50 protein-coding genes and 2 pseudogenes (1 of these 52 cut by a window edge) are annotated in these 55,920 nt (G+C 64.0%); 23 read left to right on the forward strand and 29 right to left on the reverse strand.

Features of this window, described 5'->3' with window-relative positions; genetic code table 11:
* Both NKI95_RS21645 and NKI95_RS21650 read left to right on the forward strand, forming a co-directional pair.
* A protein-coding gene (locus NKI95_RS21645) for a phosphotransferase (protein WP_352719331.1) crosses the window boundary here: on the forward strand, positions 1–418 show its 3' portion. 467 nt of this gene lie to the left of the window's left edge; only the last 418 of its 885 coding nucleotides appear in the window; its start codon lies off the left edge, out of view; its stop codon occupies positions 416–418.
* Positions 415–2,868: a GcvT family protein gene (locus NKI95_RS21650; RefSeq protein WP_352719290.1), complete on the forward strand. Its 2,454-nt coding sequence runs from the start codon at positions 415–417 to the stop codon at positions 2,866–2,868. Before NKI95_RS21645 ends, NKI95_RS21650 begins: the two co-directional genes overlap by 4 nt.
* Before the next feature lie 18 nt (positions 2,869–2,886).
* On the opposite strand, the gene NKI95_RS21655 is transcribed toward NKI95_RS21650, so the two are convergent.
* On the reverse strand, positions 2,887–3,519 hold the full coding sequence (locus NKI95_RS21655; protein WP_352719291.1) for a class I SAM-dependent DNA methyltransferase: 633 nt from the start codon (positions 3,517–3,519) through the stop codon (positions 2,887–2,889).
* Between the two features lie 103 nt (positions 3,520–3,622).
* On the opposite strand from NKI95_RS21655, the gene NKI95_RS21660 reads away from it, so the two are divergent.
* A complete protein-coding gene (locus NKI95_RS21660; RefSeq protein WP_352719292.1) occupies positions 3,623–4,525 on the forward strand; it encodes a phosphotransferase in 903 nt (300 codons plus the stop codon).
* Here the strand turns inward: NKI95_RS21660 and NKI95_RS21665 are convergent.
* From NKI95_RS21665 to ilvD, 3 genes are all read right to left on the reverse strand, one after another.
* A complete protein-coding gene (locus tag NKI95_RS21665) occupies positions 4,522–5,442 on the reverse strand; it encodes a DMT family transporter (protein ID WP_352719293.1) in 921 nt (306 codons plus the stop codon). The two genes, NKI95_RS21660 and NKI95_RS21665, sit on opposite strands and share 4 nt — an antisense overlap.
* A gap of 114 nt (positions 5,443–5,556) precedes the next feature.
* Complete coding sequence (locus tag NKI95_RS21670; protein WP_352719294.1) at positions 5,557–6,831, reverse strand: amidohydrolase family protein; 1,275 nt, start codon at positions 6,829–6,831, stop codon at positions 5,557–5,559.
* A gap of 28 nt (positions 6,832–6,859) precedes the next feature.
* Positions 6,860–8,704: a dihydroxy-acid dehydratase gene (gene ilvD, locus NKI95_RS21675; RefSeq protein ID WP_352719295.1), complete on the reverse strand. Its 1,845-nt coding sequence runs from the start codon at positions 8,702–8,704 to the stop codon at positions 6,860–6,862.
* 290 nt (positions 8,705–8,994) lie between these two features.
* On the opposite strand from ilvD, the gene NKI95_RS21680 reads away from it, so the two are divergent.
* The gene (locus tag NKI95_RS21680; protein WP_352719296.1) at positions 8,995–9,468 is read left to right on the forward strand and encodes a VOC family protein; all 474 of its coding nucleotides are present in this window, start codon (positions 8,995–8,997) and stop codon (positions 9,466–9,468) included.
* Between the two features lie 170 nt (positions 9,469–9,638).
* Here NKI95_RS21680 and NKI95_RS21685 read toward each other — a convergent pair whose 3' ends face one another.
* The 4 genes from NKI95_RS21685 to NKI95_RS21700 form a co-directional block, all read right to left on the reverse strand.
* The gene (locus NKI95_RS21685; RefSeq protein WP_502908411.1) at positions 9,639–11,237 is read right to left on the reverse strand and encodes a peptide chain release factor 3; all 1,599 of its coding nucleotides are present in this window, start codon (positions 11,235–11,237) and stop codon (positions 9,639–9,641) included.
* A gap of 111 nt (positions 11,238–11,348) precedes the next feature.
* A complete protein-coding gene (locus NKI95_RS21690; protein WP_352719297.1) occupies positions 11,349–11,840 on the reverse strand; it encodes a hypothetical protein in 492 nt (163 codons plus the stop codon).
* A gap of 153 nt (positions 11,841–11,993) precedes the next feature.
* Entirely contained in the window at positions 11,994–12,920 is a 927-nt protein-coding gene (locus tag NKI95_RS21695) for a haloalkane dehalogenase (RefSeq protein ID WP_352719298.1), read from the reverse strand.
* A gap of 4 nt (positions 12,921–12,924) precedes the next feature.
* Complete coding sequence (locus NKI95_RS21700; RefSeq protein WP_352719299.1) at positions 12,925–13,515, reverse strand: TetR/AcrR family transcriptional regulator; 591 nt, start codon at positions 13,513–13,515, stop codon at positions 12,925–12,927.
* A 118-nt stretch (positions 13,516–13,633) separates the two neighbouring features.
* Here NKI95_RS21700 and NKI95_RS21705 point away from each other — a divergent pair, with 118 nt between their 5' ends.
* Positions 13,634–14,710: an NAD(P)/FAD-dependent oxidoreductase gene (locus tag NKI95_RS21705; protein ID WP_352719300.1), complete on the forward strand. Its 1,077-nt coding sequence runs from the start codon at positions 13,634–13,636 to the stop codon at positions 14,708–14,710.
* On the opposite strand, the gene NKI95_RS21710 is transcribed toward NKI95_RS21705, so the two are convergent.
* Both NKI95_RS21710 and NKI95_RS21715 read right to left on the reverse strand, forming a co-directional pair.
* A complete protein-coding gene (locus tag NKI95_RS21710) occupies positions 14,704–16,077 on the reverse strand; it encodes an amidase (RefSeq protein ID WP_352719301.1) in 1,374 nt (457 codons plus the stop codon). The two genes, NKI95_RS21705 and NKI95_RS21710, sit on opposite strands and share 7 nt — an antisense overlap.
* A 172-nt stretch (positions 16,078–16,249) precedes the next feature.
* Entirely contained in the window at positions 16,250–16,465 is a 216-nt protein-coding gene (locus tag NKI95_RS21715) for a DUF6356 family protein (protein ID WP_352469961.1), read from the reverse strand.
* Positions 16,466–16,580: 115 nt separating this feature from the next.
* Here NKI95_RS21715 and NKI95_RS21720 point away from each other — a divergent pair, with 115 nt between their 5' ends.
* From NKI95_RS21720 to NKI95_RS21745, 6 genes and pseudogenes are all read left to right on the forward strand, one after another.
* On the forward strand, positions 16,581–17,051 hold the full coding sequence (locus NKI95_RS21720; RefSeq protein ID WP_352719302.1) for an Lrp/AsnC family transcriptional regulator: 471 nt from the start codon (positions 16,581–16,583) through the stop codon (positions 17,049–17,051).
* Positions 17,052–17,135: 84 nt separating this feature from the next.
* Positions 17,136–17,621 carry a dUTP diphosphatase gene (gene dut, locus NKI95_RS21725; RefSeq protein ID WP_352719303.1) on the forward strand — a complete coding sequence of 162 codons (486 nt, stop codon included), beginning with the start codon at positions 17,136–17,138 and terminating at the stop codon, positions 17,619–17,621.
* A 13-nt stretch (positions 17,622–17,634) separates the two neighbouring features.
* Positions 17,635–18,286: pseudogene (locus NKI95_RS21730) on the forward strand (HAD family hydrolase).
* Between the two features lie 79 nt (positions 18,287–18,365).
* Positions 18,366–19,223, forward strand: a complete 858-nt coding sequence (locus NKI95_RS21735) for a hypothetical protein (RefSeq protein ID WP_352719304.1) — start codon at positions 18,366–18,368, stop codon at positions 19,221–19,223.
* Between the two features lie 77 nt (positions 19,224–19,300).
* Positions 19,301–20,104 carry an isocitrate lyase/PEP mutase family protein gene (locus NKI95_RS21740; protein WP_352719305.1) on the forward strand — a complete coding sequence of 268 codons (804 nt, stop codon included), beginning with the start codon at positions 19,301–19,303 and terminating at the stop codon, positions 20,102–20,104.
* A 14-nt stretch (positions 20,105–20,118) separates the two neighbouring features.
* Complete coding sequence (locus NKI95_RS21745; protein WP_352719306.1) at positions 20,119–21,117, forward strand: proline racemase family protein; 999 nt, start codon at positions 20,119–20,121, stop codon at positions 21,115–21,117.
* A gap of 396 nt (positions 21,118–21,513) precedes the next feature.
* On the opposite strand, the gene NKI95_RS21750 is transcribed toward NKI95_RS21745, so the two are convergent.
* Positions 21,514–22,209: a sulfate transporter family protein gene (locus NKI95_RS21750; RefSeq protein WP_352719307.1), complete on the reverse strand. Its 696-nt coding sequence runs from the start codon at positions 22,207–22,209 to the stop codon at positions 21,514–21,516.
* 83 nt (positions 22,210–22,292) lie between these two features.
* The gene (locus NKI95_RS21755) at positions 22,293–23,183 is read right to left on the reverse strand and encodes a DMT family transporter (protein ID WP_502908414.1); all 891 of its coding nucleotides are present in this window, start codon (positions 23,181–23,183) and stop codon (positions 22,293–22,295) included.
* Positions 23,184–23,400: 217 nt separating this feature from the next.
* Between NKI95_RS21755 and NKI95_RS21760 the strand changes: the two genes are divergently transcribed.
* The gene (locus tag NKI95_RS21760) at positions 23,401–24,393 is read left to right on the forward strand and encodes an adenosine kinase (RefSeq protein ID WP_352719309.1); all 993 of its coding nucleotides are present in this window, start codon (positions 23,401–23,403) and stop codon (positions 24,391–24,393) included.
* Between the two features lie 276 nt (positions 24,394–24,669).
* On the opposite strand, the gene NKI95_RS21765 is transcribed toward NKI95_RS21760, so the two are convergent.
* Positions 24,670–26,949, reverse strand: a complete 2,280-nt coding sequence (locus tag NKI95_RS21765) for an NADP-dependent malic enzyme (RefSeq protein WP_352719310.1) — start codon at positions 26,947–26,949, stop codon at positions 24,670–24,672.
* A gap of 203 nt (positions 26,950–27,152) precedes the next feature.
* Between NKI95_RS21765 and mutS the strand changes: the two genes are divergently transcribed.
* Positions 27,153–29,804, forward strand: a complete 2,652-nt coding sequence (gene mutS, locus NKI95_RS21770) for a DNA mismatch repair protein MutS (RefSeq protein WP_352719333.1) — start codon at positions 27,153–27,155, stop codon at positions 29,802–29,804.
* Positions 29,805–30,024: 220 nt separating this feature from the next.
* On the opposite strand, the gene NKI95_RS21775 is transcribed toward mutS, so the two are convergent.
* The 3 genes from NKI95_RS21775 to NKI95_RS21785 form a co-directional block, all read right to left on the reverse strand.
* Complete coding sequence (locus NKI95_RS21775; protein WP_352719311.1) at positions 30,025–30,870, reverse strand: aldo/keto reductase; 846 nt, start codon at positions 30,868–30,870, stop codon at positions 30,025–30,027.
* Positions 30,871–30,957: 87 nt separating this feature from the next.
* On the reverse strand, positions 30,958–31,344 hold the full coding sequence (copM, locus tag NKI95_RS21780; protein WP_352469262.1) for a CopM family metallochaperone: 387 nt from the start codon (positions 31,342–31,344) through the stop codon (positions 30,958–30,960).
* Between the two features lie 43 nt (positions 31,345–31,387).
* Positions 31,388–33,892 (reverse strand): heavy metal translocating P-type ATPase, encoded by a 2,505-nt coding sequence (locus NKI95_RS21785; protein WP_352719312.1) that lies wholly within the window; start codon positions 33,890–33,892, stop codon positions 31,388–31,390.
* A 227-nt stretch (positions 33,893–34,119) separates the two neighbouring features.
* Here NKI95_RS21785 and NKI95_RS21790 point away from each other — a divergent pair, with 227 nt between their 5' ends.
* Together NKI95_RS21790 and murJ are read left to right on the forward strand one after the other, a co-directional pair.
* Entirely contained in the window at positions 34,120–36,918 is a 2,799-nt protein-coding gene (locus NKI95_RS21790) for a [protein-PII] uridylyltransferase (RefSeq protein ID WP_352517229.1), read from the forward strand.
* Between the two features lie 46 nt (positions 36,919–36,964).
* Entirely contained in the window at positions 36,965–38,563 is a 1,599-nt protein-coding gene (gene murJ, locus NKI95_RS21795) for a murein biosynthesis integral membrane protein MurJ (protein WP_352719313.1), read from the forward strand.
* Here the strand turns inward: murJ and NKI95_RS21800 are convergent.
* The gene (locus NKI95_RS21800) at positions 38,538–38,942 is read right to left on the reverse strand and encodes a type II toxin-antitoxin system VapC family toxin (RefSeq protein ID WP_352719314.1); all 405 of its coding nucleotides are present in this window, start codon (positions 38,940–38,942) and stop codon (positions 38,538–38,540) included. The two genes, murJ and NKI95_RS21800, sit on opposite strands and share 26 nt — an antisense overlap.
* A complete protein-coding gene (locus tag NKI95_RS21805) occupies positions 38,942–39,187 on the reverse strand; it encodes a type II toxin-antitoxin system VapB family antitoxin (protein ID WP_023676383.1) in 246 nt (81 codons plus the stop codon). Before NKI95_RS21805 ends, NKI95_RS21800 begins: the two co-directional genes overlap by 1 nt.
* 354 nt (positions 39,188–39,541) lie before the next feature.
* Between NKI95_RS21805 and trpS the strand changes: the two genes are divergently transcribed.
* The 3 genes from trpS (at position 39,542) to NKI95_RS21820 (ending at position 42,417) form a co-directional block, all read left to right on the forward strand.
* Positions 39,542–40,618 carry a tryptophan--tRNA ligase gene (gene trpS / locus NKI95_RS21810; protein WP_352719315.1) on the forward strand — a complete coding sequence of 359 codons (1,077 nt, stop codon included), beginning with the start codon at positions 39,542–39,544 and terminating at the stop codon, positions 40,616–40,618.
* 192 nt (positions 40,619–40,810) lie between these two features.
* Positions 40,811–41,302: a universal stress protein gene (locus tag NKI95_RS21815; protein WP_107649287.1), complete on the forward strand. Its 492-nt coding sequence runs from the start codon at positions 40,811–40,813 to the stop codon at positions 41,300–41,302.
* A gap of 545 nt (positions 41,303–41,847) precedes the next feature.
* Complete coding sequence (locus NKI95_RS21820; protein ID WP_292664553.1) at positions 41,848–42,417, forward strand: NifU family protein; 570 nt, start codon at positions 41,848–41,850, stop codon at positions 42,415–42,417.
* Positions 42,418–42,527: 110 nt separating this feature from the next.
* Here the strand turns inward: NKI95_RS21820 and NKI95_RS21825 are convergent, their stop codons facing one another.
* Positions 42,528–43,145, reverse strand: a complete 618-nt coding sequence (locus NKI95_RS21825; protein WP_352719316.1) for a L,D-transpeptidase — start codon at positions 43,143–43,145, stop codon at positions 42,528–42,530.
* 223 nt (positions 43,146–43,368) lie between these two features.
* Here NKI95_RS21825 and NKI95_RS21830 point away from each other — a divergent pair.
* Positions 43,369–43,443: pseudogene (locus NKI95_RS21830) on the forward strand (MerR family DNA-binding transcriptional regulator); the annotation flags it as partial.
* Positions 43,444–43,483: 40 nt separating this feature from the next.
* Here the strand turns inward: NKI95_RS21830 and NKI95_RS21835 are convergent.
* The 3 genes from NKI95_RS21835 to NKI95_RS21845 form a co-directional block, all read right to left on the reverse strand.
* Positions 43,484–43,609, reverse strand: coding sequence for a hypothetical protein (locus tag NKI95_RS21835; protein ID WP_352467528.1), 126 nt, complete (start codon positions 43,607–43,609; stop codon positions 43,484–43,486).
* A complete protein-coding gene (locus NKI95_RS21840) occupies positions 43,610–43,801 on the reverse strand; it encodes a hypothetical protein (RefSeq protein WP_352719317.1) in 192 nt (63 codons plus the stop codon).
* Between the two features lie 101 nt (positions 43,802–43,902).
* Positions 43,903–44,229 (reverse strand): GYD domain-containing protein, encoded by a 327-nt coding sequence (locus NKI95_RS21845; protein WP_023717906.1) that lies wholly within the window; start codon positions 44,227–44,229, stop codon positions 43,903–43,905.
* Positions 44,230–44,382: 153 nt separating this feature from the next.
* Between NKI95_RS21845 and NKI95_RS21850 the strand changes: the two genes are divergently transcribed.
* The gene (locus NKI95_RS21850) at positions 44,383–44,682 is read left to right on the forward strand and encodes a DUF1330 domain-containing protein (RefSeq protein WP_023717905.1); all 300 of its coding nucleotides are present in this window, start codon (positions 44,383–44,385) and stop codon (positions 44,680–44,682) included.
* 742 nt (positions 44,683–45,424) lie between these two features.
* Positions 45,425–45,925, forward strand: a complete 501-nt coding sequence (locus NKI95_RS21855) for an MmcB family DNA repair protein (protein ID WP_352719334.1) — start codon at positions 45,425–45,427, stop codon at positions 45,923–45,925.
* Between the two features lie 357 nt (positions 45,926–46,282).
* On the opposite strand, the gene NKI95_RS21860 is transcribed toward NKI95_RS21855, so the two are convergent.
* The 6 genes from NKI95_RS21860 to NKI95_RS21885 form a co-directional block, all read right to left on the reverse strand.
* The gene (locus tag NKI95_RS21860; protein WP_352467525.1) at positions 46,283–46,591 is read right to left on the reverse strand and encodes a formate dehydrogenase subunit delta; all 309 of its coding nucleotides are present in this window, start codon (positions 46,589–46,591) and stop codon (positions 46,283–46,285) included.
* The gene (gene fdhD / locus NKI95_RS21865) at positions 46,581–47,408 is read right to left on the reverse strand and encodes a formate dehydrogenase accessory sulfurtransferase FdhD (protein ID WP_502908434.1); all 828 of its coding nucleotides are present in this window, start codon (positions 47,406–47,408) and stop codon (positions 46,581–46,583) included. Before fdhD ends, NKI95_RS21860 begins: the two co-directional genes overlap by 11 nt.
* Positions 47,409–47,591: 183 nt before the next feature.
* Positions 47,592–50,504 (reverse strand): formate dehydrogenase subunit alpha, encoded by a 2,913-nt coding sequence (gene fdhF, locus NKI95_RS21870; protein WP_352719319.1) that lies wholly within the window; start codon positions 50,502–50,504, stop codon positions 47,592–47,594.
* Between the two features lie 12 nt (positions 50,505–50,516).
* Positions 50,517–52,073 (reverse strand): formate dehydrogenase beta subunit, encoded by a 1,557-nt coding sequence (locus tag NKI95_RS21875; RefSeq protein WP_352719320.1) that lies wholly within the window; start codon positions 52,071–52,073, stop codon positions 50,517–50,519.
* The gene (locus tag NKI95_RS21880; protein WP_292656094.1) at positions 52,070–52,549 is read right to left on the reverse strand and encodes a formate dehydrogenase subunit gamma; all 480 of its coding nucleotides are present in this window, start codon (positions 52,547–52,549) and stop codon (positions 52,070–52,072) included. Before NKI95_RS21880 ends, NKI95_RS21875 begins: the two co-directional genes overlap by 4 nt.
* A 133-nt stretch (positions 52,550–52,682) precedes the next feature.
* Positions 52,683–53,582, reverse strand: a complete 900-nt coding sequence (locus tag NKI95_RS21885) for a LysR family transcriptional regulator (RefSeq protein ID WP_023717897.1) — start codon at positions 53,580–53,582, stop codon at positions 52,683–52,685.
* Positions 53,583–53,771: 189 nt separating this feature from the next.
* Between NKI95_RS21885 and NKI95_RS21890 the strand changes: the two genes are divergently transcribed.
* Both NKI95_RS21890 and NKI95_RS21895 read left to right on the forward strand, forming a co-directional pair.
* Positions 53,772–54,413 carry a DUF47 family protein gene (locus tag NKI95_RS21890; RefSeq protein WP_352719321.1) on the forward strand — a complete coding sequence of 214 codons (642 nt, stop codon included), beginning with the start codon at positions 53,772–53,774 and terminating at the stop codon, positions 54,411–54,413.
* Positions 54,413–55,417, forward strand: a complete 1,005-nt coding sequence (locus tag NKI95_RS21895; protein WP_352719322.1) for an inorganic phosphate transporter — start codon at positions 54,413–54,415, stop codon at positions 55,415–55,417. The genes NKI95_RS21890 and NKI95_RS21895 overlap by 1 nt, the downstream gene beginning before the upstream one ends.
* A 38-nt stretch (positions 55,418–55,455) precedes the next feature.
* On the opposite strand, the gene NKI95_RS21900 is transcribed toward NKI95_RS21895, so the two are convergent.
* The gene (locus NKI95_RS21900; protein WP_352719323.1) at positions 55,456–55,833 is read right to left on the reverse strand and encodes a VOC family protein; all 378 of its coding nucleotides are present in this window, start codon (positions 55,831–55,833) and stop codon (positions 55,456–55,458) included.
* Positions 55,834–55,920: the final 87 nt, after the last annotated feature.

Consider the following 55,920-nt stretch of genomic DNA (forward strand, 5'->3'; position numbering starts at 1 on the left):
GGCGGACGAGCTCGAGCGCGCGCAAAAACTGCTGCCGATCGTCTTCGGCCACAACGACCTTTTGCCGGCTAATATAATCGACGACGGTCACAGGCTTTGGCTCATCGATTTCGAATATGCCGGGTTCAACACGGCGATGTTCGACCTTGCCGGCGCGGCTTCGAATGCCGGCATGAGCGACGAGGAATCCTTCGCCTTCATGACCGCCTATTTCATGAAGGAGCCGGACCCGGCAATACGGCGCTCGCACGCCGCCATGCAATGCGCGTCGCTGCTGCGCGAGGCGATGTGGGGCATGGTTTCCGAGCTCTACCTCGACGCGCCCGGCATCGACTACGCCGCCTACGCCGACGAAAACCTGGCGCGGCTCGAAACCGCCCTGGAGAACTACAGGACAAAATACGGGACGCGGACATGACCCTGCCCGCCCAGGCCGAGATCGTCGTCATCGGCGGTGGCATCATCGGCTGTTCGACGGCCTATCATCTGGCGCGCGACCACAAGGCCGAAATCGTGCTGCTCGAACAGGGCAAACTGACCTCGGGCTCGACCTGGCATGCTGCCGGGCTGGTCGGCCAACTGCGCTCGTCGGCGTCGATCACGCGCGTGCTCAAATATTCGGTCGATCTCTACAAGGGGCTGGAAGCCGAAACCGGCCTCGCCACCGGCTGGAAGATGACCGGCTGCCTGCGGCTAGCCACCAATGCCGACCGCTGGACCGAGTATAAGCGGCTGGCAACGACGGCAAAGAGCTTCGGCATGGATATGCATTTGCTGTCGCCGGGCGAGATCAAGGAAATGTGGCCGCTGCTGGAAACCGGCGACCTCGTTGGCGCGTCCTGGCTGCCGACCGACGGTCAGGCAAGCCCTTCCGACATCACCCAGTCGCTGGCCAAGGGCGCGCGCATGCACGGCGCAAAATTGTTCGAGGAGGTGCGGGTCACCGGCTTCGAGATGAGAGACGGCCGCATCACCGCGGTGAAGACCAGCAAGGGCGATATCGCCTGCGACAAGGTGGTGAACTGCGCCGGGCAATGGGCGCGGCAGGTGGGTGCGCTGGCTGGCATCAACGTGCCGCTGCAGCCGGTGAAGCACCAGTACATCATCACCGAGAGGATCGACGGCTTAGCGACCGACTCGCCGACAATTCGCGACCCCGATCGCCGCACCTATTTCAAGGAGGAAGTCGGCGGGCTGGCGATGGGCGGCTACGAGCCGAACCCGCAGGCCTGGACGACCGGTCTGCCGGGCGGCGATGTGCCGGAGGATTGGGAGTTCCGGCTGTTCGACGATGATTACGATCATTTCGAGCAGCATATGAGCCAGGCGATAGAGCGTGTCCCGGCGCTCGCCAACGTCGGCGTCAAGCAGATGATCAACGGGCCGGAGAGCTTTACGCCGGACGGCAATTTCATCCTCGGCGTGGCGCCGGAATGCCCCAATATGTTCGTCGGCGCCGGCTTCAATGCCTTCGGCATCGCGTCCGGCGGCGGCGCCGGCTGGGTGCTAGCGCAATGGGTCGTCGACGGCGAGGCGCCGCTTGATTTGTGGGTGGTCGACATCCGCCGCTTCTCCGATCTGCACCGCGACAGGCAATGGGTCGGCGACCGCACGCTGGAAGCCTACGGCAAGCACTACATGATCGGCTTCCCGCATGAGGAATATCTCACCGGCCGGCCGCGCATCGTCTCGCCTCTATACGAGCGGCTGCAAAAACATCGCGCCGTGTTCGGCTCGAAGCTCGGCTGGGAGCGACCGAACTGGTTCGCGCCGGAGGGCGTCGAGCCGAAGGACGTCTATTCGATGGGCCGGCAGAACTGGTTTTCATCCGTCGGCGACGAGCATCGCCATGTACGCGAAAAGATCGGCATTTTCGACCAATCGTCGTTTGCCAAATACGAAATGACCGGAGTGGACGCGCTGAAGGCGCTGGACTGGATCTGCGCCAACGACGTCGCCAAGCCGGTCGGCCGGCTGACCTACACGCAGCTCCTCAACACGCGCGGCGGCATCGAGGCCGATTTGACCGTGGCGAGGCTCGGTGAGGAGAAATTCTACATCGTCACCGGCACCGGTTTCCGCACGCATGATTTCTCCTGGATTGCCGATCATATCGGCAGAGAGTTCGACGTGACGCTGACCGACGTCACCGAGGATTTCGGCACATTGTCGCTGATGGGGCCGCGTGCCCGCGACGTGCTGTCAGCGGTGACCGATGCCGACGTCTCGAACGCCGCCTTTCCGTTCGGCCATGTTCGCGAGATCGCCATTGCCGGCCACGCCGTCCGGGCGCTGCGCGTCACCTATGTCGGCGAGCTCGGCTGGGAACTGCATGCGCCGATCGCGGCGACGGGCGAGGTTTTCGACGCGCTAATGGCGGCGGGCGCTGTCCACGACATCCGCCCGGTCGGCTACCGGGCGCTGGAATCGCTGCGGCTGGAAAAAGGCTACCGCGCCTGGGGCGCCGACATCACACCCAACGACACGCCGCAGGAGGCCGGCCTCGGCTGGGCGGTGAAGCTCAGGAAGAACACCGATTTCCTCGGCCGGCGGGCGCTTGAAAAGCTCGATGGCTCCACGCTCAGGAAACGTTTTGCCGGCTTCACTGTCGAGGATCCGGATGTCGTCCTGCTCGGGCGCGAGACCATCCTGCGCAACGGCGAGGCGGTCGGTTATCTCACCAGCGGCGGCTATGGCTACACCATCGGCACGAACATCGGTTACGGCTATGTGCGCAATGCCGATGGCGTCAGCGATGATTTCCTCACCTCCGGCGATTACGAGCTGGTGGTGGCAATGGAACGGACGCCGGCTAAGATCCACCTCGAGCCACTTTACGATCCGACGGGGGCAAAGGTGAAGGCCTAGAGCCTTCCGGTTTCAGCCTCAGTTCACGATGAGCACCAGCCCCCGGCTCAGCACCGTATCGGCCTCGCCCGGCATCGAGACATAGGGCGGCGTCTCCTCGGCGCGGGTGACGGTGCCTTGCGCCTCGAGCTCGGCGATCCGGGCGGCAAACCCGGCATCCCACAGTGTGTTCTTTACCGTCAGCACGATCACCCCGCCCGGCCGGCAGATGCGGATCAGCTCGTCCAGACCCTCGGCCCCGACATGGCCGGACGTGAAGACGCCGGCTGAGATGATCCCGACGTAGGCATCGTCCACGAAAGGCAGCGGTCCGCCAAGCGCCAGGCAGTGCAGCGCCGAATAGACGCCTTTGCGCGCAGCTTGCGCCAGCATGCCTTCCGAGATGTCGAGGGCCTCGACCTGCGGATAACCGGTGATGGCAAGCCATTCGCCGATGAGCCCGGTGCCGGCGCCGGCATCGAGCAGAGGTGCCGCGCCGCGCGGCAGATGGCGGGCCAGCAAGGCAAGGCAGATGGTCGGATGGCGATAGCCGGCCGCCGACATGTCGGCGTCATAAGTGCCTGCCCAGCTGTCGTAGAGCGCCGCGACGTCTTCCGGTCGCTTCGCCGCATAGGCTGCGGCGAGCGCGCTCTGCTGTTTGCTATCCGTCATCGCTTTCCGTCGCCTGGTATCGATCCGCAACGCGATCATAGCCAAACGGCGAAAACTGTGGAACCGTCGTCGTCGCAATAACACGGGGAAAGGAGCGAAAGCCATGGCGGATGACCAGGCACGCGCCGCACTTGCGGCCATTCCGATGCTGGCCGGCTATGACGGTCCGCTGGAACGGCTCGGTGGCCTCACTAACCTCGTCTTCAGGGGGAAAGATTTCTGCCTGCGCATTCCCGGCAAGGGTACCGAGGAATACATCAACCGCGCCAACGAGGCAGTGGCGGCGCGGGAGGCGGCGAAGGCCGGCGTCAGCCCGGAAGTGCTGCATGTCGATGCCGAGACCGGCGTGCTGGTGACCCGCTTCGTTGCCGGCGCCGAGACGATGTCGCCGGAAAAGTTCAAGACCCGACCGGGCAGCCCGGCACGCGCCGGCAAGGCCTTTCGCAAGCTGCACACATCCCGCGCGGTGTTCCCCTTCCGCTTCGAGCTGTTTGCGATGATCGACGACTATCTGCAGGTGCTGTCGACCAAGGATGTCGCTCTGCCTTCCGGCTATCACGATGTGGTCCGCGAGGCGGAGGCAGTGCGCTCGGCACTTGCCGCTCATCCTTTGCCGCTCGTCGCCTGCCACTGCGACCCGCTATGCGAAAACTTTCTCGACACGGGCGACAGGATGTGGATCGTCGACTGGGAATATTCCGGGATGAACGATCCGCTCTGGGATCTCGGGGACCTCTCGGTCGAAGGGCAATTCGACGCCGCGCAGGAGGAGGAAATGATGCTGACCTATTTCGGCGGCGAGCCGAGACCGGCAGAGCGCGGCCGCATCGTCATCTACAAGGCGATGTGCGACCTGTTGTGGACGCTGTGGGCCTTGATCCAGCTTGCCAACAAAAATCCGGCCGACGACTTTCGCGCCTATGCCGACGGCCGGTTTGCGCGCTGCAAGACGCTGATGGAGACGCCGGAATTTTCGCGGCATCTCGCAGCGGTGCGCCGGGGTTAATTCACACCCTTCGGCACGTTTTCTGGCGGCACGGTGTCGACCACCTTCTGGCGGTGGAAGATGAACAGGCCGGCCAGCACGACGATGGCCGAGCCGATCAGGATGCGCGGCCCAGGCACATCGCCGAAGAAGGCGAGGCCGAAGACCACTGCCCACAATAGCAGGCTGTAATGCAGCGGCGCCAAGGTCGAGGCCGGCGCCAGCTTCAACGCCCTGGTGATCATCAGATGCGCGCCGCAGGAGACGATACCGAGAAGCAGCATGGCGCCGAAATCGAGCGAGGACGGCGTCTTCCAGGTGCCGATGGTCAACGCAGCGCCGACCAGCAGCGTGCCGATGGTCTGCCAGGTCACAAGCGCCGTGTCGCTGGTGCCGCGCAGGCGCCGATTGAGGATGATGGCGAAGGCAAAGGAAATGCTGCCGGCGAGCGCGAACATCGAGGACAGCGAGAACGCGGCCGAAGACGGCTTCAGCATGATCAGCACGCCGCAGAAACCGACCAGGATCGCCGCCCAGCGGCGCCAGCCGACCCTTTCGCCGAGCAAAAAGTGCGACAGCGCCGCCACATAGATCGGCCCGGCCATGTAGAAGCTCATCACATCGGCGAGCGGCAGATAGACGACCGCCGCGTAGAACAGCGCCGTGTCGAGCGTCGTCATCACCACGCGCAGCAGCTGCAGCTCCGGCCGCTCCATACGAAACAGCTTGGCCGCACCCTGATGTGCAATCATCGGCCCGAGTATGAAAAAAGCGCCGATCGAGCGGATCAGCACGACCTGGCCTACGGAAAAACTGGCGACCAGCCACTTGCCCATCGCGTCGTTCAGCGCAAACAGGAAATCGCCGGCGAGCATCAGCAGGATACCGGCCAGCAGCACGTTCCTGATCGTTGAGTTCTGGGCTGCGGGCTGCGCCATTCCGTTACCGGTTCCTTGCCGTGGATACGGTGACCCGCGTCGTAGTCGCAAGCGGTGGCCGTGACGAGGCGGAAATCAAGAATTCGGTAAGACCAGCGCCGGAAATCGGCTGGACTAAGCGTGGCGCCGGTTCACCGTGCCCGGCCTTCCGGCGATCGAAAGCCGCGTGTCCTGCCGGCTGCGCTCGGCCACCACCTTGCCCCTGGCAATGACGCAGAGACGCTCGGGGCGCAGGCGCAGCGCCTCGACCGGATTGCCGGCATCGAGAACGACCAGGCTGGCGCGCTTGCCGACGGCAAGGCCAAGGTGGTCGAGGCCCATGATGGCGGCATTGACGTTGGTGACCATGTCGAAACAGCGCGCCATCTCGGCCGGGCTCGACATCTGCGCGACATGCAGGCCCATGAATGCGACGTCGAGCATGTCTGCCGTGCCCAGCGAATACCAGGGGTCGAGCACGCAATCCTGGCCCCAGCCGACGCGGATCCCATGCGCCAGCATTTCCTTGACCCGCGTCAGGCCGCGGCGCTTGGGAAAGGTGTCGTGGCGGCCCTGCAGCATGATGTTGATCAGCGGATTGGGGATCGCCGAAACGCCGGCCTCGGCAATCAGCGGCAACAGCTTCGAGACGTAGTAATTATCCATCGAATGCATCGAGGTGAGGTGCGAGCCGGCCACTCTGCCCTGCAATCCCAGGCGCTGCGTCTCATAGGCTAGTTGCTCGATGTGGCGGGACAGCGGATCGTCAGTCTCGTCGCAATGCAGGTCGACCATCAGGCCGCGCTCGGCCGCGATCTCGCAGAGCTCGGTGACGGAGCGCGTGCCGTCGGCCATGGTGCGCTCGAAATGCGGGATGCCGCCGACGACATCGACGCCCAGGTCGAGCGCGCGGACGGTGTTCTGGTGCGCTGTCGGCGAGCGATAGAGCCCGTCCTGCGGGAAGGCGACCAGTTGCAGGTCGATATAGGGGGCAACCGTCTTCTTCACGTCGAGCAGCGCTTCGACCGCCAGCAGGCGGTCATCACAGACATCGACATGGGTGCGGATGGCGAGCAGGCCCATCGACGCCGCCCAGTCGCAATAGGCGAGCGCACGGTCGCGCACCGCCTCGTGGGTCAGAAGCGGCTTCAGCTCGCCCCACAGCGAAATGCCTTCGAGCAGCGTGCCCGAGACATTGATGCGCGGAATGCCGAGCGAAAGCGTGGCGTCCATATGGAAATGCGGATCGACAAAGGGCGGCGAGACCAGATTGCCATGAGCATCGATCGCCGTGCCGGCGCTGACGTTCAGCTCGGGTTCTATCGCTGCGATCGTTTCGCCGACGATGCCGATATCTGCGATCCTGCCGTCGGGCAGCGTCCCGCCGCGCACCACAAGGTCGAAATCCATCTATCGCCACCTCGTTGAAGAATGATGCCTATTCCGGCACATACCGCACCGCCCCCTTGGCGGCACTTGTCGCCATCGCCGCATAGGCGCGCAAAGCCGTCGTCACCTTGCGCTTGCGCTTTTCCTCGGGCTTCCAGGCAGCCATTCCCTTGGCCTCCATCGCCGCGCGGCGGGCGGCGAGCTCCGCGTCGTCGACGGCCAGCCGGATGGTGCGGTTGGGGATATCGATCTCGATCGTGTCGCCTTCCATGACCAGTCCGATCAGCCCGCCTTCCGCCGCTTCCGGCGAGACGTGGCCGATCGACAGGCCGGAGGTGCCGCCGGAAAAACGACCGTCGGTGATCAGCGCGCAGGCCTTGCCGAGACCCTTCGATTTGAGATAGCTGGTCGGATAGAGCATTTCCTGCATGCCGGGGCCGCCACGCGGCCCTTCATAGCGGATGACGACGACATCGCCGGCCTTGATCCCGTTCGACAGGATCGCCTTGACGCTGGCGTCCTGGCTTTCGAACACCCTTGCCGGGCCGGTGAATTTCAGGATCGATTCATCGACGCCGGCAGTCTTCACGATGCAGCCGTCGAGCGCCAGATTGCCTTTCAGCACGGCAAGGCCGCCATCCCTGGAGAAAGGATGTTCGGCCGAGCGGATGACGCCGGTTTCGCGGTTCGTGTCGAGCTCGTCCCAGCGGCGATCCTGGCTGAAGGCGACCTGCGTCGGCACGCCGCCGGGTGCCGCGAGGAAGAAATCGCGGACATTTTGGCTGGTGGTGCGCGAAATATCCCAATGGTCGAGCGCTTCGCCGAGGCTCGCGGTATGCACCGTCGGCAGGTCGCGGTTGATCAGCCCGGCGCTATCCAACTGGCCGAGGATCGCCATGATGCCGCCGGCGCGGTGGACGTCCTCCATATGAACGTCTGCCTTGGCCGGAGCGACCTTGCACAGCACCGGCACCCGCCGCGAGAGCCGGTCGATGTCTTCCATGGTGAAGTCGACCTCGCCCTCATGTGCTGCGGCGAGGATGTGCAGCACGGTGTTGGTCGAGCCGCCCATGGCGATGTCGAGCGTCATGGCGTTCTCGAAGGCGCCCTTCGAGGCGATGCTGCGCGGCAGCGCGGTGTCATCGTCCTGCTCGTAATAGCGCTGGGCTAGATCGACGATCAGATGGCCGGCCTCGACGAACAGGCGCTTGCGGTCGGCATGCGTGGCCAGCGTCGAGCCGTTGCCGGGCAGCGAGAGGCCGAGCGCCTCGGTCAGGCAGTTCATCGAATTGGCGGTAAACATGCCGGAGCAGGAGCCGCAGGTCGGACAGGCCGAGCGCTCGATGGTCTTGACGTCCTCGTCGGAGATTTTGTCGTCGGCGGCCGCCACCATGGCGTCGACCAGGTCAAGCGCCTGGCTCTTGCCGGCGAGCACCACCTTGCCGGCCTCCATCGGACCGCCGGAGACGAAGACGGTCGGGATGTTGAGGCGCAGCGACGCCATCAGCATGCCGGGCGTGATCTTGTCGCAATTCGAGATGCAGACCATCGCGTCGGCGCAGTGCGCGTTGACCATGTATTCGACGGAGTCGGCGATCAATTCGCGCGACGGCAGCGAATAGAGCATGCCGTCATGGCCCATGGCGATGCCGTCATCGACGGCGATGGTGTTGAACTCCTTGGCGACGCCGCCGGCCTTTTCGATCTCGCGGGCAACCAACTGGCCGAGATCCTTCAGATGGACATGGCCGGGCACGAATTGGGTGAAGGAATTGACCACGGCGATGATCGGCTTGCCGAAATCCGAATCCTTCATCCCGGTGGCACGCCACAGGCCGCGGGCGCCGGCCATGTTGCGGCCATGGGTTGTGGTGCGGGAACGGTAGGCGGGCATTGAACTGTCCTTGCTGTCTGCGTCGCGCCCAAAGGTGCGGAAAACCGGAATTGAGCCGCAGGCCTTATAAACGCCACGCTCTGGTCTGGCCACAATTTTGCGCTGCGCCAGGGTGTGGAACGAGCGGCCAGCCAAAGACGCAGCCGGTCCAGGCCGTAAAAAAGTCAGAAGTGCTGTCGGATCGTGTTTTGCTCGAGCGTCCTTGGGCAGACGGCGGCACCGGGCATCAATCGCCAGCCGGCCGTTTTGCGAGTGAAAACAAAGCCAAAACCAGCCCGAGGAGCAAGAGAATGCAAAAGATCACCACCTGCCTGTGGTTCGAGGACCAGGCCGAGGAGGCCATGAACCATTATGTCTCCATCTTCAAGAACTCGAAGGTGCTGAGCGTGATGCGCTGGCCCAAGGGCAGCGGCGATCGTGAGGGCAAGGTGCTGATGGTCTCATTCGAGCTCGACGGCGTTCAGTTCCAGGCGCTCAACGGCGGGCCGCAATTCAAGTTCACCCAGGCAGTCTCGCTCTCCATCGACTGCAAGACGCAGGAGGAGGTCGACTATTTCTGGGACAGGCTTATCGCGGGCGGTGGCGAGCCCAGCCAGTGCAGCTGGCTGAAGGACAAATTCGGCCTCTCCTGGCAGGTTGTTCCCGAGCAGCTGCCCAGGCTGCTGCTGGACCCCGACGGGGAAAAGGCCGGCCGCGTGATGCAGGCGATGATGCAGATGACCAAGATCGACATCGCCAAGATCGAAGAGGCAGCCAAGGGGTGAACGAACGCGCTCTTGCCTTCTCCCCCCTGTGGGAGAAGGTGGATCGGCGCGAAGCGCCGAGACGGTTGAGGGGTGCTGGACGGAATGAGACGTTGCTGTTTCCTGGAACACCCCTCATCCGTCGCCTTCGGCGACACCTTCTCCCACAAGGGGAGAAGGAACGCGGCGCATCAGGCCGCTCTGTCGCGGACCTGATAATCCTTGACTGCCGCGAAGCGGATCGCCTTCCAGCGCTCGGCCTCGTAGTTGAGCGAGAAGGCGTGCTGGGCGAGGAACACCGGATCGTTGTCGAGATCGCGGGCGATGTCGCCGCGATGCGCCTCGATGAAGCGCTGGAGCTCTGCCCTGTCGTCGGCTGATATCCAGCGGCAGACGGAAAAGCGCGACATCTCGAAATCGACCGGCAGTGTGTATTCGAAGTTCAGCCGCTCTTTCAGGACATCGAGCTGCAGGGCGCCGACGACGCCGACGATGGCCGGCGAGCCGTCCTCCGGCGAGAACAATTGCACGACGCCTTCCTCGGCCATCTGGTGCAGCGCTTCCTTGAGCTTCTTAGCCTTCATGGCATCGCCGAGGCGAACGCGGCGCAGGATTTCAGGTGCGAAATTCGGCACGCCGCGAAACAGGATCTCCTCGCCCTCGGTCAGCGTGTCGCCGATGCGCAGCGTGCCGTGGTTGGGGATGCCGACGACATCGCCGGCGAATGCCTCGTCGGCGGTGACGCGGGTGCGGGCGAAGAAGAATTGCGGCGCCGACAGGCTCATCGGCTTTCCAGTGCGCACCAGCTTGGCCTTCATGCCGCGCTCGAGCTTGCCGGAGCAGACACGGACGAAGGCGATGCGGTCGCGGTGGTTGGGGTCCATATTGGCCTGGATCTTGAAGACGAAGGAGGTCATCTTGTCCTCGGTCGCCTCGACCTTGCGGCTGTCGGCCTCCTGCGCGCGCGGCGGCGGCCCATAGGCGCCGAGCGCCTCGATCAGGTCGCGCACGCCGTAATTGCGCAGCGCCGAGCCGAAATAGACCGGCGTCAAATGGCCTTCGCGGAAGGCTTCCAGATCGAGCGGGCGGCAGGCCTCGCGTGCCAGCTCCAGCTCCTCGATGAAGGCCTCCCGCTCGTTCTCCGGCAACAGGCCGGCGACCCGGTTGGAATCGGGTCCATTGACCGGCGTGCGCTCCTTTTCGGCGTCGCCCTTGCGAACCGCGTTCAGCGCCAGATGGTAAGTGCCGGAAAAGGTCTTGCCGCGGCCGATCGGCCAGGTGATCGGTGCTGTATCCAGCGCCAGCTTCTGCTCGATCTCGTCGAGGATGTCGAACGGGTCGCGGCTTTCGCGGTCCATCTTGTTGACGAAGGTGATGATCGGGATATCGCGCAGCCGGCAGACCTCGAATAGTTTCAGCGTGCGCGGCTCGATGCCCTTGGCGGCGTCGATGACCATGACGGCGCTGTCGACCGCCGACAGCGTGCGATAGGTGTCGTCGGCGAAATCCTCGTGGCCGGGCGTGTCGAGCAGGTTGAAGACGGTGTCCTCGTATTCGAAGGTCATCACCGACGTCACCACCGAAATGCCGCGCTCGCGTTCGATCTTCATCCAGTCCGACCGGGTCTGGATGCGGTCCTTCTTGGCTTTGACCTCGCCGGCAAGCTGGATGGCGCCGCCGAACAAAAGCAGCTTTTCGGTGAGCGTGGTCTTGCCGGCGTCGGGGTGGGCAATGATCGCGAAAGTGCGGCGGCGCGATACCGCTTGTTCGATGTCTTCAGCCAATTTCATGGAATCCTGTCTGTGGCGCGGGCTTCTAGCAGCGCTTTTCCGGCCTGTCGAACGGAAACACCCTTCGCCCCTCAATGCCAGATGATGCAAATGTCACTGCGGGCCGCGAGTTCAGTCACGGATCACAGCCGCTTCAGTGACCGAACCGGCATCATCCGTGCGGATGGCGAGCCACTCATAGTCGATCGAAAGCAATCCCCTTTCCGGGCCGAGGACATAGACCAGGCTCCAATCGGAAAACTTGTCGGTCTCAGGCGGCGGGCCGAGCGCCGCAAGGACTTCTGCGCGCGATTTCCCAACCAACCACCCGGTCAGCACCAGGCTGTCGGCGATGCGATGGCGTTTATGCAAGGGATCATACCAGCTGTAGTCACCGACTTGCCACCACGATCGAATGAACGGCAGTGGGCCGAAGAAAACGGCATAAGCGATCATGACCATGGCAGTGCCAAGAGCCAGACCTCGCGTCCAGCGGCGCAAACGAGCCCTTTGTGGCTGGGGCATGATTTCTGGTCGGGAACTCAACAGCGGAAGCTTTCTCGCAAAGACAATGTCATCGACCGTTTCGAGAACGGAACACCACGACGCACCAAGGGTGAGCATGTATCACGACGGCAGGAGGGTATGAAGTCCTGCCGTTTAAGGTGGAGGCCGTGAGCAAAGACATCCTCGTCATCGGCGCTTCCATCGCCTGGAACCTGAGTGCAGAGCTGTCGACCTCTCCGGCTGCCGCGGTCTCCGGTTCACGTCCCAACGTCAGGCCGGTTCGGCGGCATGGCTCTCGAAGGCCACCTCGGGAATCCACTCGGCAATTGCGGCGCCGATCCTGTCGGCATGGTCCTCCTGCAGATAATGCGCGCCGGGTCCGAGATCGATCAACCGGCAGTTCTTCAGGCCCGCCGCGAATTCCCGTGCCGCCTGCGGCGAGACGACGGCGCCCGGATCGCCTGAGAAAAGCAGCTTCGGGTAGGCGGAAAGCCGGAGCGCCCGATGGTCGTGCTCGCTGATGGCGGCGACATCGGCAGGCTGACCTTCGATCGGCAGGTCGCGCGGCAGCCGCAGGATCGGCTTGCGCGATTGCGGCGTCGGGAACGGCGCCCGGTAGGCGGCCATTTCCTCATCGCTCATCGTGCGCAGCACAGCGGCCGGCAGCACCTTTTCGACGAAGACGTTGTCTTCCAGGACAAGCTTTTCACCGACGCCCGGCGTGCGCATTGCCTTGAACAATTCGCGCGCCTGCGGACGCTGGTGAAAATCGTCCCAGTTCTCGAAGGGGCGGATGAATTCCATGAAGGCGAGGCCGAGGATCCGCTGCGGCCGCCGGGCCGCGAGATGGAAGGCGAGTGCGGTGCCCCAGTCCTGCGCGACGACCACCATGTCGGTGATGCCAAGCGTCTCGATGAAGGCGTCGAGATAGCGGACGTGGTCGAAGAAGCGATAGTCGATGTCCGGCTTGCCGGACTGGCCATAGCCGATCAGGTCGGGCGCGATGCAGCGGCCGCACGGCGCCACATGCGGGATGATGTTGCGCCAGATGTAGGACGACGTCGGGTTGCCGTGCAGGAAGAGCACAGTCGGACCGGCCGTGCCTGCCTCGACATAGGAGATGGTGGAATCGAGTACCGCGACTTGCGAGCGCGGCAACATTGTGCGGGATTGCTGCTTTTCGAGTTTCGGGTTCATCGGATCAGCTCCTTTTTGCGAAGACTGTTTTGAAAACGATGTTCTTGAAACGCTCGAGCGGTTCGGGACTGCGCTCCACCTTCATGCGCAGCATCGCGCCTTGCCAGGAACTCAAAAGGAAATCGGCGAGATCCTCGGCATCGAACGCGTCGGTGATATCGCCGGCCGCCTGGCCCTCGGCGATGCACTCGGCGAAGGGCTTGCGCCAGCGTTCGAAAATGGCGACGAGTTGCAGCCTCAGCGCCTCACTGTGAGCCGCCGTCTCGAGGCTGAGATTGCCAATCATGCAGCCCCGTGCCCAATTATGCGCCTCCAGCTTCGACGTGATGATTTCGAGGTAGCGGCGCAAGCGCCCGACCGGGGGCGTGCCGTCCCGGGCGAGGGCCTGCTCCACCAAACCGCTCACATAGGCGAAATAGCGGTCCAGCACCTCGCCGGTGAACGCCTCCTTGGATGCAAAATGATTGGTGAAGGACCCCGGGCGGGCATCGGCCGCGGCGACGATGTCGCGCACACCGGCGGCCGAATAGCCGGAATTCCAGATGGTTTTGAAACCGGCGTCGAGGAGTTTTTCGCGAAGTGAATGTCTAGCCATCGCGACACAATACGTACGTACGTATTAAAGTCAAGAGGCATATTTTGATACCGCGCGCTCTTGGCAGAACCCACGGGCAATGGCATCGCAGTGGTGGCGTTGGACCGAGGAGTGAAGCATGACAGCGGCGAAAGAAGTGATTGTCATCGGCGCCGGCATCATCGGCGCCTCCATCGCCTGGCACCTGACCAGGGCCGGAGCAAAGGTGACGGTCATTGCCGGCAGCGGCGCCGGCGGCGTCGCGACACCGAATTCCTTTGCCTGGATCAATGCCAGTTGGGGCAATCCGGAGGTCTATTTCCGGCTGCGCATTCGGTCGATGGCCGAATGGACGCGATTGGCGAACGAGGTGCCCGGCATCCCGTTGCAATGGTGCGGTGGCCTGTGCTGGGACCTGCCACGTGCTGAGCTCGAAGCCTATGCGGCCGAGCATTCCGCCTGGGGCTACGGCATCGAGCGTGTCGACCGTGCCGGAGCGGCGCGCATTGAGCCCAATCTGACCGAGCTTCCCGATTTCGCCCTTTATGTGCCTGGGGAAGGCGTTGCCGAGCCGGTCGCTGCCACGCAAGCACTGCTCGCCGACGCCGAACGGCGCGGCGCGCGGCTGCTGACGGGAGTTACCGCGACCGCGCTTGTGCAGGCCAACGGCAGGATTGCCGGCGTCGATACATCCGGCGGGCGGATTGCTGCCGACGAGGTGGTGATCGCGGCCGGAGCCGGCTCTCCGGCACTAGCGGCAACAGCCGGGATAGAACTGCCGATCGAGACGCCACCCGGCCTGATCGTGCATTCGCGCCCCACCGAAAAGCTGCTCAACGGCCTGGTCATCGGCGACCGCCTGCATATGCGCCAGACGGCGGAAGGCCGCGTCATCGCCGGCTCGGATTTCGGCGGCGCCGATCCCGGCATGGATGCCGAGGCAACTGCCCGCGAGTTATTTGCGGCGATGAAGGCGATGCTGCGCGGCGCGGACGGGCTGGAACTCGATTTCCACACGGTTGGCTACCGGCCGACGCCGATCGATGGCTTTCCGATCATTGGCCGCGCCGAAGGCACGAGCGGCATCTACCTCGCCGTCATGCATTCCGGCATCACGCTGGCACCGGCCGTCGGCCTGTTCGCTGCCCGCGAAATCCTCGACGGCGAGCGCGATCCGCTGCTTGATCCCTACGGGCTGGCGCGGCTTACTCAATAACCGGGCGGGCGGCGAAAGCCGCTGGTTAGCGGGTCGATTGCCCTGGCGATCCCGAGCAGGCGCGACTCCGACCAGCGTTTGCCAACAAGCTGTAGTCCGATGGGCAGGCCATTGCTGTCCTGTCCGCAGGGCAGCGACAGTGCGGGGTGGCCGCTGTAGTTGAACACCGCACCATAGGCCGGCAGCATCCAGTAGCTTTGCTCCCTGCCGTCGACCTCGATCGGCGTTCCCGGCTCGCAATGCGGGAAGGCGGTGACCATGGCGACGGGGCACAACAAGGCGTCGCAGCCGTCCAAGAACCGTTCCCACGCCAGGATGGAGCGGTCGCGGCGGGCGAGCGCCTCGAACCAGCGCGCGACCGGCGTCGGCTTCTCCGGTGGTCCAGGCTGCGCCGCCTCCAGCATCATGCCGATCAGCGCACCGCTTTGCTCCAGGTCGTCGTGCAGGTCGAGCTTCGGCAATTCGGCTTCCTCGACGATGGCGCCCGCAACCTGAAGCTCTTTTGCCAGACTTTCGACCGCCGCGCTGATCTCGCCGGCCACCGGAAAGCCCGGAAAGGACGGCGCGACGGCAATGCGCAAATTTTTGAGATCCAGTTCCTGCAGGCCTTCGAGCGGTACCGGCGCAAGGTCGGTATCGCTTCCATCCGGCCCGGCAATGAGGCCGTAGATCAACGCCAGGTCCTCGACGCTGCGTGCCATCGGTCCGAGGCAGGAGATCAGCCGCACGCTGCGCGGCGCCCCGCCTGGATCGGGGAAAGCACCGGCGAGCGAGACGCGGTGCTCGGTTGGCTTGACGCCGTAGATGCCGCAAAAGGCAGCGGGCAGCCGGATCGAATCCTGCATGTCGGTGCCGACCTCGAACGGCGTCATTCCGGCGCTGAGCGCCGCCGCCGCACCGCCACTGGAGCCGCCGGCGGTGCGCTGGAGGTTCCAGGGGTTGCCGGTGCGGCCGAACAGCGGATTGCCCGACTGCCAGTCACCGAGCATTGTCGCCACGTTCGTCTTGCCCACCAATATGCCGCCTGCCGCCTTCAGCCGGGCAACGACCGGACTGTCTGCTCTCGGGGCATAGTCGGCGAAGGCCGGGAAGCCGACGGTGGTTCTCATGCCAGCGGTTTCGTGCGTGTCCTTTAGTGTGAATGGCACACCGTGCAGCGGCCCAAGTGCCTCGCCGCGCGCCTGCGCTTCGTCGGCCTTGCCGGCGCGTTGCCGCGCACCGTCCCGATCGAGGATTACGACGGCATTGACCGCCTCATTGTGCCTGTCGATCTGCGCCAGGTGCTCGTCCAGCACCTCTATTGCGGAAACCGTACGGTCGCGGATGGCCGCGGCCAGTTTGGTGGTCGACGAAAAGACGATATCCATCCTGAATGCTCCGGGCTATCGCGCCGCGCTCCTCAAAATGGCGGATTGCGGCGCGGCTTCAAGCCTGGCTCGGCATTTCGACGACGGCGGCGCTTGATCGGGATTGCGCTGCCGGGATCCGTTGAGGGTCGGCGCTGTCCAGCGGCCTCGCCGCGATCGGCACCTCTACGGCTTACCGTCCCCTGTTGTGCGTCCGCTCGTAGAGCTCACGGATGATGCCGCTTGCCGTGGTCTCGAACAGAAACGGCAAGAAAGCGTGAACGAGCGCGGCAAAAGCCGCCATGAACAATCGCGACGAGAACCATGCAGCGAAAGCCATATGGCCGAAATAGCTCTCGCCGACCGCGGCCGGGTGAGAGGTGAAAAGTCTTGCGAGCCGTGCTGTCATGTCGATCCCTCCTGCCGGCATGAAGAGCCGGCCATGAATATCCTGCCACGGCTGTTCGGTTGATCGGTCTCAAATTGTCCTTGTATCAAGCCAAGTTTTGGGACAATCATCCCACATGATGCCGGAAATCGACGAAATAGACCGGAGATTGCTGGCCGAGCTGCAACGCGACGGAACTCTGTCCGTCGACCAGCTCTCGGCAAGAATATCGCTGTCGCGCAATGCCTGCTGGCGCCGGGTCAAGCGGCTGGAGGAAGACGGCGTCATCACCGGTCGGGTGGCGCTGGTCGACGCCGACAAGCTTGGACTCGGCCTTTCGGTGTTTATCATGATCCGCACCTCGAACCACGATCCCGACTGGCTGCAAAGATTCCGGGCGGCGGTGACCGGCTTTGCCGAGATCACCGGCGCCTACCGCATGTCCGGCGATCTCGACTATGTCCTGCGCGCCCGCGTCGCCGATGTGAAGGCCTATGACCGGCTCTACCAGCGGCTGATCGCCAAGGTGGCGCTGTCGGACGTTTCGGCCTCCTTCGTCATGGAGGAGATCAAGGAGACCACGGTCGTTCCGATGGAACTGCGCTGAAGCGGAACTGTGCTGAAAGAAAGCCGTTGATAGCATTGCCGCCGAGTTGACTGAACCGGCGTTCGCGACGATAGGATCAGCCTCATGCGCGCAGCACTTTATCCCTCCTCCGTCATCGGTCCGGCTGTCGGCTTCGTCAGGCTACCGCATGGCGAGGGGTTGCCGCTACCCGCCTATGAGAGCTCGGGCGCCGCCGGCATGGACCTGCGCGCCGCCGTCCCGGACGACAGGCCGCTTTTGATCCTGCCGGGAAAGCGCGCGCTGGTGCCGACCGGGCTGGTCCTGGAAATTCCCGAGGGCGTCGAAGGCCAGGTCCGGCCGCGTTCCGGCCTTGCCTTCAAGCACGGGCTCACCTGCCTCAACACGCCCGGCACCATCGACAGCGACTATCGCGGCGAGGTCAAGGTGCTGCTGATCAATCTCGGCGACGAGGATTTCGCGGTAACGCGCGGCATGCGGATCGCCCAGATCGTCTTCGCCCCGGTGACGCAGGCGACGGTCGAGGAGCGCACATTGGCCGGCGGTACAACGCGCGGCTCGGGCGGCTTCGGATCGACCGGCACGGCCTGATGAGCGCTGCGAAATGAAGATACCCAAACTCGTCATCTTCGATTGCGACGGGGTTCTGGTCGACACCGAGAACCTGGCCAACCGGCGCCTCGCCGAGTGGCTGACTGCGGCCGGCTTTCCGGCCAGCTTTGAATATTGCCGCAAGAATTTTTCCGGCCGCAGCATGGTCTCTGTGCAGAAGGAAGTCGAGGCGACCGGCGTCAGCCTCGGCGCCGATTTTGTCGAGCGCTGGAACGCCGGCCTGCCGGACCTGTTCGCGCATGCGTCGAGGCCATCCCCTACGTTCGCGAGTTCATCGAAACCGTGCACGCCGCCGGCATCGCCACCTGTGTCGCCTCATCGGCACGGGTATCGAAAATGCACATCACACTCGGCCAGACCGGGCTGCTGCCGCTGTTCGAGCATGCGCTGTTCAGCTCGACCATGGTCTCGCGCGGCAAGCCGTTCCCCGACCTCTTCCTGCATGCGGCAGCGACGATGGGCTTCGCGCCCGCCGACTGTATCGTCATCGAGGACAGCGTCGCTGGGACGCCGCCATCGCCGCCGGCATGCGCGTCTATTCCTACCGCGGCGACCCGCTTTCCGACCGTGACGGACTGAGCGAAGCCGGCGGCATCCTGTTCGACGACATGCGCGAACTGGCCGGGCTGGTGCCGATCCACTGATCGGGCCTTTGTTCAAGCTGCGCTGTATGTTGCAGCTGCTTGTGCTAGCTTGCGCGCGCCCGACATAACGAGCGCGCGCATGACCTTCTCCCTGGTTCGGTTCCTCTTTGCCTGCCTGCTGCTGCCTTGTCTCTGGACGACGGCCAGCGCTGAGGCCGTCAGCTCCCCGGAGCTCGGCAGCGCCGTCTCCGGCCACGGCGATGTCACCTATCTCGACCTCGCCAGGATGGTCATTCCAGATCTGGCCGCGGACAAGGACGGCTTCTACCGGGGTTCGATGCCGATCGAGATGCGTCACATCGCTGGACCGGACTACGGCGGCTCGCCGCCGGCGGTGTCGGGTCTTTCCAATGCCGGCGTGCTCGGCATCAAGGCCGGCGGCAAGGAGCGGCTGACCATGCTGTTCGACCTTGGCGACTCGCCTGACAGTGCCGAGGGCTATGCCGTGCTGGCGCTCTACGACGTCACCGGCAAGCCGGCCCTGCTCGACGCCGTCAATGTCGCCGTCGACCGCATCACCTATCTTCGCGATCCGGGCACGCTGCCGATCGGGCCTGGTGACGACGCCATCATCAGCATGAGCATGCATTTCAATTCGAGCCAGGGCTATGGGATCACGCCGCTGATCATGGTCCGTAACGACAGGTTCGAGCTGATCGACATGATCTATACGTTCGACGAAAACCTCTGCACTCATAGGAGGACGCAAAATGCGGCGTTCCAGGCGGTCGCCGACGGCCAGCCCTATGCAGCCATCAAGGTCACGGTGACCGACGCGGCGCTACCGGGGGAAGAAAGCTGCGACGGCCAGCCGCCGCCAGAGGCGTCTTCGCGCGACATTTCCGTCACCTATCATTGGGACAAAAACGCTTCGCACTACGTCAAGCATTCCGATGCGCTGGACCGATTGGCAGATGAGAACGCCAAACGCTTCTGAGCCAACCGCATTTGTTTGCCCGGCGCGTTCCGCCGGGCTAGAATTTGCCTCACATTCTGCACTGGAGGGGAGCATCCATGGACAAGGGCAAGATTTTTCGCGACCTGCATGCCTCGATCTTCGTCATGGCCAATTCCTGGGACGTCGGCACGACCAAGCTCTTGGCCTCGTTCGGCTTCAAGGCGCTGGCGACGACCAGCGCCGGCTTTGCCTTTTCGCGCGGCCTGCCCGATGGCGCGGTGACGTTCGAGGCGATGATCCATCATTGCCGTGAAGTGTCGGCGGCGACCGGGTTGCCGGTTTCGGCCGACCTCGAAAAGGGCAAGGGCGACAGCGCGACAAGTGCCGGCGAAACCATCTTCGCCGCCGAGGCGGCAGGCCTCGCCGGCTGCTCGATCGAGGACCATACCGGCGAGCCCGACAAGCCGATCTATGATTTTGCGCATGCCGTCGAGCGCGTCGCGGCGGCGGCGGAAGCGGCACGGGCACTGAAACGCGATTTCGTCTTCACCGCGCGGGCCGAGAATTTTCTGTGGGGCAAGCCCGACCTCGACGATACGATCAAGCGGCTGCAGGCCTTCGAGAAGGCCGGCGCCGACGTACTCTATGCACCGGGGCTGGGCGACATCGAGATGGTGCGAACCGTCTGCTCGGCCCTGACCAAGCCGGTCAACGTCATGGCCAGGCCCGGCTTCACCATCGCCGACCTGGCCATGGCGGGAGTAAAGCGCGTCTCGCTCGGCCCATGGCTCACCAATTTCGCCTTCGGCATGCTGGAGACCGCGGCGCGCGAGATCCAGCAGGACGGCACCTTCGGCTTCACCCGCGCCGCCATGCCGTTCGGCAAGCTGCAGGCGCTGTTTGCCAAATCGTCAGCCTAGGTCGGGCCCGGCGAATGACGCTCACCGTCGTCGACATGCACACCGGCGGCGAGCCGCTGCGGATCGTCACCGGCGGCTACCCCGACATTCCCAAGGGCACGATCCTCGAAAAGCGTGCCTATGTGCGCGACCATCTCGATCATCTCAGAAAGATCCTGATGTTCGAGCCGCGCGGCCATTACGACATGTATGGCGCGCTGCTGGTGGAGCCCGACCTGCCGGGCGCCGACCTCGCCGTGCTGTTCATGCACAATGAGGGCTATTCGACGATGTGCGGCCACGCCATCGTCGCGCTCGGCCGCTACGCCGTCGAGGAGCGGCTGGTGGCGCCACGCGAGCCGCTGACGACCGTCAACATCGAGGCGCCATGCGGGCTGATTTCGGCTGCGGTCGAGGTAAGGGATGGCAAGGCCGGTGCGGTGTCCTTCGAAAGCGTGCCGGCGTTTCTGTTCGCCCGCGACCGGCGGATCGAGCTGCCAGGCTATGGTCCGGTCGGCTTCGACATCGCTTATGGCGGCGCCTTCTATGCGCTCGCCGACTGCCGCCAGTTCGGGCTGGAATTCGGCAGGAACCGGGTGCGCGATTTCGTCGATGCAGCGACCGCGCTGACCAATAAGCTCAAGGCCGAATTGCCGCTGTCGCATCCCGACCATGCCGATCTCGCCTTTCTCTACGGCACCATCCTCACCGACGGACAGGATGCGTTCTCCGATACGCCGACCAAAAACATCTGCGTTTTCGCCGAAGCCGAGGTCGACCGTTCGCCGACCGGCTCGGGAGTCACCGCGCGGCTGGCGGCCATGCACGCCAAGGGGCAAATCGAGATTGGCCGGACGCGGCTGTTCGAGAGCATCGCCGGCTCGCGCTTTTCCGGTGCGGTCGCGCGCACGGCCACAGCCGGGCCGCATGACGCCATCATCGCCCGCGTCGGCGGCCGTGCCTACTACTCAGGGCGGGCCGAATTCATTGTCGAGGACGACGACGAACTGGGGCGCGGCTTTCTGCTGCGCTAAGGCGTGTTGATGTTCAACTGCCGGCGAACGGCGGTGCCTCGAGCCCAGGACAAAAGGGCCGGATGCAGCTGTTCAACGCCGCGATGCTCGTGGGTCACGGCATGGATCCTAGGGTCTTCGCCGCGTCGCTTCGCTCTTGCTCCGCCCTAGGATGACGAAATGAGGGAGGCCGCAGCTAACTTCCAAGGGTTGTGATTTGCCGTCCGCTACCACCCTCTACACTGCGACGCAACGGCCAATCTCCGACGTCCGCGACTTGTCTTGAACCCCCGCGCCTTCGTCATCCTAGGGCGGAGCAGGAGCGAAGCGATGTCGCGGAGACCCTAGGATCCATGCCGTTACTATGGCTGAAGAGTGCAGCGCTTCTGTGCGCCGGACTTGCACCAACAAGGGCGGTCAGCTCCCTTCCCGTGCCGAGATCGCCTTGTGAAGATGCACCATCATGGCGGCGGCGAACAGCGGCGTCAGAAGATTGAGCAGCGGCACGGCCAGGAAAGCCGCGACCACCAGACCGGCGAGGAACACGGTGACAGCGTGCTTTCTGCGCAGCGCCTTGGCCTCAGCCTCCGGGCGAAAGCGCATGGCGGCGAACTCGAAGAACTCGCGCCCGAGCAGATAGCCGTTGACGATGAAGAAGGCGGCAATGTTGATGCCGGGCACCAGGAGAAGCAGCAGGGCGACGATATTGCCGAGGATGACGACGCCGAAGAACCTGATCGCCAGCACCAGCGAGCGCAGCGCCGGCACGGCGCGGCCGGGCGGATCGTTGGGATAATCGGTGCGCTCGACCACTTCGGCGACGTCGTCGAGGAACAGGCCGGCGATGATCGCCGTCACCGGCGCGATGAGCAGCGCCAGCCCCAGCGCAAGGCCGATGCCGGCGACGACGGCGCCCAGCCATCCGGCCCAGGAGGGAAGGGCGGGCAGCCATGCATCGATCCACGGCCAGGCCAGCCATTCGAACAGCCCCTTGATCCCGAACCAAAGCGCCGCCAGCGCCAGCAAGGTCAGCCCCAGCGTCTTCACGAACACGGAACGGAATTCGGGCGAGAACAGCCGGCTCAAGGCGGCGCGGGCGGCGTCGAGGATCACGGCGTTTCCAATCCCATGTCAAACGTGCCCGTGGCTGATATCTCCGAATAGGCGGAGATCGCCCAAGTCGCAAGCGCGGCTTCCTAGCGCGCGACCTTCGCCTGGGGAATGGTCATCGCCGCCACGCCGGCGACGACCAGGGCCATTCCCCACCATGCGCTCGGACCAAGGCTTTCGCCAAGGAACACGGCTCCGATAGCAACGCCGATCGGCACCCGCAGATAGGCTTGCGAGGTGGTGCCGACGGAACCCAGCGTATGGAGGAGGCGGAAATAGATTGAGAAGGCCAGCGCGGTTGAAAACACGGAAAGCCCGAGCAGCGCAAGGATCGAGGTCGTCGATGGCGCCAGCGTCCATGGCTGATCGAACGCAAGGCTCAAGGGGATCAGCATCGCGGCGCCGCAGAGCATCGAACCGGCGGCCGGCACCATCGGGTCGAGCCCCCTGAAGCCGCGACCGAAAACGGCAGCGCCGGCATAGCAGATCGTCGCCGCGACCACGGCAAGTTGCGGCAACAATTGCTGTCTGAGGCCGCCTAGCGCCGGGACGCCGATGACGAGGCATATTCCGGCGATTCCCGCCCCGACGCCGAACAGCTTGCGCATGGTCGCCGGTTCATGGCGGGTGATGAGGGCGGTCAGCAAGAAGGTGAAGATCGGCGAGGTCGCATTCAGGATCGTGGCCAGCCCGGCATCCAGCGAGCGCTCGGCCGAAGCGATCAGCGTGAACGGCACGACGCTGTTGAGGCATGCCTGGAATGCAAACCGGCGCCAGCTTGCGGCATCACCCGGCAAGGCCAGCCCGCGCCAGCGGATCAGGGCGAGCAGGATGCCACCCGCGATCAGGGTTCGCGCGGCGATCAGCGTCACCGGCGGGATCGTCGCGACGCCGATCTTGATGAAGCTGTAGGATGCGCCCCACAGCACCGCCAATACGACGAGCAGCACCAGCTCGATCCTCGTGTCGGTTTTCATGGACATGGCCGGCTGGAACCTCTGGGCATCGCTCATCTCAGCCATGCTGTAAGCCAGGCACGCGGGAAATGCTTCGGCCGCCATCCAACGATGGTCGCTATGCTGACATTCGTCGGATCGCGGCATTGTCGACTAGGCAAAGCCGCATCAAACCGCTAGACCCGCCCGCGCCCGGCGTGGCAGAAAGCCGGTAGTTTTTTGGCGGAGACATGAATTGATGCCGGACTATGACGTGCTTTGTATCGGAAATGCCATCGTCGACATCATCGCCCAGTGCGACGAGGCGTTCCTGGAGACCAACGGCATCATCAAGGGCGCGATGAATTTGATCGACACGCGGCGCGCCGAACTGCTCTACAGCCGCATGGGCCCGGCCATCGAAGCCTCGGGCGGCAGCGCCGGCAACACGGCGGCGGGCGTCGCCTCCTTCGGCGGCCGCGCCGCTTTCTTCGGCAAGGTCTCCAACGACGCGCTCGGCGAAATCTACGCGCATGACATCCATGCCCAGGGCGTCGCCTTCGACACCAGGCCGCTCAACGGCGAACCGCCGACGGCGCGCTCGATGATCTTCGTCACGCCGGACGGCGAGCGCTCGATGAACACCTATCTCGGCGCTTGCATCGAGCTCGGCCCGGAGGACGTCGAGGCCGACAAGGCGTCGGGCGCGGCGGTCACCTATTTCGAGGGCTATCTGTGGGACCCGCCGCGCGCCAAGGAAGCGATCCGGCAGACCGCGAAGCTCGCCCACGCCGCCGGGCGCGAAGTGTCGATGACCTTGTCGGACTCGTTCTGCGTCGACCGCTACCGCGACGAGTTCCTCGACCTGATGCGCTCAGGCACCGTTGACATCGTCTTTGCCAACAGCCACGAGATCAAGTCGCTCTACCAGACCGCGTGCTTCGACGAGGCGCTGGCGCAGATCCGCAAGGATTGCAAGATCGCAGCCGTCACCCGCTCGGAAAAGGGCTCGGTCATCGTCCGCGGCGACGAGACCGTCACCATCGAGGCGACCAGGATCCGCGAGCTGGTCGACACGACAGGCGCCGGCGACCTTTATGCCGCCGGTTTCCTCTACGGCTACACGCAGGGCCGCAGCCTGAAGCAGTGCGGCGATCTCGGCTCGCTGGCCGCCGGGCTGGTCATCCAGCAAATCGGCCCAAGGCCAAGGCAGAACCTGCGCCGAGAGGCCGAACAGGCGGGGCTGCTGTAGGGAGCTCGGTCTCGCTCGATGGCAGGGCAATCGCACATCGGCAAGTGCCCCCTCACCCGGATTGCCAACCGAATTGCCAAGGGCAATTCGGGGCAATCCGACCTCTCCCCGAGGGGAGAGGAGGTCGCCAGGTTGATGCCAGGCTCTTCTCCCCAGCGGGGAGAAGGTGGCCGCGAAGCGGCCGGATGAGGGGGAACCCCCCATGCGATAGCACTGCCCTCTATAGGCGTCGCCTTCGCACGACCCTTCCCAGCGAGAGGAGGGTAAGCTCGCTCCTCAAGCCCCAGCGCTATACGCCGCGATCGCCGCCATATTCACGATATCGCTGTCCTTGGCATTCAGCGAGACGATCTGAACCGGCTTGTTCAGGCCGACCAGCAGCGGGCCGATGACGGTCGAGCCGCCGAGCTCCTGCAGCATCTTGGTCGAGATTGAGGCCGAGTGGAAAGCCGGCATGATCAGCACATTGGCCGGGCCGGTCAGCCTGATGAACGGATACTGCGCCATGGCGCGGGCGTTGAGCGCCACGTCGGCGGCCATCTCGCCGTCATACTCGAAATCGACGCGGCGCTTGTCGAGGATGCGCACCGCTTCCTGGACGCGCTCGGAGCGTTCGCCCTGCGGATGGCCGAAGGTTGAATAGGCGAGCATGGCGAGCCTCGGCTCGTAGCCCATGCGGCGGGCGAAGCCGGCGGCCTCCTCGGCGATGTCGGCGATCTGTTCGGCATTCGGCATGTCGTGCACGGCGGTGTCGGCGACAAGCACGGTGCGACCCCGCGCGAGCACGATCGATACGCCGATGACGCAGTGGCCGGGCCTTGCGTCGATGACGCGGCGGATATCGTCGAGCGCCGTCGAATAGTTGCGGGTGACGCCGGTGACGATGCCGTCGGCGTCGCCCAGCGCCACCATGCAGGCGGCGAAATGGTTGCGGTCGTTGTTGATCAGCCGCTGGCAGTCACGGAACAGGAAGCCTTTGCGCTGCATGCGCTCGTAGAGATAGTCGGTGTAGACCGAGTTGCGCCGCGACAGCCGCGCATTGATGATCTCGATGCCTTGCTTACCGAGGTCGATGCCGGCGTTCCTGGCGTTTTCCTTGATGATGTCGTCGCGGCCGAGCAGGATGGCGGTGCCGAGCCGCTGGTTCACATAGGAGACGGCGGCGCGCATCACCTGCTCCTCCTCGCCCTCGGCAAAGACGATGCGCTTGGGCTGACGGCGGACGCGGTCGTAGATGCGCTGCAACGTCGAGGCGATCGGGTCGCGGCGGGCGGAAAGCTCCTGCGCGTAGCGGTCGAGATCGAGGATCGGCTTGCGCGCGACGCCGGACTCCATCGCCGCCTTGGCGACCGCGATCGGGATCGCCGAGATCAGCCGCGGGTCGAACGGCACCGGGATGATGTAGTTGGGGCCGAATTTCGGCCGGTTGCCCTGATAGGCGGCGGCGACGTCGTCGGGCACGTCCTGGCGCGCGAGCTCCGCCAGCGCCCGGGCGGCGGCGATCTTCATGTCGTCATTGATGGTGGTCGCCCGCACATCGAGCGCGCCGCGGAAGATGTAGGGGAAGCCAAGCACGTTGTTGACCTGGTTCGGGTAGTCGGACCGTCCCGTCGCCATGATGGCGTCGGTTCGGATCTCGGCGACCTCCTCCGGCGTGATCTCGGGGTCGGGATTGGCCATGGCGAAGATGATCGGGTTCTTGGCCATCGACTGCACCATCCTGGTGGTCAGCGTGCCCTTGGCCGAGAGGCCGAGGAACACGTCGGCGCCGTCCAGCGCCTCGGCCAGCGAGCGCGCGCCGGTTTTCACGGCGTGCGCCGATTTCCACTGGTTCATGCCTTCGGTGCGGCCCTGGAAGACGACGCCCTTGGTGTCGCAAAGGATGATATTTTCGGGCGCAAAGCCCATCGCCTTCATCAATTCGATGCAGGCGATGCCGGCGGCACCCGCGCCATTGCAGACCATTTTCGTGGTCTTCATGTCGCGGCCGGTGATTTCCAGCGCGTTGATCAAGCCGGCGGCCGAGATGATGGCGGTGCCGTGCTGGTCGTCATGGAAGACCGGTATGTCCATCAGCTCGCGCAGCCGCTGCTCGATGATGAAACATTCCGGTGCCTTGATGTCCTCGAGGTTGATGCCGCCGAAGGAGGGTCCGAGGAAACGCACGCAATTGATGAATTCGTCGGCATCCTCGGTGTCGACCTCGAGGTCGATGGAATCGACATCGGCGAAGCGCTTGAACAGCACCGCCTTGCCTTCCATCACCGGCTTCGAGGCCAGCGCGCCGAGGTTGCCGAGACCGAGGATGGCGGTGCCGTTGGAGATGACGGCGACCATGTTGCCGCGAACCGTGTAGTCGAAGGCGCGGCTCGGATCCTCGGCGATGGCGAGAACCGGCACGGCGACGCCCGGCGAATAGGCAAGGCTGAGATCGCGTTGCGTCGCCATTGGTTTTGTCGCGACGATCTCCAGCTTGCCGGGGCGGCCCATGGCATGGAATTCCAATGCCTCCTGGGCGCTGACGGAGGGCCCGTTGCTTTCGGTTTTCTTGGCCATGGTACCTTTGGTTTCCTCGCCCGTACGGCACCGCTTGCGATGGGTGCGCATGCTTTCTTTTGTGGAAGGTTCGGGATTAAGGCTACACTTCGCCGCTGTAAACCGCCAAGCATGGCTTGCAAAATTTTGGAAGCAGCTTCTTGAACGACGAGACGCCCATTCGAAGCGACAACGCCACCCCGGCCTTCGCGCCGGCGACGCCGATGATGGAGCAGTACATTGAGATCAAGGCGGCGAACCCGGATTCGCTGCTGTTCTACCGCATGGGCGATTTCTACGAGCTGTTCTTCGACGATGCCGAGAAGGCGAGCCGGGCACTCGGCATCGTGCTGACCAAGCGCGGCAAGCACCAGGGGCTCGACATCCCGATGTGCGGCGTGCCGGTGCATGCCGCCGACGATTATCTGCAGAAGCTGATCGGCCAGGGCTTCCGCGTCGCCGTCTGCGAGCAGATCGAGGATCCGGCCGAGGCCAAGAAGCGCGGCGGCAAATCGGTGGTGCGCCGCGACGTGGTGCGGCTGGTGACCCCCGGCACCATCACCGAGGACAAGTTGCTGGCGCCGTCGGAATCGAGTTTTCTGATGGCGCTGGGACGGGTCAAGGGCGGCAGCAGCGATCACGCTTTCGCGCTGGCCTGGATCGAGATCTCGACCGGTGTCTTCCGCGTCGCCGAAACCACCGCCGACCGGCTGCTCGCCGATGTCTTCCGCGTCGATCCGCGCGAGCTGATCGTCGCCGAGCCGGTGTTTTACGACCCGGAGCTGAAACCGGTATTCGACGTGCTCGGCCGCGTCGCCAGCCCGCAGCCGCCGTCGCTGTTCGATTCGGCTTCGGCCGCCGGCCGCATCGCCCGCTTCTTCGAGGTGGCGACGCCTGACAGTTTCGGCTCGTTTTCGCGCGCCGAACTGTCGGCGATCTCAGGCGTCATCGCCTATGTCGAAAAGACGCAGAAGGCCGAGCGGCCGCCGCTGTCGCGGCCGCAGCGCGAGGAGCAGGGCTCGACCCTGTTCATCGACCCGGCGACGCGCGCCAATCTGGAACTGCTGCGCACATTGTCCGGCAGCCGCGACGGCTCGCTGTTCAAGGCGATCGACCGCACGGTGACCGGCGGCGGGGCAAGGCTGCTCGCCGACCGGCTGATGGCGCCGCTGACCGACCCGGCGGCTATCAGCGCCAGGCTGGACTCAGTGTCGTTCTTCCGCTCCGAGACGCGCCTCTGCCAGGCGGTGCGGGCAAGCCTGAAGAGCGTTGCCGACATGCCGCGCGCGCTGTCCAGGCTGGCGCTCAACCGCGGCGGCCCGCGCGACCTCGGCGCGCTGCGCGCCGGTTTCGAAGCGGCTAGCGCCATCGCCGAACTGTTCGGCCAAACCACCTTGCCGGGCGAACTGACCGCGGCGTTGGGAGCTATCAAGGCACTGCCCGGTAAACTGGCGACGCATCTGGTACAGGCGCTCAGCGACGAGCTGCCGTTGCTCAGGCGCGACGGCGGCTTCGTCCGTTCCGGCTACCACGCCGAACTCGACGAGATGCGGGCACTGCGCGACGAGTCGCGAAAAGTGATCGCCGGGCTGGAGCGTTCGCTGATCGACGAGACCGGCATCCGCTCGCTGAAGATCAGGCACAACAATGTGCTGGGATATTACATCGAGGTGACCGCCAACCACCATGCGCTGATGACCGGCAGCGACGGCGCCAAGGCGCGCTTCATCCATCGCCAGACCATGGCCAACGCCATGCGCTTCACCACCACGGAACTCGCCGAACTGGAATCGAAGATCGCCAACGCCGCCGACCGGGCGCTGGCGATCGAGCTTGCCGCTTTCGAGGCGCTGACGGCGGAAGTCGTCGGCCAGGCCGACACGATCCGTGCCGGCGCCGAAGCGCTCGCCGTGCTCGATGTTTCGGCTGCACTTGCCTTGCTTTCCGAAAGCGAGGCTTGGTGCCGGCCGCTAGTCGATGCGAGCCTTGTCTTCGAGATTTCGGGTGGACGCCATCCGGTGGTCGAACAGGCGCTGCGGCGTTCCGGCGAAGGCCCGTTCGTCGCCAATGATTGCGATCTGTCGCCGCAAGGCGATGCCAAGGCCGGCGCGATCTGGCTGCTGACCGGCCCCAATATGGGCGGCAAGTCGACCTTCCTCAGGCAGAACGCGCTGATTGCCATCCTTGCCCAGACCGGCTCATTCGTGCCGGCGGCATCAGCCCATATCGGCGTCGTCGACCGGCTGTTTTCGCGGGTCGGCGCCTCCGACGATCTGGCGCGCGGCCGCTCCACCTTCATGGTCGAGATGGTCGAAACGGCGGCGATCCTCAACCAGGCCGGCGAACGCGCGCTGGTCATTCTCGACGAGATCGGCCGCGGCACCGCCACCTTCGACGGCCTGTCGATCGCCTGGGCGGCGGTCGAATATTTGCACGAGAAGAACCGCTGCCGGGCGATCTTCGCCACGCATTTCCACGAGATGACGGCGCTGGCCGGAAAACTGCCGCGGCTCTCCAACGTCACCATGCGGGTCAAGGAATGGGAGGGCGACGTGGTCTTCCTGCACGAGGTCGGCAAGGGTGCGGCTGACCGGTCCTACGGCGTCCAGGTGGCGCGGCTGGCCGGCCTGCCGGAAGCCGTCGTCGGCCGGGCCAAGGAAGTGCTGCACCAGCTTGAAGCCGGCGAGGTTTCGGGCAAGGCCAACCGCCTGGTCGACGACCTGCCGCTGTTTTCCGTGGCGGCGAAGCGGGAAGCGTCGAAGCCGGCGAAGAGTGATGGGCTGGGCGCGGCGCTAGTGAAGATCAATCCCGACGAGATGACGCCACGCGAGGCGCTGGAGGCGCTGTACCGGCTGAAGGGGATGGTTGGGAAGTAGTGCTCGTCCGATAGCGCTCTACGGCGCCCCCCTCTGTCCTGCCGGACATCTCCCCCTCAAGGGGGAGATTGGCAGTTTCGCTGACAGCGCTTTTCCTTCGACGTTCGAAGTTGGCGAAAGCCGATGCGAAATCCAATCTCCCCCCTTGAGGGGGAGATGTTCGGCAGGACAGAGGGGGGTGTGACGGAACGCTGCTTTGGCTTGCCTTCCGCCCCACCCCTCAAATCATCGCCAAGCCCGATTTCTGCCTCGGCGGCGGGAAGGCGCGGTCGAGGTCGGCGAAATCTTCGCTCGTGAGCTCGATGTCCAACGCCGCGACATTCTGCCGGACATGCTCCGCGCGGCTAGCTTTGGGAATCGCGATCACCCCGTCCTGCGCCATCACCCAGGCAAGCGCGATCTGCGCCGGCGTCGCACCGTGGCGAGCGGCGATGGCATCTAACCTGGCGTTGCGCGCCAATATCCCCTGATCGACCGGCGAATAGGCCATCAGCGGCATGCCGCGTTGCCGGCTCCGCGGGGCGAGGTCGAACTCGACGCCGCGCTGCGACAGATTGTAGAGCACCTGGTTGGTCTGGACGTTGCCGCCGGCCGGCAACCGAACCAGCTCTTCCATCTCATCGGTATCGAAATTGCTGACGCCCCAATGGCGGATCTTGCCGGCCGCCTTCAACGCTTCGAACGCCTCTACCGTTTCCATCAAAGGAACGCTGCCCGGCCAATGCAAGAGATAGAGATCGATGCGGTCGGTGGCGAGATGCCTCAGGCTGTTCTCGCAGGCCCGTTTCACGCCGGTGCGCGAGGCATTGGACGGCAGCACCTTGGAGACGAGGAACACTTCGTCGCGGCGACCGGCGATGGCCTCCGCCACCACCTCCTCGGCACCGCCGCTGGCATACATTTCGGCGGTGTCGATCAGCGTCATGCCGAGATCCAGCCCGAGCTTCAGGGCATTGGCCTCGTCGCCACGGCGGCGGCCGTCTTCGCCCATCTTCCAGGTGCCCTGGCCGAGCACCGGCACGGCTTCGCCGCAGGGCAGGGTGGTCCTTCTTATCGTCGATGGCATGGCATGCTCCAGTCAGGCGGCATCATAGCCGCCAAAGGGAATCCAGGTGAAGCCTCTTCCCCGGATTCGCTCTGATAGCGTGAACCGCTACTTCACCGGATGGGCGGCGAGCCAATCCTGCATCTGCTTGATCTCGGCTTCCTGCGCGGCGATTACTGCTTCGGCGAGCTTGCGCATTTCCGGATCCTTGCCATTGGCGAGCTCGATCTTGGCCATGTCGATGGCCGCCTGGTGATGCGGGATCATGCCGCGGGCGAAATCGACATCGGCATCGCCGGAATATTCGATCGCCATCATGTCGGTATGCATCTTGTCCATCGCCGCCTTGTAGCCCTCGGTCGAGGGGCTCTGTGCGCCCATTGCGCCCATGTCGTGCTTCATCTCCTCGGCTTGTGCTGGAACGCTTTCGAGGAAAACAGCAAGCAGCATTCCCGCCGCCATCATCAGCAGCACGATCTTCTTGGCCAAGGTCATTCATCGTCTCCTTTTTTGAACAGGGTCTATCTGGAAGTTTTACTCAGAGTTTCAACGTCCTGAGCCGCAATGCGTTGGCGATGACCGAAACCGAAGACAGGCTCATCGCCGCCGCCGCAATCATCGGCGACAGCAGCGTGCCGGTGAGCGGATAAAGCACGCCGGCAGCAACCGGCACGCCAAGCACATTGTAGAGGAAAGCGAAAAACAGGTTCTGGCGGATGTTGCGGATCGTCGCGCGGGCCAGCGTCCTCGCCCTGACGATGCCGTTTAGGTCGCCCTTGACCAGCGTAATTCCCGCACTTTCGACCGCAACATCGGCGCCGGTGCCCATGGCGATGCCGACATCGGCGGCGGCAAGTGCGGGCGCATCGTTGACGCCGTCGCCGGCCATGGCAACGCCGGCACCGCCGGCGCGCAACTCCTCGACCAGCGCGTTCTTCTGCTCCGGCAGCAGGCCGGCACGCACCGCGTCGATGCCGAGCTTGGCTGCGATGGCCTTGGCCGTGCGCTCATTGTCGCCGGTCGCCATGACGATCTTCAGCCCGCTGTCATGCAGGGCCTTGATCGCCTCGGCTGTCGTCGCCTTGATCGGATCGGCGACGGCAACGAGGCCGGCGAGCTTGCCTGCGACAGCGACGAACATCGCGGTCTTGCCATCGGCCTGCAGCGTCTCGGCGCTGGCCAGGACCGATGCCGTATCGATGCCGAGATCGGCCATCATCGCGGCATTGCCGAGCGCCACCTTCTGTCCCGAGACCGTGCCGGAAACACCCTTACCGGTGATAGCCTCGAAACCGCTCGCGTCGGGGACCTTCACGCCGCGTTCGCGGGCGCCTTCGACGATGGCCTCGGCCAGCGGATGCTCCGAGCCTTTTTCCAGCCCGGCGGCGAGCGCCAGCAGATCGTCCTGTGCCATGCCTTCGACGGCAACGACGTCGGTCAGTCGCGGCCGGCCTTCGGTCAGCGTTCCCGTCTTGTCGACGATCAGCGTATCGACCGAGGCAAAGCGCTCGAGCGCCGCCGCTTCCTTGATCAGCACGCCGGCATGCGCGCCGCGCCCGGTGGCGGTCATGATCGACATTGGCGTCGCAAGGCCGAGTGCACACGGACAGGCGATAATCAGCACCGAGACCGCCGAGACGATGGCAAAGACCAGGCTGGGTTCCGGTCCGACGATCGCCCAGGCGACGAACGCAATGATGGCGACCAGCACGACGGCCGGGACGAAGTAGAACGAGACGCGGTCGGCCAACCCCTGGATCGGCGCGCGCGAGCGCTGCGCCTTGGCGACCAGCTCGACGATGCGTGCCAGCGTCGTCTCGGCGCCGATCTTTTCGGCGCGCATGACCAGCGAGCCGTTCTTGTTGAGCGTGCCGCCGGTGAGGTTGTCGCCTTCGGTCTTTTCGACCGGCAGCGGCTCGCCCGTGATCATCGATTCGTCGATGGAAGAGCGTCCTTCGAGCACAATGCCGTCGACCGGCACTGCGTCACCGGGGCGGATGCGCAAGCGGTCGCCGGCCTTGACAATATCGAGCGGCACGTCGTTTTCGGAACCGTCCGCGCCGATCAGCCGCGCCGTCTTCGGCGCCAGGTCGAGAAGCGCACGGATCGCCGAACCGGTTTTCTCACGGGCGCGCAATTCCAGCACCTGGCCGAGGAACACCAGCGCGACGATCACCGCCGCCGCCTCGAAATAGACCGGCACGGTGCCGTCATGGCCGCGGAACTGGTGCGGAAAGAGGCCAGGAAACAGCGTGGCGACGACGCTGTAGAGATAGGCAGCACCGACGCCGAGCGAAATCAGCGTCCACATATTGGGGCTGCGGTTGAGGATCGAATCCCAGCCGCGGTGGAAGAACGGGAATGCCGCCCACAGCACCACGGGGCTGGCCAGCGCCAGTTCCAGCCAGACCTTCGCACGGTCGTCGATGAAGGCCTGGAACGTCAGGCCGAGCATCGGTGCCATGGCGATGACCAGCAACGGCACGGACAGCACCGCGCTCACCCACAACCGCCTGGTGAAGTCGACCAGTTCGGGGTTCGGACCCTCGTCGCCGGTCGGCACCCCCATCGGCTCCAGCGCCATGCCGCAGATCGGGCACGAGCCGGGCTTGTCGCGGATGATTTCGGGATGCATCGGGCAGGTGTATTGCGTGCCCTTGGGCATTGCCTGCGGTGCCGGCCTGTCGCCGAGATACTTTGCCGGCTCGGCCTCGAATTTCGCCTGGCAAGCGGCCGAGCAGAAATAGAAACCCTGACCCTCGTGCCGCAAAAAGTGCCTGGCCGTGGCACGGTCGACGCTCATGCCGCAGACGGGATCGGTGGCGGTCAGATATTTCTGGGGTTCGGCGACGAATTTCGAACGGCAGCTTTCGCTGCAGAAATGATAGCGATGGCCGCCATGCCCGGCGGTAGGCTTGCCGGCGGCCGGATCGACGGTCATGCCGCAGACCGGATCGCGGATGACGGCGTCCGCAGCAGAGGAGGCGCCCTTTGCCGAGCAACGGCTGCCATGGGCGTGATGATGGTGATCGGAATGCGTCATGCCGAAAGCCCCTGTATTTCGATGTTGCGGCGGAGGTAGTGCTTCCAGTAACGGGAAGGTCAAGGGCTGTTTTCGATTTTTCGCGCCCATGCCCCTAACCGCCCGGCCGCGGGCGCGAGACGATCGTCCCGTTCCACCGCTGCGGAGAACGCGTCCGTCCGCCCCATACCCAGCGCCGCGAAAACGCGCTATAGACGCCGCCGAAACGGCGAGGCCGAACGGCATTTATGGCAAGAATATCCCTGAAGCTCGAGGAACTGATCGACGGCGAAGCCTTGCGCCGCGAGATGACCGAACTGACCGCGGCCACGGCAGGCGACGGTTCGGGCAAGGCCGCGCGCAGCGGCGTCCTCAAGCTTCTCAAAAGCCGGCTCGCCGACGGCCGCACTGTCGCCGAACGCATGCTGATGGACGATGGCAGCGGCACCGCCTGCGCCGCCCGGCTGTCGCATCTGATGGATGAGATCATCCGTGCGCTCTACGATTTCGCCGCCACCCATGTCTATCGCGTCAAAAACCCGTCATCGGCCGAGCGCATGGCGGTCGTTGCCGTCGGCGGCTATGGCCGCGGCACGCTGGCGCCGGGGTCCGACATCGATCTGCTGTTCCTGCTGCCCTACAAGCAGACGCCGTGGGGCGAGCAGATCGTCGAATATATGCTCTACATGCTGTGGGACCTCGGCCTGAAGGTCGGCCACGCGACGCGCAACATCGACGAATGCCTTAGGCTGTCGCGCACCGACATCACCATCCGCACCTCGATCCTGGAAGCGCGCTTCCTGTGGGGCGAGCAAAAGCTCTATGACGAGCTTTTGCAGCGCTTCGATCACGAGGTGGTGCGCACCACCGGCCCTGAATATGTCCAGGCCAAGCTCGCCGAACGCGACGAGCGCCACGCCAAGGCCGGCGAGAGCCGCTATCTGGTCGAACCCAACGTCAAGGACGGCAAGGGCGGCCTGCGCGACCTGCAGACGCTGTTCTGGATCGCCAAGTATTTCTACCGGGTGCGCACCGGCGAGGAACTGGTCGACAAGGGCGTCTTCACCGACGCCGAATACCGGGAATTCCAGAAGGCCGAGGACTTCCTGTGGGCGGTGCGCTGCCACATGCATTTCCTCACTGGCAAGGCCGAGGAGCGGCTGCATTTCGACATCCAGCGCGACATCGCCGAGCGGCTCGGCTACACCACCCATCCCGGCCTGTCGGCGGTCGAGCGCTTCATGAAGCACTACTTCCTCGTCGCCAAGGACGTCGGCGACCTGACCCGCATCTTCTGTGCCGCGCTGGAAGAGGAGCAGGCCAAGCATGTGCCGGGCTTCAACCGCATCTTTCTCACCTTCTCGCGCCGCAAGCGCAAGCTCGCCGGCACGGCCGATTTCATCGTCGACAACCACCGCATCAACATCGCCGACGACGAAGTGTTCGAGCGCGACCCGGTCAACTTGCTCAGGCTGTTCTGGTTCGCCGACAAGCACGGCCTGGAATTCCACCCCGATGCGCTGAAGCTTTTGACCCGCTCGCTCGGCCTCGTCGGCAAGGCGCTCAGGCGCGACGAGGAGGCCAACCGGCTGTTCCTCGACATCTTGACCTCGGACCGTAACGCCGAGCTCAATCTGCGGCGCATGAACGAGGCCGGACTGCTTGCTAAGCTAATCCCGGACTTCGGCAAGATCGTCGCCATGATGCAGTTCTCGATGTACCACCACTACACCGTGGACGAGCATTTGATCCGCTGCATCGGCGTGCTGGCCGAGATCGAACGCGGCGACGGCGAAAAGGTCCATCCGCTTTCCCACGCGCTGATGCCGGGGCTGAAGAAGAGCCGCGAGGCGCTCTATGTCGCCGTGCTGCTGCACGACATCGCCAAGGGCAGGCCGGAAGACCATTCGCAAGCCGGCGCCAGGATCGCCCGGCGCATCTGCCCGCATATGGGGCTCTCGCCGGCCGACACCGAAACGGTCGCCTGGCTGGTCGAGAACCACCTCGTCATGTCGATGACCGCGCAGACCCGCGATCTCAACGACCGCAAGACGATCGAGGATTTTGCCGCGATTGTGCAGTCGGTCGAACGGCTGAAGATGCTGCTTGTGCTTACCGTCTGCGATATCCGCGGTGTCGGGCCTGGTGTCTGGAACGGCTGGAAGGGCCAGTTGCTGCGTACGCTCTACTACGAGACCGAGCTTTTGTTGACTGGGGGGTTTTCGGAGGTGTCGCGCGCCAAACGGACGGCGGCGGCGCGCGAACAACTGGCCGAGGCGCTTGCCGACTGGCCGGAAAAGGCCCGCAAGCGTTATGTCGGCCAGCACTACGAGAACTATCTGCTGGCGGTCGATCTTCCCGACCAGGTGCGCCATGCCGAATTCATCCGCGAGGCCGACCATGCCGGCAAGAAGCTGGCCACAATGGTCAAGACCCACCAGTTCGAGGCGGTGACCGAGATCACGGTGCTGGCGCAGGACCATCCACGCCTGCTCTCGGTGATTGCCGGCGCCTGTGCTGCGGCCGGCGGCAATATCGTCGACGCGCAGATCTTCACCACTTCGGACGGCCGCGCGCTCGACACCATCCTGATCTCGAGGGAGTTCGACCGCGACGAGGACGAGCGCCGCCGTGCCGAGCGCGTCGGCCGGCTGATCGAGGATGTTCTGTCGGGCAAGAGCTGGCTGCCCGAAATGATCGAGAAGCGCACCAAGCCTCGGCGCGGCGCCAAGGTTTTCCGTATTCCGCCACGCGCCGAGATCCGCAATACGCTGTCGAACCGGTTCTCGGTGATCGAGGTCGAGGGGCTGGACAGGCCGGGCCTTCTGTCGGAGATCACCGGCATGTTGTCGGACCTGTCGCTCGACATCGCCTCAGCCCACATCACCACCTTCGGCGAAAAAGTCATCGACACGTTCTACGTCACCGATCTCACCGGCCAGAAGATCGACAGCCCGTCGCGTACGGCGACCATTCGCAACAGGCTGATCGCGGTGCTCGAGGGCACCGCGTCCGAGCGCGGCAAGACCAAAACGGCCGCCGAGTGACTGTCACCTTCCATTTGCCCCAATCCCGCAGGCAGACTTCGAGCGCATGAGCCTTGTCAAGAAATTCGCCACCGTCGCTTCCGGCACGCTGATGAGCCGGGCCCTCGGCTTCGGCCGCGAGATGCTGATGGCTGCCGCACTCGGCACCGGGCCGATCGCCGACGCCTTCAACGCCGCCTTCCAGTTCCCCAACACCTTTCGCCGGCTGTTTGCCGAAGGCGCCTTCAACGCCGCCTTCGTGCCGCTGTTTGCCAAGGAGATCGAGACACATGGCACCGATGGCGCCAAGCGCTTTTCCGAAGAGGTGTTCGGCGTCTTGTTCACGGCGCTTCTGGCGCTGACCATCGCCATGGAACTGGCGATGCCGCTGATCGTGCGCTACCTGGTGGCGCCGGGCTTTGCCGACACGCCGGGAAAATTCGAGACGACGGTGGCGCTGGCGACCGTCATGTTCCCATACCTGATCTGCATGTCGCTCGGCGCCATGATGGCCGGCATGCTGAATTCGCTGCGCCGCTATTTCGCCGCCGCGGTGGCGCCGGTGTTCCTCAACGTCATCCTCATCGCCGTGCTTGCCTATGCTTGGTACAAGGGTTCGGACGCCTGCACCGTCGGTTTCGGTCTGGCCTGGGGTGTGCTGGCGGCCGGCTTGGTGCAGCTGGCGATCGTCTGGGCGGCGGTGCGCCATGCCGGCATTTCGATCGGCTTCCGGCGGCCGAAGATGACGCCGAACGTCAAGCGGCTGCTGATCCTGGCGCTGCCGGCGGCGATCACCGGCGGCATCACCCAGATCAACCAGCTGATCGGCACGGCGATCGCGTCGGCGCAGGACAGCGCGGTGTCGTCGCTGGCCTATGCCGACCGCGTTTACCAGCTGCCGTTGGGCGTCGTCGGCGTCGCCGTCGCCATCGTGCTTTTGCCGGAACTGTCGCGGGCGCTGAAATCAGGCAATCTGGTCGAGGCCGCCAATCTGCAGAACCGCTCGGTCGAGTTTACCCTTTTCATGACCTTGCCGGCGGCGGCCGCCCTGCTGGTCATGTCCGAGCCGATCGTGCGGCTGGTCTATGAGCGCGGCGCCTTTGCCGCCAACAATTCGACGCCGACGGTCGCGGCAATCCTGGCGATTTTCGGCCTCGGCCTGCCGGCCTTCGTGCTGATCAAGGCGTTCACCCCAGGCTATTTCGCCCGCGAGGACACGCGCACGCCGATGATTTTTGCCGCTATCTCGGTGGCGGTTAACATTACGACGGCGCTGACGCTGTTTCCGACCATGGGCGCGCCCGGCATTGCCGTTGCCTCCGCCGTCGCAGGCTGGGTCAATGCGTTCATGCTGCTCGCCGTGCTGATCCGGCGCGGCCATTGGGGCCGCGACGTGCCGCTCATGAAACGCATCCCGCGGCTGGTGCTGTCGGCGGCGGTGATGGCCGCGGCGCTCTATTTTGCCGAGCACTGGTTCGCCGCAAAGCTGGCTTCCGGCTCGCCTCTGGTGATCCAGGCGGTAACCCTGCTTGCGCTCGTCGCCGGCGGGGCGCTGCTCTACTTCGTCACCGCCTTCGCCACCGGCGGCGCAGATTTCGGCATGATCCGCCGCAATATCGGGCGGAAGGGGTCCCAGCCGGTCAAGCAACAGTCTCCAGATCCGTGAAGCGGAATTCGTCCGCCGTCGAAAGCATCGGAACGGCGTAGTAGCGCGCACAGGCGTAGTGGAAACAGTCGGCCATGTTCAGTCGGCCAGCGTTGTTGCGAAACCGCGACGCAGCCTCAACAGACAGGGATGCCGCGTCAGAGGCAGGCGGAAGCTCCCGCAAGGTGATTCCACGCTCTTCGAGAAAACGGCTGACTATCTCCAGGCTTGTGGCGACCGGGATGGCTAGCTTTTCCGATCGCGAAAGCGCCATCGCGGCTTCCCAAACCGCGATGGCCGACGTGAACGGAGCCGACGCTTTCATGACCGCCTGCGCGCAGCGCTGGGCTTCGGTCTCGTTGCTCAGTATTGCAACGATAGCGGCTGCATCGATGAACATCAGTCTTCGCCGGACAATTCGTCGTAGACCGAGCGCGGCAGCGGCTTGCGCGCCTGCTCGCTCAGCTCAATACCGAACTCGGCCCGGAGCCGTGCCGCCGTCTCCAGCGGCGTCTCGCGATTGCGTCGGCGCTCCAGAGCTTCGCGCATGGCGATCACGATTGCCTCGGTGATGCCGACACCTTCAAGCCTGGCAAAAGCCCGCGTCAGGCTGTCAGCTTCCTTGTTGTTGATGTTGATCGTCATTGTTTTGCTTCCGCGGTGTAGCATATATTATGTAGCTATCTACATCAGTCCGTCAATGTAGGCCTGGCCAAATCGAAGCGATTGCCAAGGCGAGCTATTTTGTTCTTGCTTTGTGCCGGCAGCTATGCTACTAATTTCGGTATGGTGCTGATTGGCGCCGAGGACCCGCCGCAAGGCGGGTTTTGTTTCTGGTCGGCGCCATCCCCCTCAAACAGCCTTCTGCTCGGCCGACGCCAAAGCCCCGCGTGACGTGGCCAACGCCCTCTTGATCGTCTCCTCGCTCTCGTCCATAAGCGCGCCGTCGCAAGACTTTCGCCGCGCGCGAAACGGCCCTCCACAAGCCAGGGAAACACCATGACCGATCAGCCCCCCTTCAAACCGCTCGTCTTTTCCGGCGTCCAGCCAACCGGCAATCTGCATCTCGGCAATTATCTCGGCGCCATCAAGAAATTCGTCGCCCTGCAGGACACCTCCGACTGCATCTATTGCGTCGTCGATCTGCATTCGCTGACCGCACAGCTCGTCTATGAGGATCTTCAGGACCAGACGCGTTCGATCACCGCGGCGTTTCTCGCCTCCGGCATCGATCCGAACAAGCACATCGTCTTCAACCAGTCGCGGGTGATGCAGCACGCCGAGCTTGCCTGGGTCTTCAACTGCGTGGCGCGCATCGGCTGGATGAACCGCATGACGCAGTTCAAGGACAAGGCCGGCAAGGACCGCGAGAACGCCTCGCTCGGCCTGCTCGCCTATCCCTCCCTGATGGCCGCCGACATCCTTGTCTACCGCGCCACCCACGTGCCGGTCGGCGACGACCAGAAGCAGCATCTGGAGCTGACCCGAGACATCGCGCAGAAATTCAACAACGACTTTTCGGACCGCATCGCAGCGCTTGGCGTCGGCGTCGAGATGCAGGTCGGCGAAGAGACGGTGAACGGCTATTTCCCGCTGACCGAGCCGGTCATCGGCGGCCCGGCGGCGCGCATCATGTCGCTGCGCGACGGTTCGAAAAAGATGTCGAAATCCGACCCGTCGGACCTGTCGCGCATCAACCTGACCGACGATGCCGATGCCATCTCGAAGAAGATCCGCAAGGCCAAGACCGACCCGGAAGCCTTGCCCGGCGAACTGGACGGGCTTGCCGGCCGGCCGGAAGCGGAAAACCTCGTCGGCATCTATGCCGGCCTCGCCGAAATCTCGAAAGAGGCCGTGCTGAAGGAATTTGGCGGCCAGCAGTTTTCGGTGTTCAAGCCGGCGCTGGCCGATCTCGCCGTGGAAAAGCTGGCGCCGATCGCCGGCGAGATGCGCCGCATCTCCGATGACCGCGCCTATGTCGACGCGGTGTTGCGGGATGGCGGCGAGCGTGCCGGCACATTGGCCGAAGCGACGATGAAGACCGTGCGCGACATTATCGGCCTGCTGCAAAGCTAATGCATGTCGCGCAAAAGTGTGCAGCGGTTTTGCGATAACGACATGCATAAAACAAGAACCTGAAGCGCGTCGCATGAGGCTGGTCGAACGCGACGCGCTTTAAGCTGCACCAGCATCGCCACAGCCGCCGGTCGCTTGCGGGCGGGCTGCGGCGGTGGCAGATTGCGACCGAAACCATCGAACAGGGTGAATATGGTCTCCAAACGCCTCAGCCGCGAAGCCGGTCATCGCCGCAAGTTCCTGGCGATCATCGACGACACGCCCGAATGCGAGCGCGCCGTCGCCTACGCCTCGAAGCGGGCGCAAAGCACGAGCGGCGTGCTGGTGCTGCTCTATGTCATCGAGCCGGATGATTTCCAGCACTGGCTGGGCGTCGAGAAGATCATGCGCGAGGAGGCGACCGCCACGGCGCGCGCGGCACTCGACAGCTACGCCAACAAGGTGCGCCAGAAGCTCGGCATCGAGCCGGAGCTGGTGGTGCGCGAAGGCAAGCCGACCGAAGAGATCCACAAGCTGATCGAGGAAGACCAGGACATCGCCATCCTGGTGCTAGCGGCAGGCGCCGGCAAGGAAGGGCCTGGGCCGCTGGTCGGTGCGGTCGCCGGCAAGGGCGCCGCCTTTCCTATCCCGGTCACGGTGGTGCCGCAGAACCTGTCGGACGAGGAGATCGACAGCTTGGCCTAGGGTACGTTCAGCGGGCCTGCGACGAACCGATCGGGCCAATGTTGCGGGGCCAAAAAGGACCCTGTCGTTCAGCGCCGCGACGCTCGAAGGTCACGGCATGGATCCCAGGGTCTCCGCTACGTCGCTTCGCTCCTGCTTCGCCCTGGGATGACGAAGGCGTGGTGGCTTATGGCTAATCGCAGGCGTGAGAGATACGGCTCTCGGGTGGGCCGATGGCAAGTCGCAGGCGTTCAAAATGAGCCGGAGCGTCCCTCCTTTCGTCATCCCAGGGCGGAGCAAGGAGCGAAGCGACGCGGCGCAGACCCTGGGATCCATGCCGTTACAGTGGTCCAAGAACGCAGCGATGCAGTGGTTGCTTACGGCCGGTGAGTATCATTGCATGAACGGCATCGTTGGCGCTTCAGGAAGACGCACGGCGCTACAGAAGAAAATTCATTCCACCAGCCAGTCGTTCCCCGCGACGCCTTTCGCTTGAATGTCGGGCGGATAAAGCCTAATTAGAATTATTCCAAACTAGCTGCCCCGAAACGGGCACGGAGACGGCCATGTTCATCCAGACCGAGTCGACGCCAAACCCGGCGACGCTGAAATTCCTGCCCGGCAAGGAAGTGCTGCAAGAAGGCACCGCCGATTTCCGTGATGCCGATAGCGCCGCAACGGCTTCGCCGTTGGCCGGCCGGCTGTTCGAGATCCCCGGCGTCACCGGCGTCTTCTTCGGCTATGATTTCATCACCGTGACCAAGGACGGCCCCGACTGGCAGCATCTGAAGCCGGCTATCCTCGGCGCCATCATGGAGCATTTCATGTCCGGCGCCCCGGTGATGGCCAAGGCCGGCCCCGCCGCCGAGACCAGCCAGACCGGCGAATTCTACGACAAGGCCGACGAGGAGCTGGTCCTCACCATCAAGGAGCTGCTCGACACGCGGGTGCGCCCGGCCGTTGCCCAGGATGGCGGCGACATCACCTTCCGCGGCTTCGAGAACGGCACGGTATTCCTGCACATGAAAGGCGCCTGCGCCGGCTGCCCGTCGTCGACGGCGACGCTGAAGCACGGCATCCAGAACCTGCTCCGGCACTTTGTGCCGGAAGTGCAGCATGTCGAACAGGTTTCCTGACACGCCGTTCCATCTTCAACTTCCGCAGACAACAAAAAACCGGGCTCAAGTGCCCGGTTTTCTGTTTGCGACGTCTGTGTTGTTGCCTAGACGGTCCGCGTATGAGGGCTTTATATTACAATGACCTTGGCGCCGACCGAGGTGCGGTCGTAGAGGTCGATAATGTCCTGGTTCATCAGCCGGATACAGCCCGACGACATCGCCTTGCCGATCGAATTCCATTCCGGGCTGCCATGCAGGCGATAGCCCATATCGCCGCCCTTGTTGAACAGGTACATGGCGCGCGCGCCGAGCGGGTTCTTCAATCCCGGCTCCATGCCGCCGGCAAACTTGGTCAGCTCCGGCTGGCGCCTAATCATCTGCGACGGCGGCGTCCAGGTCGGCCATTCGCGCTTCAGCGCGATATGTGCAGTGCCGTGCCATTCGAAACCCTCACGGCCGACGCCGATGCCGTAACGCATCGCCTCGCCGTCGCCCATGACGAAATAGAGGAATTTGTTCTGCGTATCGACGATGATGGTGCCCGGCTTTTCCCTGGTGTCGTAGTCGACGATCTGCCGGCGGTATTTGAACGGCACCTTTTCGATCGGGATGCGCGGCAGGTGATAGCCGGCATCGGTCACCGCGCCGTAGTTGTTGGTGAAGATCTGCGACCCGATGGTGCTGCAACCGGCGACAGCTGTCGACAGCGCCAGGGCCGCGACGATTGCAAGTGACTTCATGCGCATGAAAAGGTCCGATGCCCTGCCCAAACAACAGCGGCTCGAGTCGGCCGCTTTTTCATCTTCATTCATGCTGGCATTTGCTTTGCTTGCCAAGCGGGCGATGCCTATATCCTTGGACTTGCATGCTGGTAAACCTGCGACTATGGCATTTCGGCAACAGCCTCCGCAGGATTATGCTGCAAAATCAATAGGCCAGGAACAAAAGCCACGAGACGAGGAAATCACCATGGATGTCGGTGACGCTGCCCGGCGCTCTGGCCTGCCGGCCAAGACCATCCGTTACTACGAGGAGATCGGCCTGAGACGCGGCCGCTGCAGGAGATGATCCTGACGGGCCGGGTTCAATAAAGGACGCCGCGAAGCACGGTCCAGGCCAGAAGCCCGAACGTGCCGATCACCACCAATGCACCAAGGACCGTGCCGATCTTTTCAGGCAGTCCATCGGGGCGACCAGGATCGTCGGCCATTCAACTATCGATCATGACGTAGGCGGCACCAAACACGGCAACGATGATTGCCCCAAGCACCGCCCAGCCTCTGATGGCCGAGCGGATTTCCTCCGGCGTCGCCGATTTCCGGTCGTCATCTTCCGTCGTGGTGTGCTCCTCGTAAAAAATCCCGTGGCCGACATTGAAAGCGCAAGCTGCCGGCGCTGCCAAGAGGGTGCAGCGGACATTTTTTGCGCAAAAGTGTAGGAACGGGCGCCGTTCGAGAGCAAGCGTTCCCCAGCCTTCGACACTCCGCAAAGCAGGGGCGGCCGTCACGATCCCGGTGGGCGATAGCGGATCGACTTCGCTTTCCCAAGCGCGTCCATCGTCTCTTCGACACTTAACAGCACGGTGGTCTCGTACGAGCTGAGCGCGCCTCCCGCACCGATTGCGAGCATGACGGATGCCATCGACACATTGTCCGGCGCCTCCCACAGGTTCCAGCCATCGTACTCTCCGAAGGCATACCAGAACCCGTGCAGCTTTCCGCCCACCGACTCGATGTAGGAACGGGCAGCCTCGCGTCTATCCTCGGGATTGTCCATCAAGCGCGCCCAGGTTTCGGGCCTGTAGCTGAATCGCGTGAGATACATCGGCATGGTTCGTCTCCTCCCAGAGCTGCCCCCACCAAGACAGTTAAGCGCCGCAATCCGGGAGAACGCGAGTCGTTTCCGAGGCGTAGTACCGCTGGCTTAGTTGCGGGACCGCTAATAGACCTGTTTCAATTGCCTTTCCCAAGGGGAGTAAGGTCAATGGCCGCATATCTCATTGCTGATGTAGACATAACCGACGCCGCCGTCTTCGAGGAATACCGCCGGGACGTGCCTGCAACCGAAGCCCGCTACGGGGGGAGGTACATCGCTCGCGGCGGAGCCACCAAAGTTCTGGAAGGCGATTGGGAGCCTCATCGCCTCGTCATTGTCGAATTCCCCGACATGGCTTCCCTCCTGGCATGGTACGATTCTCCAGAATACGGCCGGCTCAAGGCCATCCGCGAACGCTGCGCAAAGACGAGAATTATTGCTCTGGAGGGCATGATGCCGGTTAGCTGAGGCCTGTTCGATGACAATGGCAAATCTGAGTTGCCATATCTGGTGCGGCCCGGCGACAGGACAGGAGCATTTTGATATGAATCAGCAAGCTTCAAACTTGCGGCCGGGAATGACGGCCAACGATGGGAGGATGACGCCGGAAGCGCTCATTGAATGGGACCTACATATCAATATGACCCAACACCGGATCGGCAGGCGGTGTTACCGTGTGACCTAGGGTTGTGTCATGGCGTTGAAAATGCCGGCGCCAACTATCGCACATAAGGCTGCGGCCCCAAGCCCTCCCACAATGATGCACCACCAGGCGCGGCCATTTCCCCGAAGCATGGGATTCATTTTTATCATCCGTCGCGCCAGAAGCCCCTGGTAGAGTGCATAAGAAGACCCGAAACCGGCGAGCCAAATAACGGAAAATACGACGCCCCGCGTGAGCATCCTATTGAGCCTAGTCTGGTCGATCGTCAAACTTGCAATCTCAGTAACCATGCTTCGCCACCTTTTTGATTATGCTGCGACCACTTTCGGGCCTGCAGCGGTGAATATTAGATCAACCGCGACGCCTCGCGAAAACATAGCTCCCCTCACCAGTAAGAACCGCATTCATAACGCGAGCGGCCCGCCTTGTGGAAGGGCGGGCCTTGTAGCGCCCGCTCCACAGTATTTTGCAGATTAGGTTTGTCAGCCAGATAATCGCACTGAAAACCGGGTTCAAACCGTGAACAAAATCTGGCATGGTGCGGCCATGCCGATCATCTCACCTCTTCCCCTCAACCCGCTCATCGACGGCCGCCAGTCGGAGCGTGCCATGCTGGTTCGTCGCGGCGTGCAGCGGCTGCTCAAGCAGATGGGCGCGCATGTCTTGCCCGAACTGTCGCTGGCGACCGGGCGCCGCGCCGATCTCGTGGCGCTGACCCGCCAGGGCGACATCTGGATCATCGAGATCAAATCCTCGATCGAGGATTTCAGGGTCGACCGCAAATGGCCGGACTACCGGCTGCATTCCGACCGCTTCTTCTTCGCCACGCATCCCGGCGTGCCCCAGGAAATCTTTCCGGAAGAGTGCGGCTTCATTCTCTCGGACGGCTATGGTGCTGAGATTTTGCGCGATGCGCCCGAGCACCGCATGGCGGCGGCGACACGCAAGGCGCTGATGCTGAGGATCGCGCGCGCCGGTGCTGCGCGGTTGCTGGCGGCGGAGCTTGCTGGCGTGTCGGTGCCGGCGCTGGAGGGTGAGAGCGAGTAGGGGTTTCCCTCTCCGTAGTCATGGAGGCTTGCGCTGCCCCGGCTGCCGCCACCTTGCATAAGAGATGATGTATGACTGCGGTGTTCCGCAAGTAACGCCAACAGCCGGGTGTAGCCTTCGTCTTCCCAGTGCAGGTCGAGATTGGAAATGAAACCCGGCACGAAGACCAGATCGAGCGATCCCTGGCCGACCACCTGATAGGCGATCCGCACGTCGCCACTGAGCGCGTATCGAGTTTCGATCGGCCTCACGAGGTTGTCCGCCCGACCCGACGATTTCTTATCGCCGGATCATAGCAGAGGCGCGCAGCTTGCGGCAGATGAAACTATAGAGAGTGTGAATGTAGGTCCGCGGCGCCTACTTCTGTGACGCGGCGGTAGTCTCGGTGTTCGCACCGCCGACGCTAAAACCTGCGCCCTCCGGCGCGCCCGGCCGCTTGATGTGAGGCGCGGCCGCGACGACAAGCTCGTTGAACCCTTCGCCGCCGCTATCCAGCATCTCGAACAATTGCCGGCGCATCCGCGGCTCCCAGAACTTGTTGATGTGCTCGGCGACGCCGGCAATGCCTTGCTCGCGCGGCTTGGAGTGGAAAAAGGCGGCGATCTGGTTGGCCATGCGAACCAGCTTTTCGCTGGTGCTCATGAGGTGGCCTTCGTCATGCGACATGCTTGGCAACTCCGGAAACCACGCGGTCAGGATGGGTGAAAATATCGAAATCGTCGCCGCGCACCAGCGCCACCAGCGTCATGCCGGCGTCGTCCGCGGTGCGGATGGCAAGTGCCGTCGGCGCCGAGACGGCGATGATGAAGGCAGCACCGATCGCCGCGGTCTTCTGCACCATCTCGACCGAAACGCGCGACGTCACGACGACGGCCCCCGACCTGCCGTCGATACCGGCTTTGGCCAGGGCGCCGGCCAGCTTGTCCAGCGCATTGTGACGGCCGACATCCTCGCGCGCCATGACGATGCCCTTGCCGGGGAGGTAAAAACCGGCCGCGTGGACCGCGCCGGTCTCGGCGTGCAGCGGCTGCACCTTCGACAAAAGCTTGACCGAGCGAACGATATCGTCGGCCTGAAGCGTAAGCGTTGACGCGCCGACCGGATCGACCGAGCGCATTGCTTCCTCGATCGATTCGATGCCGCACAGCCCGCAGCCGACCGGGCCGGCCAGCCGTCTGCGACGCGCCTCGAAGCGGGTGTTGGCGCTGTCCTTCAGCCTGATCTGGATATCGATTCCGGCGCCGTGATCCTCGACCTCGATCGCTTCGATTTCGTCTGGCGAGGCAATGATGCCTTCGGTCAGCGAGAAGCCGAGCGCGAAATCCTCGAAATCGGCCGGGCTTGCCATCATCACCGCATGCGTGGTGCCGGCAAAGGAGAATGCTACCGGCGTCTCTTCCGGCACCATGCGGTTGGCGGCCGCGGTGCCGCCGGCGCGGCGCGCGAGGCGGCTGATCTGGGTGACAGCACGACGTTTGGGCATCACGCGGCACCCCCCTCTGGCCTACCGGCCATCTCCCCCTCAAGAGGGGAGATTGGCAGTTCAGACGTAAGGCACCCTTCGACGCTGGTGATTGGCGAAAGCCGAGATGACATCCAATCTCCCCCCTTGAGGGGGAGATGGCCGGTAGGCCAGAGGGGGGTGCTCCGGCACGACGCCAAAACGCTACTCCGCCGCTTCCAACTTCGCGATGCGGCGGCTTTGCTTCGCCTGCTCGTCATAGTCGCGCTGCCATTCCGACGGGCCGTTGGATGCACCCACCTGCACCGCGGTCACCTTGTATTCCGGGCAGTTGGTCGCCCAGTCGGAGAAGTCGGTGGTGATGACGTTGGCCTGGGTGTCGGGATGGTGGAAGGTCGTATAGACGACGCCCGGCGACACCCGCTCGGTGATCAGCGCGCGCAGCGTCGTCTCGCCGGAGCGGCTGGTCAGCCGCACCCAGTCGCCGTCGCGCAGGCCGCGATTTTCGGCATCGTGCGGATGGATCTCCAGCCGGTCCTCGCTATGCCACACGACGTTGTCGGTGCGCCGGGTCTGCGCGCCGACATTGTATTGCGACAGGATGCGGCCGGTGGTCAGCAGCAGGGGAAAGCGCGGTCCGGTCCTTTCGTCGGTCGCCACGTATTCGGTGCGGATGAACTTGCCCTTGCCGCGCACGAAGCCGCCAATATGCATGATCGGCGTGCCTTCCGGCGACTTCTCGTTGCAGGGCCACTGCACCGAGCCCACCCGGTCGAGAAGGTCGAAGGAAACGCCGGCGAAACTCGGCGTCGTCTTGGCGATCTCGTCCATGATCTCAGACGGATGCGTGTAGTTCCAGCCGAGGCCGAGCGCCTTGGCGAGCTCCTGCGTCGTCTCCCAGTCGGCATAGCCGCATTTCGGCTCCATCACCTTGCGCACCATGTTGATGCGGCGCTCGGCATTGGTGAAGGTGCCGTCCTTCTCGAGGAAGGTCGAGCCGGGCAGGAAGACATGCGCGTAGTTGGCCGTCTCGTTGAGGAAGAGGTCGTGCACGACCACACATTCCATCGCGGCGAGACCCGCGGCGACATGCTTGGTGTCGGGGTCCGACTGCAGGATGTCCTCGCCCTGCACATAGAGGCCCTTGAACGAGCCGTCGACGGCTGCGTCCAACATGTTGGGGATGCGCAGGCCGGGCTCGTCGTCGAGCTTGACGCCCCACAGGCTCTCATAGATAGCGCGCACGGCGTCGCCTGAGATGTGGCGATAGCCGGGAAGCTCGTGGGGGAACGAGCCCATGTCGCAGGAGCCCTGCACATTGTTCTGGCCGCGCAGCGGGTTCACGCCGACGCCCGGCCGGCCGATATTGCCGGTCGCCATGGCGAGGTTGGCAATGGCGATGACGGTGGTCGAGCCCTGGCTGTGCTCGGTCACGCCGAGGCCGTAATAGATCGCGCCGTTGCCGCCGCGGGCATAGAGCCGGGCTGCACCGCGTATGTCGTCGGGATCGACGTTGGCGAGCTGGCCGACGACCTCCGGGCTGTTTTCCGGCAATGCCACGAACGATGCCCAATCCTGGAACTCGTCCCAGTCGCAGCGCTCGCGGATGAAGGCCTCGTCGAACAGGCCTTCGGTGACGATGACATGGGCGAGCGCTGTCAGCATGGCGACGTTGGTGCCCGGCTTCAGCGGCAGATGGAATTGCGCCTCGACATGGGCCGAGCGCACGATGTCGGTGCGGCGCGGATCGAGCACGATCAGCTTGGCGCCCTGGCGCATGCGCTTTTTCATGCGCGATGCGAACACCGGATGCGCATCGGTCGGATTGGCGCCGATCAGCAGGATGACGTCCGTCTGCTCGATCGAATCGAAATCCTGCGTGCCGGCGGAGGTGCCGAAGGTCTGGCCGAGGCCATAGCCGGTCGGCGAATGGCAGACGCGGGCGCAGGTGTCGACATTGTTGTTGCGGAAGCCCTGCCGGACCAACTTCTGGACGAGGTAGGTTTCCTCGTTGGTGCAGCGCGACGAGGTGATGCCGCCGATCGAGGTGCGGCCGTACTGGTATTGGATGCGGCGGAATTCGTTCGCCGTATGGGTGAGCGCCTCTTCCCACGACACTTCGCGCCACGGATCGCTGACCTTCTCGCGGATCATCGGCTTCAGGATCCGGTCCTTGTGCGTCGCATAGCCATAGGCGAAGCGGCCCTTGACGCAGGAGTGGCCGTGGTTGGCCTTGCCTGCCTTGTAGGGCATCATGCGGATGACGTCGTCGCCCTTGACCTCGGCCTTGAACGAACAGCCGACGCCGCAATAGGCACAGGTGGTGACGGTCGAGCGCTCGGGCAGGCCCTTCGCCAGCACGGTCTTTTCCCTCAGCGCATCGGTCGGGCAGGCCTGCACGCAGGCCCCGCACGACACGCATTCGGAATCGACGAACGCCTCGTGCATGCCGGCCGAGACCCTGGATTCGAAGCCGCGGCCCTCGATGGTCAGCGCAAACGTGCCCTGCACCTCTTCACAAGCGCGCACGCAGCGCGAGCACACGATGCACTGCGCCGGATCGTAGGTGAAATAGGGGTTCGATTCATCACGCGCGATATAGTCGATGGTCAGCGAGCCATGGCCGGGCGCCACGCCGTTTTCCTGCTTGACGTGGTTGCGGCCGTCCACGCCATAGCGGTTCTCGGTCAGGCCGACCGTCCTGACGACCTTGTCGAACTCGCTGGCGCCGGTGCCGGCCTTCTCGCCCCACGCCGCCGGGTGGTCGGAGACATAGAGTTCCATCACGCCGCGGCGGATGGCGTCTAGCCGGTCGCTCTGCGTATGCACGACCATGCCTTCGCCGACCGGCGTCGTGCACGAGGCCGGCGTGCCGCCGCGCCCATCGATCTCGACGAGGCAGACCCGGCAGGAGCCGAACGAATCCAGCATGTCGGTGGCGCAGAGTTTCGGGATTTCGACGCCCGCTTCCATCGAAGCGCGCATGATAGAGGTCCCCGCCGGCACCGTCACCGACTTGCCGTCGACGGTCAGCGTTACCTGCTGTTCGGCTTCCGAGGCGGGTGTGCCGTAGTCGATTTCCTGGACCAGCGATTTGATGTCGAATGCCGCGTTCATGCCTGTCCGCTCCTATTCCGCTGCTTCGGCGACCGGCGTCGGCCGAAAGTCGTCCGGGAAATGGTTGAGTGCACTCATCACTGGATATGGGGTGAAGCCGCCGAGAGCGCAAAGCGAGCCGAACTTCATCGTGTTGCAAAGGTCGGTGACCAGCGCGATCTGCTTTTCCGGTTCGACGTTCTGGGCGAGCCGGTCCAGCACCTCGACGCCGCGCGTCGAGCCGACGCGGCACGGCGTGCACTTGCCGCAGCTTTCGATAGCGCAGAATTCCATGGCAAAGCGTGCCTGCTTCAGCATGTCGGCGCTGTCGTCGAAAACGACGATGCCGGCATGGCCGATCAGCCCGTCCTTGGCGGCAAACGCCTCGTAGTCGAACGGCGTGTCGAACAGGGCGCGCGGGAAATAGGCGCCGAGCGGGCCACCCACTTGTACCGCCTTGACCGGACGCCCCGTCGCCGTGCCGCCGCCGATGTCGTCGACGATTTCACCCAGCGTCATGCCGAACGCGGCCTCGTAGAGACCGGGATACTTCACGTTGCCGGCAATCTGGATCGGGATGGTGCCGCGCGAACGGCCCATGCCGAAATCCTTGTAGAAGGCGGCGCCCTTGTCCATGATCACCGGCACCGAGGCCAGCGAGATGACGTTGTTGATTACCGTCGGCTTGCCGAACAGGCCCTTGTGCGCCGGCAGCGGCGGCTTGGCCCGCACCTGTCCGCGCTTGCCTTCGAGGCTGTCGAGCAGGGCGGTCTCCTCGCCGCAGACATAGGCGCCGGCACCGACGCGGACTTCCATGTCGAATGAATTGGCCGAGCCGAGCACATTGACGCCGAGCAAGCCGGCCTTGCGGGCGATCTCGACGGCCTTCTGCATCACCGCCACCGCATGCGGGTATTCGGAGCGGATATAGATGAAGCCCTTGGTCGCGCCGGTGGCAATGCCGGCGATCGCCATGCCTTCGATCAGCACGAAGGGGTCGCCTTCCATGATCATGCGGTCGGCGAACGTGCCGGAATCGCCTTCATCGGCATTGCAGACGATGTATTTGCGGTCGGCCGACGTATCGAGCACCGTCTTCCACTTGATGCCGGTCGGGAAGCCGGCGCCGCCACGACCGCGCAGCCCGGACTCGGTCACCTGTTTGACGACGTCGGACGGCGTCATCGCCACTGCATTCTGCAGGCCTTTCAGCCCGCCATGCGCCTTGTAGTGATCGAGCGACAGCGGATCGGTGACGCCGCAGCGCGCAAAGGTCAGCCGCGTCTGTTTGGCCAGGAACGGGATCTTGTCCGGCGTACCCAGCCAGCGCTTGTGGTGGCCGCCGGTGAGGAAGCCGCAGTCGAACAGGCTTTTGACGTCGGATGGCTTCACCGGCCCATAGGCGACGCGGCCAGTGGCTGTCGCCACTTCGACCATCGGCTCGAGGAAATAGGCGCCGCGCGAGCCGTTGCGCACGATCTTGGCCTCGATGCCGCGCTCGGCCAATTCCGCCCGAATCGCCTTGGCGACCTTTTCCGCGCCGAGCGCCAGCGCGCCGGAATCGCCCGGAATATAGATACGCGGGATCATGAGCGCACCTCGGCAACGATTTCATTGAGCTTTTCGTCGTCGAGCCGCCCGATCACCTCACCGTCCAGCATCGCCGACGGCGAGCAGGCGCAAAGGCCGAGGCAATAGACCGGCTCCAGCGTCACCGAACCGTCGCGGGTTGTCTCGTGGAAGCCTATGCCCAGCAATGATTTGAGCTTGGCGGCGATCGCATCCGAACCCATCGACTGGCAGGCTTCCGCCTGGCAGAGCTTCAGCACATGCCTGCCGGCCGGCTGGCTGCGATAATCGTGATAGAAAGTGACGACGCCATGCACCTCGGCCCTGGAGATGTTCAGCGCCTCGGCGATCACGGGCAGCGCGTCCTGCGGCACATAGCCGAACTCTTCCTGTATACCGTGAAGGATCGGCAACAGCGGGCCTTCGAGGCCTTTCAGCTCCTGGATGATCGCCGCCGTGCGCGATGCGATCTCGGTACTTGCAGGCTGCATCGTCATGCAGCGCCCTCCCTGGTCGTGGCGGTCTTCCGCTAAGTGCTTAAGAAATCAGAGGAAACCCGCTAAATCAATAAAGCCGATCCGTTGCTCGATAGAAATCTTCTATCGATCGCGTTCACCAGCATTGTCTAGCCTAGCGGCGGGCGCGGAAATCGTCCGCCAGCGCCATTGCCTCGTCCAACAGCGCCGAGACCAGCGGCGTGTGCGGTTCGCGCGGCGCGGCCACCAGCCCGACGGTGTGGCTGGCATCCGGCTCGACGATCGGGATAGCCCGGATCGGCTCGGAAAAGCCGAACGTTTCCGCAAGGTTAAGCGGCATGATCGACGACCATTTGCCGGTGCGGATATGCGAAAACAGCACGATCATCGAGTTGGATTCCAAAGTCGGCCGCACCTGCACGCCGGCTTCGGCCAGATGCTGGTCGATGATGCGGCGGTTCTGCATGTCCGGCGTCAGCAGGCAGAGCGGCAGCTGGCTGAGTTCCGCCCATGTCACTTTGTCGCGGTCGAAATAGGGGTTCCCGACGGCGGTGATCAGCTGGTAGCGCTCGTCGTAGAGCGGCACGCTGGTGACGCGTCCGAGCGGCTCGTTGTCGAGATAGGTGATGCCGGCGTCAATGTCGAAATTGCCGAGCAGCGACAGCACCTCGATCGATGTCCGCGACAGCACCGAGAAGGTAACGCCGGGGTGCTTTGCCCGAAACGGCGTCGTCAATCGCGCCACCATGGCCAGCGCCGTCGGGATCGCGGCGATACGGATGCGCCCTGACAAGCCGTGGCGTGCCGCCCGCATCTCCTCGCGCATGGTCCTGCTATCGCCGACGATGCGGCGCGCCCACACCAGCACCTGCTTGCCTTCCGGCGTCAGCCCCTGGAAGCGCGAGCCGCGCAGCACCAGCATCACGCCGAGCTGGCCCTCCAGCTGCTTGATGCCGGCCGAAAGCGTCGGTTGGGTGACGCCGCACACCTCCGCCGCCCGGCCGAAATGTTCTTCCCTGGCAAGTGCTATGAAGAATTCCAGCTTGTCGATCATGCCGTCGGGAGCCTGTCACGGACGCTGTGTCCGATCGTAGCGCGCAACGTCGTGGAAATCGCCTTCGGCCGCAAGCCGCCTGTAAATCGTCCGCATCCACATCTTTCAGCCGGCTTACTGTTTCCCGCGATGGCATGCAGCGCTATGTGGATGGAACTGGTCGTGGACCGACACGACGGGAGACCGAACATGCTGGGCTGGTTCCGCAAGCTTTTGCCGCGCGAAGATCGCTTCTTCGACCTGTTCGAGCGGCATTCCCGCACCGTGGTCGCTGGCGCCGAGGCACTGCAGCAGCTTTTGCAGGGCAACGACATCGACCGCTGGTGTCAGACGATCATCGATCTCGAGGACGAAGCCGATCAGATCACCGCGGAAGTGCTGCTGGCCGTGCGCCGCTCCTTTATCACGCCCTTCGACCGCGGCGACATCAAGGACCTGATCCAGTCGATGGATGATGCCATCGACATGATGCACAAGACCGTCAAGACGGTAAGGCTGTTCGAAAAGAAGGAATTCGACCCGCTGATGCAGGAAATGGGGGGCGTCGTCGTCGAGGCCGCCAAGTTGGTGGCCGAGGCGATCCCGCTGCTCGGCGAGGTCGGGGCGCATACGGTGCGCCTCAACGCCATCGCCGAGGAGGTCATGCGCGCGGAAGGCCGGGCCGACGACCTGCACGAGCAGGGCCTGAAGGACCTGTTCAAGCGGCACGGCCGCAGCGATCCGATGGCCTATCTGATCGGCAGCGAGATCTACGGCGAGCTGGAAAAGGTGGTCGATCGCTTCGAGGACGTCGCCAACGAAATCAGCGGCATCGTCATCGAGAACGTATAGTGGAAGCCGCAATAGCCTTTCCCGTGCTGGTCGGCCTTGTCTTCGTCGCGCTGTTCTTCGATTTCCTTAACGGCCTGCACGATGCCGCCAACTCCATCGCCACCATCGTCTCCACCCGGGTGCTTCGGCCGCATTATGCGGTGTTCTGGGCGGCCTTCTTCAATTTCATCGCCTTCATGTTCTTCGGTCTCCACGTGGCGGAGACGCTGGGAACCGGCATCATCGACGCCAGCATCGTCACGCCGGCAGTGATCTTCGCAGCACTTGTCGGCGCCATCGTCTGGAACATCGTCACCTGGCTCGTCGGCATCCCGTCCAGCAGCTCACACGCACTGATCGGCGGTTTGGTCGGCGCCGGCGTTGCCAAGGCAGGCACCGGCGCTATCGTCTGGGCCGGATTGGGCAAGACCACGGCAGCCATCGTGCTATCGCCGGCGGCGGGATTTCTGCTGGCGCTCATCTTGATCCTTGCGGTTTCCTGGCTGTTCGTGCGGCAGACGCCGTTCGCAGTCGACAGCACGTTCCGCGTCATGCAGTTCTTTTCCGCCTCGCTCTATTCGCTCGGCCATGGCGGCAACGACGCGCAGAAGACGATGGGCATCATAGCCGTGCTGCTCTATTCGCAAGGCATGCTCGGCGCGAATTTTTACGTGCCGCTGTGGGTCGTCATCACCTGTCAGTCGGCGCTGGCGCTGGGCACATTGCTCGGTGGCTGGCGCATCGTCCACACAATGGGCTCGAAGATCACCCGGCTGAACCCGATGCAGGGTTTCTGCGCCGAGACCGGCGGTGCGATCACCCTGTTCGCCGCCACCTGGCTCGGTATTCCGGTATCGACCACGCACACGATCACCGGCGCCATCATTGGCGTCGGCGCCGCCCGCCGCGTCTCCGCCGTTCGCTGGGGCATTGCCGGCAACATCGTGGTGGCATGGATCGTCACCCTGCCGGCAACCGCGGCGATCGCGGCTCTCACCTACCTCGCGGTCGGCCTGGCATGGTGACAGCACCGCAGCACTGCGCGGCAGGCGATGCGCCGTATCTACCTATCCACAAGGTTCAGGATGTTGCCGTCCGGATCCTTGAACCATGCGATCTTCATGCCCTGACCGACATGAACGTCGCCCTCCAGCGTCAGGCCGGGCATGTCGTAATGCTCGAAGGTCACGCCCTTCGATTTCAATGCCTCGACGATCTTGCCGAGTTCATCGCCGACCGTCCAGGTCACAGCCGTCGCCTTGTTGGTCCCAGCGAAGTTCGAACGGTACACGTTGATGGCGGTATCGCCGCTTTCATAGACGATCAGTTCGCCACCTTCATTGTGCACCTCTTTGAGGCCGAGCGTCCCTTCGTAGAAAGCCCTGGCCTTGGCCAGGTCCTTCACAGCGAGATTGGCCGTTGCGTTGCTGTTTGCGAGCATGATTCGTCTCCTTCCCTGACGGTCATTCCATGTCCATTGAAATAGGCTGCGTTGACGATTTGGCGACGGCTACTCCCACTGGAAATG

It is taken from the genome of Mesorhizobium sp. M0306 (assembly GCF_040321655.1).
Taxonomy (GTDB): Bacteria; Pseudomonadota; Alphaproteobacteria; order Rhizobiales; family Rhizobiaceae; genus Mesorhizobium.

What these genes read in the sequence shown, in the direction of transcription:
- NKI95_RS21650 (WP_352719290.1), top strand. Translation starts at nt 415, where the DNA reads ATGACCCTGCCCGCCCAGGCCGAGATCGTCGTCATCGGCGGTGGCATC.
- NKI95_RS21655 (WP_352719291.1), bottom strand. Translation starts at nt 3,519, where the DNA reads ATGACGGATAGCAAACAGCAGAGCGCGCTCGCCGCAGCCTATGCGGCG.
- NKI95_RS21660 (WP_352719292.1), top strand. Translation starts at nt 3,623, where the DNA reads ATGGCGGATGACCAGGCACGCGCCGCACTTGCGGCCATTCCGATGCTG.
- NKI95_RS21665 (WP_352719293.1), bottom strand. Translation starts at nt 5,442, where the DNA reads ATGGCGCAGCCCGCAGCCCAGAACTCAACGATCAGGAACGTGCTGCTG.
- NKI95_RS21670 (WP_352719294.1), bottom strand. Translation starts at nt 6,831, where the DNA reads ATGGATTTCGACCTTGTGGTGCGCGGCGGGACGCTGCCCGACGGCAGG.
- ilvD (WP_352719295.1), bottom strand. Translation starts at nt 8,704, where the DNA reads ATGCCCGCCTACCGTTCCCGCACCACAACCCATGGCCGCAACATGGCC.
- NKI95_RS21680 (WP_352719296.1), top strand. Translation starts at nt 8,995, where the DNA reads ATGCAAAAGATCACCACCTGCCTGTGGTTCGAGGACCAGGCCGAGGAG.
- NKI95_RS21685 (WP_502908411.1), bottom strand. Translation starts at nt 11,237, where the DNA reads ATGAAATTGGCTGAAGACATCGAACAAGCGGTATCGCGCCGCCGCACT.
- NKI95_RS21690 (WP_352719297.1), bottom strand. Translation starts at nt 11,840, where the DNA reads ATGCTCACCCTTGGTGCGTCGTGGTGTTCCGTTCTCGAAACGGTCGAT.
- NKI95_RS21695 (WP_352719298.1), bottom strand. Translation starts at nt 12,920, where the DNA reads ATGAACCCGAAACTCGAAAAGCAGCAATCCCGCACAATGTTGCCGCGC.
- NKI95_RS21700 (WP_352719299.1), bottom strand. Translation starts at nt 13,515, where the DNA reads ATGGCTAGACATTCACTTCGCGAAAAACTCCTCGACGCCGGTTTCAAA.
- NKI95_RS21705 (WP_352719300.1), top strand. Translation starts at nt 13,634, where the DNA reads ATGACAGCGGCGAAAGAAGTGATTGTCATCGGCGCCGGCATCATCGGC.
- NKI95_RS21710 (WP_352719301.1), bottom strand. Translation starts at nt 16,077, where the DNA reads ATGGATATCGTCTTTTCGTCGACCACCAAACTGGCCGCGGCCATCCGC.
- NKI95_RS21715 (WP_352469961.1), bottom strand. Translation starts at nt 16,465, where the DNA reads ATGACAGCACGGCTCGCAAGACTTTTCACCTCTCACCCGGCCGCGGTC.
- NKI95_RS21720 (WP_352719302.1), top strand. Translation starts at nt 16,581, where the DNA reads ATGATGCCGGAAATCGACGAAATAGACCGGAGATTGCTGGCCGAGCTG.
- dut (WP_352719303.1), top strand. Translation starts at nt 17,136, where the DNA reads ATGCGCGCAGCACTTTATCCCTCCTCCGTCATCGGTCCGGCTGTCGGC.
- NKI95_RS21735 (WP_352719304.1), top strand. Translation starts at nt 18,366, where the DNA reads ATGACCTTCTCCCTGGTTCGGTTCCTCTTTGCCTGCCTGCTGCTGCCT.
- NKI95_RS21740 (WP_352719305.1), top strand. Translation starts at nt 19,301, where the DNA reads ATGGACAAGGGCAAGATTTTTCGCGACCTGCATGCCTCGATCTTCGTC.
- NKI95_RS21745 (WP_352719306.1), top strand. Translation starts at nt 20,119, where the DNA reads ATGACGCTCACCGTCGTCGACATGCACACCGGCGGCGAGCCGCTGCGG.
- NKI95_RS21755 (WP_502908414.1), bottom strand. Translation starts at nt 23,183, where the DNA reads ATGAAAACCGACACGAGGATCGAGCTGGTGCTGCTCGTCGTATTGGCG.
- NKI95_RS21760 (WP_352719309.1), top strand. Translation starts at nt 23,401, where the DNA reads ATGCCGGACTATGACGTGCTTTGTATCGGAAATGCCATCGTCGACATC.
- NKI95_RS21765 (WP_352719310.1), bottom strand. Translation starts at nt 26,949, where the DNA reads ATGGCCAAGAAAACCGAAAGCAACGGGCCCTCCGTCAGCGCCCAGGAG.
- mutS (WP_352719333.1), top strand. Translation starts at nt 27,153, where the DNA reads ATGATGGAGCAGTACATTGAGATCAAGGCGGCGAACCCGGATTCGCTG.
- NKI95_RS21775 (WP_352719311.1), bottom strand. Translation starts at nt 30,870, where the DNA reads ATGCCATCGACGATAAGAAGGACCACCCTGCCCTGCGGCGAAGCCGTG.
- copM (WP_352469262.1), bottom strand. Translation starts at nt 31,344, where the DNA reads ATGACCTTGGCCAAGAAGATCGTGCTGCTGATGATGGCGGCGGGAATG.
- NKI95_RS21785 (WP_352719312.1), bottom strand. Translation starts at nt 33,892, where the DNA reads ATGACGCATTCCGATCACCATCATCACGCCCATGGCAGCCGTTGCTCG.
- NKI95_RS21790 (WP_352517229.1), top strand. Translation starts at nt 34,120, where the DNA reads ATGGCAAGAATATCCCTGAAGCTCGAGGAACTGATCGACGGCGAAGCC.
- murJ (WP_352719313.1), top strand. Translation starts at nt 36,965, where the DNA reads ATGAGCCTTGTCAAGAAATTCGCCACCGTCGCTTCCGGCACGCTGATG.
- NKI95_RS21800 (WP_352719314.1), bottom strand. Translation starts at nt 38,942, where the DNA reads ATGTTCATCGATGCAGCCGCTATCGTTGCAATACTGAGCAACGAGACC.
- NKI95_RS21805 (WP_023676383.1), bottom strand. Translation starts at nt 39,187, where the DNA reads ATGACGATCAACATCAACAACAAGGAAGCTGACAGCCTGACGCGGGCT.
- trpS (WP_352719315.1), top strand. Translation starts at nt 39,542, where the DNA reads ATGACCGATCAGCCCCCCTTCAAACCGCTCGTCTTTTCCGGCGTCCAG.
- NKI95_RS21815 (WP_107649287.1), top strand. Translation starts at nt 40,811, where the DNA reads ATGGTCTCCAAACGCCTCAGCCGCGAAGCCGGTCATCGCCGCAAGTTC.
- NKI95_RS21820 (WP_292664553.1), top strand. Translation starts at nt 41,848, where the DNA reads ATGTTCATCCAGACCGAGTCGACGCCAAACCCGGCGACGCTGAAATTC.
- NKI95_RS21825 (WP_352719316.1), bottom strand. Translation starts at nt 43,145, where the DNA reads ATGCGCATGAAGTCACTTGCAATCGTCGCGGCCCTGGCGCTGTCGACA.
- NKI95_RS21835 (WP_352467528.1), bottom strand. Translation starts at nt 43,609, where the DNA reads ATGGCCGACGATCCTGGTCGCCCCGATGGACTGCCTGAAAAGATCGGC.
- NKI95_RS21845 (WP_023717906.1), bottom strand. Translation starts at nt 44,229, where the DNA reads ATGCCGATGTATCTCACGCGATTCAGCTACAGGCCCGAAACCTGGGCG.
- NKI95_RS21850 (WP_023717905.1), top strand. Translation starts at nt 44,383, where the DNA reads ATGGCCGCATATCTCATTGCTGATGTAGACATAACCGACGCCGCCGTC.
- NKI95_RS21855 (WP_352719334.1), top strand. Translation starts at nt 45,425, where the DNA reads ATGCCGATCATCTCACCTCTTCCCCTCAACCCGCTCATCGACGGCCGC.
- NKI95_RS21860 (WP_352467525.1), bottom strand. Translation starts at nt 46,591, where the DNA reads ATGTCGCATGACGAAGGCCACCTCATGAGCACCAGCGAAAAGCTGGTT.
- fdhD (WP_502908434.1), bottom strand. Translation starts at nt 47,408, where the DNA reads ATGCCCAAACGTCGTGCTGTCACCCAGATCAGCCGCCTCGCGCGCCGC.
- fdhF (WP_352719319.1), bottom strand. Translation starts at nt 50,504, where the DNA reads ATGAACGCGGCATTCGACATCAAATCGCTGGTCCAGGAAATCGACTAC.
- NKI95_RS21875 (WP_352719320.1), bottom strand. Translation starts at nt 52,073, where the DNA reads ATGATCCCGCGTATCTATATTCCGGGCGATTCCGGCGCGCTGGCGCTC.
- NKI95_RS21880 (WP_292656094.1), bottom strand. Translation starts at nt 52,549, where the DNA reads ATGACGATGCAGCCTGCAAGTACCGAGATCGCATCGCGCACGGCGGCG.
- NKI95_RS21885 (WP_023717897.1), bottom strand. Translation starts at nt 53,582, where the DNA reads ATGATCGACAAGCTGGAATTCTTCATAGCACTTGCCAGGGAAGAACAT.
- NKI95_RS21890 (WP_352719321.1), top strand. Translation starts at nt 53,772, where the DNA reads ATGCTGGGCTGGTTCCGCAAGCTTTTGCCGCGCGAAGATCGCTTCTTC.
- NKI95_RS21900 (WP_352719323.1), bottom strand. Translation starts at nt 55,833, where the DNA reads ATGCTCGCAAACAGCAACGCAACGGCCAATCTCGCTGTGAAGGACCTG.